The organism is Burkholderia sp. 9775_39 (genome assembly GCF_015712225.1).
In the GTDB taxonomy this organism is placed as follows: domain Bacteria; phylum Pseudomonadota; class Gammaproteobacteria; order Burkholderiales; family Burkholderiaceae; genus Burkholderia; species Burkholderia cenocepacia.
On record NZ_JACCQC010000027.1, the window covers coordinates 57,672 to 98,559 of the forward strand.

A 40,888-nucleotide genomic window follows, 5' to 3' on the forward strand; every position below is an offset into this window, starting at 1 on the left:
ACCTCGCGCTTCTTCTTCAGCGCCGCGAGGTGCGGCATGAATTCGGCCATGAAGCGGTACTTCGCCTGCTGGCGCTCCTCGCCGCTCGAGCCGGACGGCACGTACACCGACACGACCGACAGCTTGCCGTAGCGCGCCTCGACGTAACGCCCCTCGGGATCGAATTCGCTGCTGCCGAAACCGATGATCACGTCATCGGGCTCGCGGCGGCTGTACACGCCCGCGCCGCTGTAGCCCTTCTTCTCGGCGTGGTGGAAATAGCTCTTGAAGCCGTGCGGCTCGACGAATTCGGCCGGCAGGTCGTCGGCCGACACCTTGATTTCCTGCACGCACACGCAATCGGCGTTCTGTTCGCCGAGCCAGTCGAAGAAGCCCTTCTTCGCGGCGGAGCGGATGCCGTTCAGGTTGGCGGTGATCACTCGCATCATGTCGGGTTCCGTTCAGTTCGATATTTTTACAGGGGGCAGCTTAACGGATCTTTACGCCTTCGAGCTCGGGCTTCGGCGGCGGGAATTCCAGCTTCATGTCGGTCATCGTGCGCAGCAGCAGCTCGGCGATCATCACGTTGCGGTGCGTCTTCGAATTCGCCGGGATCACGTACCACGGCGCATGCTCGGCCGACGTCGCGGCGAGCGCGTCGCGGTACGCGGACTGGTAGGCGTCCCAGTGCTTGCGCGCGTCGAGATCGGCGATGTCGAATTTCCAGTGCTTGGTCGGATCGTCGATGCGCGCCTGCAGCCGCGCGCGCTGCTCATCCTTCGAGATGTGCAGGAAGCACTTGACGATGGTCGTGCCGTTCTCGAACAGCATCGTCTCGAAATCGCGGATCTGCCGGTAGCGGCGCTCGCACTCCTTGTCGCCGATCGCGCCGAGCACGCGCGGCACCAGTACGTCTTCGTAGTGGCTGCGGTTGAAGATCGCGAGCTCGCCTGCCGCCGGCACCTGCGCATGCACGCGCCACAGGAAGTCGTGCGCGGCCTCGATCGGCGTCGGCGCCTTGAACGGCACGATGCGCAGGCCGAGCGGATCGACCTCGCGAAACACCGCGCGCACGGTGCCGTCCTTGCCGCTCGTATCCATCCCCTGCAGCACGAGCAGCACGCGCTTCTTCTGCTGCGTGTGCAGGCGCTCCTGCTGCACGTCGAGCTCGGTCGACACGACCGACAGCCGTTCGCGGTCGGCCTCCTTCGAGCCGGACGAAAACGGCTTCGCGGCCGGGTCGAACGCGTCGAGCCTGAATGCGGCGGCTTCCTTCTCGCGCGTGCTGTACGGCACGCGGAAATCGTCGAGCGACGGTTGTTTCGCCATTCGTTCCTCCGTTGGACGGTGCGATGCATACGATAACGCATCCACCAAACGCGACGGGCCGCCCCGAACTGGTCGGGAGCGGCCCGTCGTCAAGCGCGGTTCAGGCGCGCGCGCATGCTCAGCCGAGCTTCTTCTTCAGCAGCTCGTTGACCTGCTGCGGATTGGCCTTGCCCTTGGTCGCCTTCATCGCCTGGCCGATCAGCGCGTTGAACGCCTTTTCCTTGCCCGCGCGGAATTCCTCGACCGACTTCGCGTTCGCCGCGAGCACTTCGTCGATGATCGCTTCCAGCGCGCCGGTGTCGGAGATCTGCTTCAGGCCCTTCGCGTCGATGATGCGGTCGGCCGCACCTTCGTCGGTCGCCTTCTCGTCCCAGATCGTCGCGAAGATTTCCTTCGCGATCTTGTTCGAGATCGTGCCGTCGGCGATGCGCTGCAGCAGCAGCGCGAGCTGCGCGGCCGAGACGGGAATCGCGTCGATCTCGATGCCGTCGCGGTTCAGTTGCGACGACACGTCGCCCATCAGCCAGTTCGCGGCGATCTTCGCATTCGCCGCGCCGGCCTTCGCGACCACCGCCTCGAAGTACGCGGCCATCGCCTTGCTCGACGTCAGCACGCCCGCGTCGTACGCGGACACGCCGTACTCGTCGACGAAGCGCTGCTGCATCGCGGCCGGCAGTTCCGGCATGCCGGACTGCACGCGCTCGATCCAGTCCTGGCCGATCACGAGCGGCATCAGGTCGGGATCGGGGAAGTAGCGGTAATCGTGCGCGTCTTCCTTGCTGCGCATCGAACGCGTCTCGCGCTTGTCCGGATCGTAGAGGCGCGTTTCCTGCACGACTTCGCCGCCGTCCTCGATCAGCTCGATCTGCCGACGCACTTCGTAGTTGATTGCTTCCTCGAGGAACCGGAACGAGTTCAGGTTCTTGATTTCCGCGCGCGTGCCGAACTTCTCCTGGCCGACCGGGCGCACCGACACGTTCGCGTCGCAGCGGAACGAGCCTTCCTGCATGTTGCCGTCGCAGATGCCGAGCCACACGACGAGCCCGTGCAGTGCCTTCGCGTACGCGACGGCCTCGGCCGCGCTGCGCATTTCCGGCTCGGTGACGATCTCGAGCAGCGGCGTGCCCGCGCGGTTCAGGTCGATCCCGGTCATCCCGGCGAAGTCTTCATGCAGCGACTTGCCCGCATCTTCCTCGAGGTGCGCGCGGGTCAGGTTGACCGTTTTCTCGTACGCAGCCTTGCCGGCCTTTTCGTTGGCCGGCACCTGGATCGTGATCTGGCCGCCCTGCACAACCGGAATCTCGTACTGGCTGATCTGATAGCCCTTCGGCAGATCGGGGTAGAAATAATTCTTGCGCGCGAAGATGCTGCGCGGCGCGATGGTCGAGCCGATCGCGAGGCCGAAGCGGATCGCCCGCTCGACCGCGCCGCGGTTCAGCACCGGCAGCACGCCCGGCAGCGCCAGGTCGACCGGGCACGCCTGCGTGTTCGGCTCGGCGCCGAACTGCGTCGATGCGCCCGAGAAAATCTTCGAGACGGTCGACAGTTGCGCGTGCGTCTCGAGACCGATAACGACTTCCCACTGAGTAGCCATGTGCTTACACCCCTGCCGGAACTTGCTTGTGCCAGTCGGTCGCGCGCTGGAACGCGTCGGCGACCTGCAGCATCCGGGCTTCGTTGAAATAGTTGCCGATGATCTGCAGGCCGACCGGGCGCTGCGCGTTCGCGCCCGCGCCGAAGCCGCACGGCACGCTCATGCCGGGCAGACCGGCGAGGCTCACCGACAGCGTGTAGATATCCGCGAGATACATCTGCACCGGATCGTCGCCCTTCGCGCCGAGATCCCATGCGACCGTCGGCGACGCCGGGCCCATGATCACGTCGCAGGACTTGAACGCTTCCTGGAAATCGTTCGCGATGATGCGGCGGATCTTCTGCGCCTGCAGGTAGTACGCGTCGTAGTAGCCGTGCGACAGCACATACGTGCCGACCAGGATCCGGCGCTTCACTTCAGGCCCGAAGCCTTCGGCGCGCGACTTCTTGTACATGTCGAGCAGGTCGCCGTACTGCGCGGCGCGGTGGCCGAAACGCACGCCGTCGAAGCGCGACAGGTTCGACGACGCTTCCGCCGGCGCGATCACGTAGTACACGGGGATCGACAGCTCCGTCTTCGGCAGCGACACCGGCACGAGCGTCGCGCCGAGCGCTTCGTATTGCTTGAGCGCCGCGTCGATCGTCGCGCGCACGTCGTCGGCGAGGCCGGCGCCGAAATACTCGTTCGGCAAGCCGATGCGCAGGCCGGCGAGCGGCTTGCCCGCGTCGTTGCCGGCCGCCCACGGCTGCCCGAGGTGGCGCGTGAAGTCTTCGTCGTCGCGCTCGAGGCTCGTCGAGTCACGCTCGTCGAAGCCGGCCATCGCGTTCAGCAGCAGCGCGCAGTCGGACGCGCTCTGCGCCATCGGGCCGCCCTGGTCGAGCGACGACGCGAACGCGATCATCCCGTAGCGCGACACGCGGCCGTAGGTCGGCTTGATGCCCGTCACGCCCGCGAACGACGCGGGCTGGCGGATCGAGCCGCCGGTGTCGGTGCCGGTCGCGGCCGGCGCGAGGCGCGCGGCGACGGCGGCCGAGCTGCCGCCCGAGCTGCCGCCCGGCACCGCGTTCGTGTCCCACGGGTTCTTCACCGCGCCGAACGCGGAATTCTCGTTCGACGAGCCCATCGCGAACTCGTCCATGTTGGTCTTGCCGAGCGTGACCATGCCGGCCGCCTGCAGGCGGGCGACGACGGTCGCGTCGAACGGGCTCTCGTAATTCGCGAGCATCTTCGAGCCGGCGGTCGAGCGCCAGCCGCGCGTGACGAACACGTCCTTGTGTGCGATCGGCAGGCCGGTCAGCGCGCCGCCCGCGCCGCGCGCGAGTTCGGCGTCGGCGGCTTTCGCCTGCGCGAGGGTGAGGTCGGCGTCGACTTGAACGAACGCGTTCAGGTCGCGCGCGGCGTCGATCCGTTTCAGGTAGTGCTGCGCGAGCTCGACGGCCGAGCATTCCTTGGCGGCGAGCGCGGCGCGCAGTTCGGTCAGGCTTTTTGCGTGCATTGAGTGGTTTTCCTGGGAATTCTGGGTCGCGCGCGGCGCTGGACGGCCCGCGCGCTTGTCATCGAATGCTTACTCGATCACCTTCGGCACGAGATAGAGGCCGTCCTGGACGGCCGGCGCCGGACGCTGGTTGTCGTCGCGATTGACGACTTCCGTCACGGCGTCGTCGCGCAGGCGCTGCGCGACTTCCTGGATCTGTTCGATCGGGTGGGCGAGCGGCGCGATGCCGGCGGTGTCGACCGCCTGCATCTGCTCGACGAGGCCGAAGAATTCATTGAGCTGGCCGAGCATGTGCTCGGCGTCGGCGTCGGCCATTTCGAGTCGCGCCAGGTGCGCGATGCGTTTCACATCGGTCAGGGTCAGGGCCATGCGATCACCGGAAAAACAAGGCTGCGCAGTGCATCGAAAGCAGCACTGCGGCGGGGGGTTGGAGGGTGCGATCCCACCCTCAAAAATCGGGGCCGAAGCGGCAAAAATACCGCCCGTTTCGATTCAAATACCGTGAAATTATAAGGTATCATTACGCGTTCGACCCAAACCCGGCAGCCTTTTCCCGCACCGTTTCGCCCCACTTCGGCAAGCCGTGCGTGCTTCGTGCGATCCCCGGTAGACATCACTCGCAGCTTCGTGCGCCGCGGCGGCCGCTTCCGCCACGCTTCCCGAGGCTGTTATTTTTTCCGCTGCCGCCCTCAGCGCTCGCTATGCAGGGCCGGCCCAGAGCGAAACAGGATTCTGAATGTTCGGTTTTTTGCGCAGCTACTTCTCCAACGATCTCGCGATCGACCTCGGCACCGCAAACACCCTGATCTACATGCGCGGCAAGGGCATCGTGCTCGATGAGCCGTCCGTCGTGTCGATCCGCCAGGAAGGCGGCCCCAACGGCAAGAAGACGATCCAGGCGGTCGGCAAGGAAGCCAAGCAGATGCTCGGCAAGGTGCCGGGCAACATCGAGGCGATCCGCCCGATGAAGGACGGCGTGATCGCCGACTTCACCGTCACCGAGCAGATGATCAAGCAGTTCATCAAGACGGCCCACGAGTCGCGCATGTTCTCGCCATCGCCGCGCATCATCATCTGCGTGCCGTGCGGCTCGACCCAGGTCGAGCGCCGCGCGATCAAGGAAGCCGCGCACGGCGCCGGCGCGTCGCAGGTCTACCTGATCGAGGAGCCGATGGCGGCCGCGATCGGCGCGGGCCTGCCGGTCTCGGAAGCCACCGGCTCGATGGTCGTCGACATCGGCGGCGGCACGACCGAAGTCGGCGTGATCTCGCTCGGCGGCATCGTCTACAAAGGCTCGGTGCGCGTCGGCGGCGACAAGTTCGACGAGGCGATCGTCAACTACATCCGCCGCAACTACGGGATGCTGATCGGCGAGCAGACCGCCGAGGCGATCAAGAAGGAAATCGGCTCCGCGTTCCCGGGCTCCGAAGTCAAGGAAATGGAAGTGAAGGGCCGCAACCTGTCGGAAGGCATCCCGCGCAGCTTCACGATCTCCAGCAACGAAATCCTCGAAGCGCTGACCGATCCGCTGAACCAGATCGTGTCGTCGGTGAAGATCGCGCTCGAACAGACGCCGCCGGAACTCGGCGCCGACATCGCCGAACGCGGGATGATGCTGACGGGCGGCGGCGCGCTGCTGCGCGACCTCGATCGCCTGCTCGCGGAAGAAACCGGCCTGCCGGTGCTCGTCGCGGAAGATCCGCTGACCTGCGTCGTGCGCGGTTCGGGCATGGCGCTCGAGCGCATGGACAAGCTGGGCAGCATCTTCTCGTACGAGTGATCGCCCAGTGATCGCCTAGGCAGTCCCGTTTGATATGACGCACCCGCGGCGTGGCCGGATCGCTCGTTCAGAACGAACCGCCGCGCCGTTTGCGCGTCTGAGCATTATTTAACCGATCACACGCGCCCGGCGCCGACCATGGAATACAGTCCGCCGCCCCTCTTCAAGCAAGGTCCGCCCGCGCTCGCGCGGCTCATCTTCTTCGTCGCCCTCGCCATCGCGCTCCTCGTGTCGGACGCGCGCTTCAGCACGCTCGAAATCGTGCGCGGCGTGCTCGGCACGGTGCTCTACCCGCTGCAACGCGCGGCGCTCGTGCCGCGCGACCTGTTCATGGGCGCGGCCGACCTCGCCGTCACCGGCGCGGCGCTGCGCCACGAGAACGACGATCTGCGCAAACGCAACCTGCAACTGTCCACGCAGGCCAACCAGGCCGCCGTGCTCACGCAGGAAAACGCGCACCTGCGCGCGGTGCTCGAACTGCGCCAGCACATCGCGACGCAATCGACGCCGGTCGAGATCCAGTACGACACGAGCGATCCGTTCACGCAGAAGATCGTGGTCGGGCAAGGCTCGCAGCAAGGCATCCAGGACGGCTCGCCCGTCGTCAGCGAGGACGGCGTGATCGGGCAGGTCACCCGCGTGTTCCCGCTGCAATCCGAAATCACGCTGGTCACCGACCGCGATCTCGCGATTCCCGTGCAGGTGCTGCGCACCGGCCTGCGCAGCGTGATCTACGGCACGCCGAAGGGCGATTCGCTCGACCTGCGCTTCGTGCCGACGAGCGCGGATCTCGTCGCCGGCGACGAACTCGTCACGAGCGGCCTCGACGGCGTCTATCCGCCCGGCCTGCCGGTCGCGAAGGTCGTGCGCGTCGACAAGCTCGCCGATACCGCGTTCGCCCGCGTGACTTGCGCGCCGGTCGCGGCCGTGCGCGGCGCGCGCCAGATGCTCGTGCTGCATTACCGGAACGACATCCCGCCGCGCCCGGCCGAGCCCGATCCCGCGGCCGAGAAGAACGCGAAGGGCAAGAAGGGCAAGGCCGCCGCGAAGGCCGAGAAAGCCGACAAGGCCGACGCGAACGCGAAGCCGGCCGCCGCGGCCCCGCCCGCCGGTGCGAACCCGGCGCCGGCCCCTGCCGCGCCGGCCAAGCCCGCCGCCGCGCCCGCGAAGCCCGCTGCCGGGCAATCAGGAGCCCAGCGATGAACCGCCCGCAATACATCCTGCAGCCGGTCAATCCGTACTTCATCGTCTTCAGCCTCGCCGCCGCGTTCCTGCTGAACCTGATGCCGTGGGGCCGCCTGCCCGGCGTGCCCGACTTCGTCGCGCTCGTGCTGCTGTTCTGGAACATCCACCAGCCGCGCAAGGTCGGGATGGGCGTCGCGTTCGCGCTCGGCATCCTGATGGACGTGCACGACGCGGGGCTGCTCGGCGAGCATGCGCTCGCCTATACGCTGCTGTCGTACGGCGCGATCACGATCCACCGCCGCGTGCTGTGGATGCCGATCGGCGTGCAGGTGCTGTACGTCACGCCGCTGCTCGTCGTCGCGCAGCTCGTGCCGTTCGTGATCCGCCTGCTGATGGGCGCCGCGTTCCCCGGCTGGCGCTACCTCGTCGACGGTTTCGTCGAAGCCGCGCTGTGGCCGATCGCGAGCCACCTGCTGCTGATGCCGCAACGCCGCCCGGTCGACCCGGACGATACGCGCCCGATCTGAGCCGGACCGACCTTGAATACCCGCCGCCCCCACGCCCGCCGCGCGCCGCGCTCCGGGGCGGCACCTCGCCCGCGTCCGCGCGCGGGCCAGATTGCCCTTAAATGACCGAATTCAACGACACCCAACAGCAGCTCTCGAAGTTCCGCCTGCGCGTCGCGGCGGCGGGCGTGTTCGTGTTCGTCTGCTTCGGGCTGCTCGCGAGCCGCTTCTTCTATCTGCAGCTGATGCAGCACGGCAAATACGCGCTGCAGGCCGAGGAAAACCGCATCTCGGTCGCGCCGATCGTGCCGAACCGCGGGATCATCACCGACCGCAACGGCGTGATCCTCGCGAAGAACTACTCGGCGTACACGCTCGAGATCACGCCGTCGAAGCTCGACGACACGCTCGACAACACGATCGACAAGCTGTCCGAGATCATCCCGATCGACGCGCGCGACCGCCGCCGCTTCAAGAAGCTGCAGGAAGACTCGAAGAACTTCGAGAGCCTGCCGATCCGCACGCGGCTCACCGATGCCGAAGTCGCGCGCTTCACCGCGCAGCGTTTCCGCTTCCCCGGCGTCGACGTGCGCGCGCGGCTGTTCCGCCAGTACCCGCTCGGCATGACGGCCGCGCACGTGATCGGCTATATCGGCCGGATCTCGAAGCGCGACCAGGATCGCATCGACGCGATGAGCGACGACAACGACAGCGACCAGGAGCACTACGACCCGCGCCGCGACGCGAACAACTACAAGGGCACCGACTACATCGGCAAGATCGGCGTCGAGCAGAGCTACGAAACCGAGCTGCACGGGCTGACCGGCTTCGAGGAAGTCGAGGTGACGGCCGGCGGCCGGCCGGTGCGCACGCTGTCGCGCACGCAGGCGACGCCCGGCAACAACCTCGTGCTGTCGCTCGACATCGGGCTGCAGCAGGTCGCCGAGCAGGCGTTCGCCGGCAAGCGCGGTGCGCTCGTCGCGATCGAGCCGAAGACGGGCGACGTGCTCGCGTTCGTGTCGTCGCCGAGCTTCGACCCGAACTCGTTCGTCGACGGCATCGACCAGCAGACCTGGGACGAGCTGAACAACTCGCCCGACAAGCCGCTCCTGAATCGCCCGCTGCACGGCACCTACCCGCCGGGCTCCACCTACAAGCCGTTCATGGCGCTCGCGGGCCTGACGCTCGGCAAGCGCACGCCGGGCTGGGGCTTCCAGGACCCGGGCTACTTCACGTTCGGCGGCCACACGTTCCGCAACGACGTGCGCTCGGGCCAGGGCTGGGTCGACATGAACAAGGCGATCATGGTGTCGAACGACACCTACTTCTACATGCTCGCGCGCGACCTCGGCGTGAACGCGATCGCGAACTTCATGAAGCCGTTCGGCTTCGGCCAGATCACCGGGATCGACATCCAGGGCGAGGCGCGCGGGATCCTGCCGTCGACCGACTGGAAGAAGAAGGCGTTCAAGAAGGCCGCGCAGCAGAAGTGGTTCGACGGCGAGACGATCAGCCTCGGAATCGGCCAGGGCTACAACTCGTTCACGATCCTGCAGCTCGCGCACGCAACCGCGACGCTCGCGAACAACGGCGTCGTGATGAAGCCTCACCTCGTGAAGGAAGTCGAGGATCCGATCTCTCGCGCGCGCCACCTGACCGTGCCGAAGGAAAGCGAGGTGATCCCGCTCAAGCAGGCCGACATCGACGTCGTGAAGCGCGGGATGGAGAACGTGATCGAGAACCCGTCCGGCACCGCGTACAAGGTGTTCCGCGGCGCGCCGTACCTCGCCGCCGGCAAGACCGGTACCGCCCAGGTGTTCTCGCTGCAGGGCTCGAACTACAAGGGCCACCTGCTCGCCGAACACCTGCGCGACCACGCGCTGTTCATCGCGTATGCGCCGGTCGACCATCCGCAGATCGCCGTCGCGCTGGTCGTCGAAAACGGCGGCTGGGGCGCCCAGGCCGCCGGCCCGATCGCGCGTCGCGTGCTCGACTACTACCTGGTCGAGCGCCAGAACCCGAAGAACGAAGCCGCGGCCGTGGCCGCCGCGGCGTCGGCCACTGAGCCGGTGAGCGCGCCGGTGGTCGGCGACACATCCAAACCGGCCACGATCGCGGCCGGCTTCACCGCACTGCCGCAGCCGGTCGTGCCGTCGGCGGCCAGCGCGGCCGAAGCGGCATCCGCCGCATCGGGGGCCTCGGGCGCCAGCGCCACGGCGCCGGCCGACACGAGCGCCGCGGCGCCGATGGCCGCGAGCCTGCCGCCGATCCGGCGCCCGCACCGGCCGCGCCGGCCCGCCAGCGACGCGCAGCCGGTCGTCGCCACGCCGCGGGACGACAACCATCGTGCGACGGCCCCCGCGAAAGCGGCGGACGCCGGCACCGCTCATTAACGGAGAAAGGCATGCAATTCGACAAGCGCGCCTGGCTCGACAAGATCAAGCAGATGTTCGCGGGCTTCGACCGTCCGCTCGCCCTCATCGTGTTCCTGCTGCTGTGCGTCGGCATCGTCACACTGTACAGCGCGTCGATCGACGTGCCGGGCCGCGTCGAGGACCAGTTGCGCAACATCCTGCTGACGTTCGTGCTGATGTGGGTGATCGCCAACATCCCGCCGACCACGCTGATGCGCTTCGCGGTCCCGCTCTACACGTTCGGGGTCACGCTGCTGATTGCCGTCGCGCTGTTCGGGATGACCAAGAAGGGCGCGAAGCGCTGGCTGAACGTCGGCGTCGTGATCCAGCCGTCCGAAATCCTCAAGATCGCGACGCCGCTGATGCTCGCGTGGTACTACCAGCGCCGCGAAGGCGGGCTGCGCTGGTACGACTTCATCGCCGCGTTCGGGATCCTGCTGGTGCCGGTCGGGCTGATCGCGAAGCAGCCGGACCTCGGCACGGGCCTGCTCGTGTTCGCGGCCGGCTTCTTCGTGATCTACCTCGCCGGCCTGTCGTTCAAGCTGATCGTGCCGGTGCTCGTCGCGGGCGTGATCGCGGTCGGCTCGATCGCGGTGTTCGAAGAACGCATCTGCCAGCCTGAAGTGCAGTGGCCGCTGATGCACGACTACCAGAAACACCGGGTCTGTACGCTGCTCGACCCGACGTCCGACCCGCTCGGCAAGGGCTTCCACACGATCCAGGCCGTGATCGCGATCGGCTCGGGCGGCGTGCTCGGCAAGGGCTACCTGAAAGGCACGCAGGCGCACCTCGAATTCATTCCGGAAAAGCACACCGACTTCATCTTCGCGGTGTTCTCGGAGGAATGGGGGCTCGCCGGCGGGCTCGTGCTGCTGACGCTGTACATGGCGCTGATCGCGCGCGGGCTCTACATCGCCGCGCAGGGCGCGACGCTGTTCGGCCGGCTGCTCGCGGGCTCGCTCACGCTCGCGTTCTTCGTCTACGCGTTCGTCAATATCGGGATGGTGAGCGGCGTGTTGCCGGTCGTCGGCGTGCCGCTGCCGTTCATGAGTTACGGCGGCACCGCGCTCACGACGCTCGGCATCGCGATCGGGATGATCATGAGCGTCGGGCGGCAGCGGCGGTTGATGAAGAGTTGACCGCGCGGCCTGCGCTGCGGCACACGACAACGGCGCCTGCGGGCGCCGTTTTGCATCGGGCGGACCGAATGCAGCCGCTTACTGCGGCGGCGCGTGCGGTTTGCCCGGCTCCGCGCCGGTGCCCGATGCCGGCCCCGGCGCCTTCAGCCGCGCGCTCAGCTCCTTGAATTTCATCCCGGCCGTCTCGTCGCCCTGCGCGGCCGCCGCCGCGTAGTACGCGCGTGCGATGTTCAGGTTCTGCGCGACGCCGTCGCCGCCGCGCTCGTAGAACGACGCGGTCACGTACTGCGCGGTCGGCTCGCCCGCGTCGGCGGCCTGCTTGTACCACGCGAACGCCTGCCGGTTGTCGCGCGGCGTGCCGCGCCCGTCGAGGAACTGGTTCGCGAGCGACAGCTCGGCTTGCACGTGCCCCTGCTTCGCGGCCCGCAGGAACCAGCGATGCGCTTCCGCCGGATTGCGCGCGACGAACTCGCCATCGTCGAACATCCGGCCGTACACGTACTGCGCATGCGACATGTTCGCTTCCGCCGCGCGCTTGAGCCAGCGCAGCCCTTCGTCGACGTTCGCGGTCACACCTTCGCCCGTCAGCAGCATCATCGCGTAGTTGAACTGCGCGAGGCGATCGCCGCGCTCGGCCGCATCGTGGAATTGCACCAGCGCCGCGCGATAGTCGCCGGCGTTGTAGTCGGCGACCGCCGATTGCGTCTCGCGCGACGGGTCAGGCTTCGCTTGCGGCGCGCCCTGCGCGACGGCCGCCGCCCACACGGCCCACAGGCCGACCATCGCCCCGATCCGCGCGCGCCCGCAGCACGCACCGTCTGCGCCGTTCATGACCGTACCTCCTGCAACGCCTGCCGCGTCGCGCGCAACAGCCAGCTCACGTCGGCCGACACCGTGATCATCCGGTAGCCGGCCTCGCGATACTGGCGCGCGGCCGCCGTGTCGCCCGCGAAGATGCCGACCGCGACGCCCGCCTGCTTGCCCGCCGCGAGCACGCGCGCCATCGCGGTTTCGACGTCCGGGTGGCGGATATCGCCGAGATGCCCGAGGCTCGCCGCGAGATCGGCCGGGCCGACGAACAGGCAATCGACACCGGGCGTCGCCGCGATCCGCTCGACTTCGTCGACGCCGCGCGCCGATTCGACCTGCACGATCACCGCGACTTGCGCATTCGCCGTCTGCAGGTAGTCGCGGCGCATGCCGAACGCCGCCGCGCGCACCATGCCCGCGACGCCGCGCAGCCCGTCCGGCGATTCGGGCGACGGGAAGCGCGTGAGCCGCACCGCGTGCGCGGCGTCGTCGGGCGTCTCGATACACGGAAACATCAGCGTGCGGGCGCCGGCGTCGAGCGCACGCTTCACGAGCCACGGCTCGCGCGCCGGCACGCCCACGACCGGCTCGCTCGGCAGGTGCGCCGCGGCGATCGCGCGCAGTTGCGACGCCACGTCGCGACTGTCGTTCGGCGCATGCTCCATGTCGATGCAGAGCCAGTCGTAACCGGCATGCGCGAGCGCTTCCGCGGCCGAGTCGCTGCCGAGCGACAGCCACAGGCCGTACAGCGGCTCGTCGCCGTCGCGCAGGCGTTGTTTGAGGGAATTGGTGAGCGTGCTCATCGATACGGCCTCCGGAACGGAACGGCAATCGAACGGGACAAGCAACTGGCGAAGCGGAAGCGGAATGCATACCGCCGGGCAACCGAAGCACGGTGGCGGCGGCAGATCGCACGCCAGAGAACGTGAGTCGGCCCGGGACGACCGATCTGACAAAGCGGGCCGCGCAATGGCTCACGCGCGCGTTTTTCCGTGCCGCACGACGATCATAGCGCGGCCGGATGCTCGATGCGGGAACCGACGGGGGAAGCCGTACCGGCGCGGGACGCGGCGGCTGGCGGCGACGGCCAGCCCGCGCCGAACGGCGGGGCTGCCGGGAAAGGCAGGATCAGCGGCCGGGCTGGCGCTCGACGTCGGCCCAGCAGTTCGGCGTTTCGTACAGACGCACGCGCTCGAGGCGCAGATTCACGCCGTAGTGCGCGTCGTACACGTTCGCGAGCAGGTCGAACGCGATCGCCGCGAGGTTCTCGACGGTCGGGATCCGGTCGATCACGACCGTCTTGTGGTCGGCCATCTGCTCGAGGAACGAACGCACGACCTCGTCGCGCGCATAGACCAGGAACGCGTGATCCCACTTGCTGACGAGGTGCTCCATCGCGAGCGCCTTCACGTCGGCGAAATCCATCACCATGCCGCGGTCGGGCGCCCCCTCGGTATCGACGAGATCGCCGCGCAGCGTGATTTCGAGCACGTAGCGATGGCCGTGCAGGTTCCTGCACTGGCTGCGGTGATCGGGGATGCGGTGGCCCGCGTCGAATTCGAGTTTTCGGGTAATCAGCACGATGTCAAAAGCCGTGGCTCAGGGAATGTTCAGATATTTGTGGGTCTGCATCGACAGCCGCCACTGCGGATGACGCTTGCACCAGTCGATCGCGAGCTTCGTATTGAGGTCGCGCGACGGGCCGTCCATCGGCTGGACCAGGAAATACTCGAAGTCGAGCTTCGCGTAGTCGGCCAGCCGCTGGTTGTCCTGCGGCACGACGACCTTCAGTTCGTTGCCCTTCGTGACGACGAGCGGCGCATCGGCCTTCGGGCTCACGCAGATCCAGTCGATCGATTCGAGCACCGGCAGCGAACCGTTGGTTTCGATCGCGATCTCGAAGCCGGCCGCATGCAGCGCGTCGACGAGCGGCTGGTCGAGCTGCAGCATCGGCTCGCCACCCGTGCAGACGACGAAGCGGTGCGCTTCGCCCGCCGGCCACAGGCCGGCGATCGTCGCGACGAGCGCGGCGGCGTCCTTGAACTTGCCGCCGTTCTCGCCGTCGGTGCCGACGAAGTCCGTATCGCAGAAGCGGCACACGGCCTCCGCACGATCCTCTTCGCGGCCCGACCACAGATTGCAGCCGGCGAACCGGCAGAACACGGCCGGCCGGCCCGCATTCGCGCCCTCGCCCTGCAACGTGTAGAAAATTTCCTTGACCGCGTAAGTCATCGTCCTTCGTCCGGCTCGCGCCGCTCGTTGTCGATCAGAATCCGTTGTCCATCAAGCGCCGCCGGCGCAGCCGCGTCACAGCGGCGCTTCGGTCACCCGCTCGCCCTTCAGGTAGGCCTCGTAGCCGCGCTTGCGCAGCTTGCAGGCCGGGCATTCGCCACAGCCGAAGCCCCAGTCGTGCAGTTCCGCGCGCTCGCCCACGTAGCAGGTGTGCGTCTCGACGCGGATCAGTTCGACGAGCGCGTCGCCGCCGAGCTGTTCGGCGAGCTGCCAGGTCTGCGCCTTGTCGAGCCACATAAGCGGCGTCTCGAGCACCATGCGCGTATCCATCCCGAGATTCAGCGCGACCTGCAGCGCCTTCATCGTGTCGTCGCGGCAGTCCGGATAGCCCGAAAAATCGGTCTCGCACATCCCGCCGACCAGCACGCGCAGCCCGCGCCGATAGGCGATCGCCGCGGCGATCGTCATGAACATCAGGTTGCGGCCCGGCACGAACGTGTTCGGCAGGCCGTTGGCCGTCGTCTCGATCTCGATCGTGCGCGTCATCGCGGTATCGCTGATCGCGCCGAGCACCGACAGGTCGATCATGTGATCGTCGCCGAGCCGGTCCGACCACGCGGGAAACTTGCGCTTCAGCGCTTCGCGCACGCCTTCGCGGCACTCGAGTTCGACGCGATGACGCTGGCCGTAGTCGAAGCCGAGCGTCTCGACCGTCTGGTAGCGTTCGAGGGCCCATGCCACGCACGTGGCGGAATCCTGCCCGCCGGAAAACAACACGAGCGCGCCGTCTTTAGCGTCTGTCCGAATCACCGTGATACTCCGTGAATGTGTAGGCTCGCGTCGCACTGCGCCCCGAGGCCGGCTGCCGCCGGGCGGCCCGACGCGGCCGGCCTGTGCCGGCTCGACCAGTATAGGCAGCGCGCTCGGCCGCAAATGCGGCGGCGCGCTTATACCGCTCATCGCACGGCATCGTTGCCGCGCGCCACGACAGGCGCACCGCGAGCAGCCTGCCATGCGCATGAAGCGATGCGCTAAGTCATTGAGCGGGCACGGATTTTATCATGCCCCGGCGAATGCTGCCGGGCCCGCGGCCCACGACACGCGATACCCACCACAAACGAAAAACCCCAAGAACCTTCCGATTCTTGGGGTTTTAAATGCTGGTGGCCTGGGACGGAATCGAACCATCGACACGCGGATTTTCAATCCGCTGCTCTACCAACTGAGCTACCGGGCCAACGAAGAATGAAAGTATATCGAGCTATTCGCCCCCGAGCAAGTGCTTTCGCAAAATATTTTACAGCGCGCCTTCGGACGGCTTCTTGCCGAGCTCGACGCCGAGTTGCTTGAGCTTGCGATACAGGTGCGTGCGCTCGAGGCCCGTCTTCTCCGCGACGCGCGTCATGCTGCCGTTCTCGCGCGCGAGGTGATATTCGAAGTACGCGCGCTCGAACGCATCGCGCGCTTCGCGCAACGGGATGTCGAACGGAATCGCGGCCGTCTGGCCCGCGAGGCCGAGCGCCGACGCCATGTCGTCGCCGAGCGTCGGCAGCGCCGCCGCGGACGCGACCGCCGCCGGCCCCGCGGCCTGCCCGCCGCCCGCCTTCGCCGCCGCGTTCGCGGACACCGGCGCCGCGCCGCGGGCGAGACCGTGCTCGACCGACTTCAGCAGCTTCTGCAGCGCGATCGGTTTCTCGAGGAAATCGAGCGCGCCGATCTTGGTCGCCTCGACGGCCGTATCGATCGTCGCGTGCCCGGACATCATGATCACGGGCATCGTCAGCAGCCCCTGCGCCGCCCATTCCTTGAGCAGCGTGACGCCGTCGGTATCGGGCATCCAGATATCGAGCAGCACGAGATCGGGCGCCTGATTCAGCCGGTATTCCCGCGCGGCCTGCGCGTTCTCCGCCGCCTCGACGACATGTCCTTCATCGCTGAGGATCTCCGAGAGCAATTCCCGGATGCCCATTTCATCATCTACCACCAGGATGGTTGCCATTTACGCTGCCTTTGTCTGCTCACTTGCTTTTGTCTTGGCGGGTGTCGTCCCGTCCTGTGCGCCCGGTTCGGCGCCTGGCGTATCGCTCGCCATCTGCAGGAAGAGGATCGACACCTGCGCACCCTCGACGGTCTCGCCGTGCATGCGATTGCGCAGATCGATCCGCGCGCCGTGCTCGTCAACGATTTTCTTGACCGTGGCCAGCCCGAGCCCCGTGCCCTTCGCCTTGGTCGTCACGTAAGGCTCGAACGCACGGGTCAGGATGCGTGCCGGAAAACCGGGCCCGTTGTCGGACACGGTAAGACGTACCGCGACGCGCGTTTTGCCCTCGGCGTCGGGGTCGCCATATTCTACTGTCTTGGTTTCGATCAACACACGCGGATGCGCGGACTCCGCGACCGAATCCTGCGCATTCTGCAGCAGGTTGTGAATCACCTGGCGCAATTGCGTCGCGTCGCCGCGAATCACCGGCAGCGACGGCGCGAGCTCGGCGACGATCGGGCTCTTGCCTTCGCCGACGCCGTACAGCCCGAGCACCTCGCTCGCCAGTTCGTTCAACTGCAGGTTCGCGAGCACCGCCGGCGGCGTGCGCGCGTATTCGCGAAAATCGTCGACCATCCGCTTCATCGCGGCCACCTGGTTCACGATCATCGTCGCGCCGCGCTTGAGCACGTCTGCGTCGGGCGGCGCAAGCTTGTCGGACAGCTTCATCTGCAGCCGCTCGGCCGACAGCTGGATCGGCGTCAGCGGATTCTTGATCTCGTGCGCGAGCCGCCGCGCGACCTCGCCCCACGCGACCGAACGCTGCGCGGAAATCACGTCGGAAATGTCGTCGAACACGACCACGTAGCCGGACGTCTGCGGATCGTCGGCCTGCCCTTCGACCGTCGACACGAGGCGCGTGCCGCGTACGAGCAGCGTCAGCGGATCGGTTTCGCCCGGCACCTCGATCGCGAACTGCTGCTGCCAGTGGCCGCGATCGCCGCTGCCGCCGTCGGACGCCGCCTCGCGATCGGCGAACGCCTTGCGCACCATCGCGCCGAACCCGGCGGCCACGCCGATCCGGTCGAGCGTCGTGCCGATCAGCGTGTTGAACGGCTGCCGGAAGATCCGCTCGGCGCCGCGATTGGCCGTCGTCAGCCGGAACTGGCGATCGAGCACGAACACGCCGGCCGTCAGGTTCGCGAGGATGCTCTCGAGATACGTCTTCGAATGCTCGAGCGCGATGCGGTTCTTCTCGACCGCGAGCCGCGCCTCGGACAACTGGCGCGTCATCGCGTTGAACGACTGCGTGAGGAAGCCGAGCTCGTCGCGCGTCTTGATCTCGCGCTTCGGCGTGTAGTCGCCTTCCGTGATCTCCTTCGTGCCCTGCGCGAGCAGGAACAGCGGCCGTGCGAGCTGCTGGCCGAGCGCGAGCGCGAGCATCATCGCGATGAAGGTCGCGAGGAACAGCGCGAGCGTCAGCGTGCCGATGTACATCTTGCGCAGCCCCGTGCGGCCGAGCGACTTTGCCTGGTACTCGCTGTACGCGCGCTGCACGGCGTCCGCGTTGTGCGCGAGCGTCGGCGGCACCGGCTGCGTGAGCTGCAGGAACCGCTCCGCCGGCTGCAACAGCGACGTCGTCGCGTCGGGAATCGGTCGCACGACGCGCAGCCGCAGCGCGCCCTTCGCGCCGTGTGCGCGCGGGTCGCCGTCGACTTCGCCTTCGATCGCCGCATACGCGCCGTGTTCGCGCGCCTGGCTCAACATCAGCGGCGTCGGCAGGTCGTCCGGAATCAGCGCCGCGAAATTGCCCGACGCCTGCGCGACGATGTGCAGGTCGGGCGCGGCGCCCGAGCCGCCGCGGCTCGGCTCGACGATCGTCGCGTCCTGCACGCCGAACTGGTCGCGCAGCCGCAGCAGCGTGAGCGTCGTGCCGTTCGTGTTCGCATCGACGCTCGCGAGCTGGTCGGACATCAGCCGCGCCTTCGTCTGCAGATCGGACAGCGACGCATCGAGCATCCCGCGGCCGAGGTTCAGGCCGGCCGTCAGCGCCGTCTCGACGTTCACGTCGAACCACGACTCGATACTGCGCGACACGAACTGGTACGACACGATGTAGATGATCCCGCCCGGCACCACGCCGACGAGCGCGAAGAACACCGCGAGCTTCGCGAGCAGCCGTGTGCCGAACTTGCCCTTCCTCAGGCGCACGACGATCATCCCGATCAGCCCGAGCACCACGAGCAGGAACACGAGCGCGACGACGATGTTCGTCGCGTACAGCCACGAGTAGTAGCGATCGAAGAATTCGGTGTTCGCGCTCGCGGCCGCCAGCAGCACGAGCAGCAGCAGCGCGGTCAGCGCGACGGTCGAGACGATCACGCGGACGAGGAGGCTCTTCCCGCTGGCCGCGCGGCGTACTTTATTTAGCACGTTCGGTCACCGTGAAGTTGAAGCGCTTCCAGTCCGACCCGAGCGTCCAGTCGCGATTGTTTACCGCGTCGACCTGGAACGGCTTCGGCATCAGCGCCGTATCGAGCTGCATCCGCACCGACGCCGTGTAGGTTTCGCCGGCACGCACCTGGTTACGGTCGATCACGTGCCACGACGTGATGTGGCGGACCACCGCGAGCGCATCCTTCAGCGACGGGAAGCCGAGCTGCAGGCCGCCCGTCGACACGCGGTACTCGCGCGTGAGCGGCTGGAACGACAGGCGGATCGTCTGCGTGACCGCTACCGGCTGCTCGTCGAACCAGTACCAGCGCGCGCGGCTCAGCTCGAAGTCGGTCGTGAAGTAAAGCGGGATGCCCTTGTTGACGGCATCCTCGAGGTTCGGATTCAGCTCGAAGTCGAACCGTGCGTCGAGGCTCCAGCCGCTTCCGTCGGACTGGAGCGACGCGCGTTGCACGGCGATCGATTCGGCATGCGCCGGCCGCACGACGGCCAGGCACAGCGTCAACGCGACCAGCAAGACGGCCGCGAGCCGAAAGGGAAAAAGGTGTTTGATCGTCACCGTTTCTGAAACCGCGCGTAGAAAAATCCGTCGTGATCGGTGTTCTGGTCGAGTGCGCCGGCGGCCGCCCGTCCCTGCACGCCGCCCGGCAGCAGTTGGCCGGGGGCGTCCAATCGTACCGCATCTTCACAGGCCGCTTCAAACCAGCGGGCCTGCCCTTCGCCTTCTTCGGGGAAGATCGAACAGGTCACGTAAAGCAGTTCGCCGCCCGGCTTCACGAGCGGCCACAGCGCCGACAGGATGCGACGCTGCTCCGCGACCAGCGCCGGGATGTCGGCCTCGCGGCGCAGCCAGCGGATGTCGGGGTGCCGCCGCACGATGCCGGACGCCGAGCACGGCACGTCGGCCAGGATGCGATCGAACGGACGCCCGTCGTACCACGCGTCCGGCGCGCCCGCGTCGCCGACGCACACGTTCGCCGCGAGCGACAGGCGCACGAGATTCTCGCCGATGCGCGCCGCGCGCGTCGCGTCGCTTTCGAGCGCCACGACTTCCGCGTCGGCGAGTTCGAGAATATGGCCGGTCTTGCCGCCGGGCGCCGCGCACGCGTCGAGCACGCGCATGCCGTCGCCCGCGCCGAGCCATTCGGCCGCGAGCTGCGCGCCGGCGTCCTGCACCGACACTACGCCGTCGGCGAAGCCCGGAATGCGGTCGACCGGCAGCGCCGACGCGAGCCGCACCGCATGCCGGCCGATCGCGACCGCTTCGATTCCGCTCGCACGCAGCGTGTCGAGATACGCATCGACGTTCGCGCGACGCGCGTTCACGCGCAGCGTCAGCGGCCCCTGGCGCTCGCCGGCCGCGAGGATCGCCTGCCACGCGTCGGGCCATGCGCGCTTCACCGCATCGACCCACCACGCACGGTAGTTCCAGCACGCAACCGGATCGTCCTGCATCGCCGCGACGAGTGCGTCGCGCTCGCGCAGGAAACGGCGCAGCACCGCGTTGACCATCCCCTTCGCGAACGCGAATTCGCGCCGCGCACCGATGACGGTGACGGCCTGGTCGACCACCGTGAACGCCGGGTACGCAGCTTCGTCAGGCGGGTCGAGCAGCAGCGCGAACGCGCCGGCGAGCACCGCGTGCACGTGCGCGGGCGGCGCCTTGCTGACGAACTTGCCGATCAGCCAGTCCGCGCTGCCCAGGCGACGCATCGTCCGGTAGGCGACGTCCTGCGTCGCGCCGCGTGCGAGCGCCTGCGCGCCGGACGGCATCTGCGCGAATACCGTCGACAGTGCCGCCGGCAACGCGGTGCCGCGTCGCACCGCATCGACCGCCTGCGCGGCCGCGTCGAGCGCGAAGCCGAGCGAATCGGGCGCCAGGTGCAGCGCAGCCAGGCGCGCCGGGCGGCCAGAAGAAGTCGGAGCGGAAGAACGGGGTCGTGTCATCGGTACGGAATCGGCAAGCAGGCGCGGCAAACAAATGCGGCAAACGGCGGGATCGCAGTCGCCGGATGGCCCGGCGATCCCAAACCGCGCATTGTAGCGTGCGACCATGCTGCCCCTTTGGCCCCTTTACGGCGAGCGCAAATGAAACACCCCGCAGCACGGCGCATGCGGGGTGGCAAGGGGGGCCTCCGCGCGACATCAGCCGCGCGGTACACCGGAGGTCAATCGAAGCGGCCGGTGCGCGCCATCTCCATCAGGCGCGCGATGCGTTCCTCGGTGGCCGGGTGCGTCGAGAACAGGTTCTGCAGGCCGCCGCCGTGCAGCGGGTTCATGATCATCATCTGCGCGGTGGCCGGATGGGCCTCGGCCGCCTGGAACGGAATGCCCGCCGCATAGCGATGAATCTTGTCGAGCGCGGTGGCGAGCGACTGCGGATCGCCGGAAATCTGCGCGCCGCCGCGGTCGGCCTCGAACTCGCGGGCCCGCGAAATCGCCATCTGGATCAGGGCGCCCGCGATCGGCGCGAGCAGCGCGACCGCGATACCCGCGATCGGATTGGCCGGCCGGCCGTTCTCGTCGCGCCCGCCGAAGAACATCGCGAAATTCGCGAGTGCCGAGATCGCACCCGCCATCGTCGCGGTGATCGTCGAGATCAGGATGTCGCGGTGCTTCACGTGCGCGAGCTCGTGCGCCATCACCCCGCGCATCTCGCGCTCCGACAGCACGCGCAGGATACCCGTCGTCGCGGCGACCGCCGCGTGCTCGGGGTTGCGCCCCGTCGCGAACGCGTTCGGCGCATCCTCGTTGATCAGGTAGACGCGCGGCATCGGCAGGTTCGCGCGCGTGGCCAGCTCGCGCACCATCCGGTAGAACTGCGGCGCCGTGTTCTCGTCGACTTCCTGCGCGTTGTACATGCGCAGCACCATCTTGTCCGAGAACCAGTACGAGAAGAAATTCATGCCGAGCGCGAACAGCAGCGCGATCGTCATGCCGCGCGAGCCGCCGATCATCCCGCCGATCACGATGAACAGGGCCGTGATCGCGGCCATCAGCATCGCCGTTTTGACCCAATTGAACATACCCACTCCTTATCCGTCAGGGGACCGCCGCGCATCACAGGGCGCGGCGGAAAATTGTAAGCGATTTGTTAGATAAGGTCTTGCCGGAAAAATTCAATCTCAGCGTTGCGACGTTGCAAGACGAAGTCCGAGGCCGACGAACGCGCTGCCGACCGTGCGGTCGAGCCACTTCTTGACGCCCGGCTTGCCGGAAAAGCGCTGTGTGACGCTGCCCGCCACCCACGCGACCAGGCTCGTCCAGACCGTGCTCATCGCGACGAACACCGCGCCGAGGGTCAGGAACGCCCATGCCTTGTGCGGACTGTCGGCCGAGACGAATTGCGGGAAGAACGACACGAAGAACAGCACGACCTTCGGATTCAGCACGTTGGTCCAGAAGCCCTGCATGAACAGCTGGCGCAGCGGCTTGGCGGCCGCGGCCTGCGCGGCTGCGGCGCCCGACGGCGCGGCGGCCTGCTTCGCGATGATCATCCGCACGCCGAGATAGATCAGGTAGGCGGCGCCGACCAGCTTGATCACCGTGAACGCGGTGGCCGACGCGGCCAGCAGCGCGGTCAGGCCGAACGCGCAGGCGAGCGCGTGAACGCAGCAGCCGGCCGAAATGCCGAACGCCGACATCAGCCCCGCGCCGCGCCCCTGCGCGACGCTGCGGCCGACGATGTAGGCCGTATCAGGGCCGGGCGTAATGTTCAGCAGGAAAACCGCGAACACGAAGAAGCCGAAATGGGTGATGCCGAACATGAAAACCTCGAAACCGGAGAGCGCAGGGAAATTCTACGCGCGCCTGCCGCACCGCGCGACTCGGCCGTCCGGCCAGTTGCGCCGGGCCGGCAGACCGGGTCGAATGGCGCTCAGGCCGTGTCAATCGACGTCGGGCAGCGCGAACCGCTGGCCCGCGGCGAGCGGCGAACCGGCGAGGAATTCGCGCGCGGGCAGCCGCTTGCCGCCCGGCTTCTGCAGCTGAGTGACGCGCAGCGCGCCGCTGCCGCATGCGACCACCACGCCTTCCGGCGCGGCTTCGACGATCGTGCCGGGCGCCGCGTTAGTCATCGTGCCGCGCGCCGCCACGGGCTCGGCCGCCCACAGCTTGATGGCCGCGCCGTCGAGCGTCGCGACGCCGCCCGGGAACGGATCGAATGCACGCACCTGGCGCGCGAGTACGTCGGCCGGCTTGCGCCAGTCGAGCGCCGCTTCGTGCTTGCCGATCTTTTCCGCGTAGGTCACGCCGTCGGCGGGCTGCGGCGTCGCCGGCAGCGTGCCGTCGCGCTCGAGCCGCACGAGCGCGTCGACGATCAGCCGCGCGCCGTCGGCGGCGAGGCGGTCGTGCAGCGTCGCGGTCGTATCGTCGGGCGCGATCGCGATGCGCGCCTCCTCGATCATCGCGCCGGTGTCGAGGCCGACGTCCATCTGCATCAGCGTGACGCCCGTCTCGGCGTCGCCGGCCTCGATCGCCCGATGGATCGGCGCGGCGCCGCGCCAGCGCGGCAGCAGCGACGCGTGGATGTTGATGCAGCCCGCGCGCGGGATGTCGAGCACCTCCTGCGGCAGCAGCAGGCCGTACGCGGCCACCACCATCACGTCGTGCGGCGTCGTGCGCAGCAGTTCGATCGCGTCGGCCGCCTCCGCCGGGTACTTGCCGGCGCGACGCAGCGACGGCGGTTGCGCGACGGTCATCCCGTGCTCGACGGCGTAGCGCTTCACGGCACTGGCCTGGAGTTTCATCCCGCGGCCGGCCGGGCGATCGGGCTGGGTAAGCACGAGCGGCACCGGGAAACCGGCCTCGTGGATCGCGGCAAGGGCAGCCGCGGCGAATTCCGGCGTGCCGGCAAAAATCACGCGCAACGTATGGGTCATGACAGCGTTCGGGGTCGGGCTGGGTGCATGCGCATCACATCGCGCGTTCGAGTTTCTTCATCTTCGTCTTGATGCGCGTCTGCTTGAGCGGCGACAGGTATTCGACGAACACGCGGCCCATCAGGTGATCCATCTCGTGCTGGACGCACACGGCGAGCAGGCCCTCGCAGTCGAGCTCGAACGTCTCGCCCTGCTCGTTGAGCGCACGCACGCGCACGTGGTCGGGACGCTCGACTTCGTCGTAGATGCCGGGCACCGAAAGGCAGCCTTCTTCATAAGTCTGCTTCGCGTCGCTCGACCACACGATTTCCGGGTTGATGAACGCGCGCAGCTCGTTCTTCTCCTCGGAGACGTCGATCACGATCACGCGCTCGTGCACGTCGACCTGCGTAGCCGCCAGGCCGATGCCGGGCGCCGCGTACATGGTCTCGGCCATGTCGGCGACGAGCTTGCGGATCCGGTCGTCGACCTTGTCGACGGGCTTCGCGACCTTGTGCAGCCGCTTGTCGGGGTAATGAAGAATATTGAGCAAAGCCATGGTGTTCGGTATTCGGTGGAGCGGCGTGCCGCATCGGCCATCCGGCCGGCTGGCGCCGCCGCCGGGATGCAATGAAGATGAGGCGGATGCGTGGCATATCAATGCCGCGGATCGCGCCTCCTGCAATCGGCCGGGCGTCTGCGCGCACGGCCCTGTCGAGTATTTCGGATGATGAAAATTTTATCATGGCGCCACGCGCTTCGCTGGCCGCCGCATTCGAGGGCCGCCTCATGTCGCCGCAAGCGCTGACGCCCGCCGCGCTGCGCGCATGGCTGCAGTTCGCGCATGCGCCCGGCCTCTCGCCTGCCGTGCTGCAACTGCTGCTCGCGGCATTCGGCTCGCCGGAGGCGTTGCTGCGCGCGTCCGACGAGGCGATCGCCACCGTGAGCAGCCCCGCCGCCGCGCAGGCCGTGCGCATGAGCGAGCGCGACGATCTCGATACGCGCACCGCCGCCGCGCTTGCGTGGCTCGACGGGCCGGGCAACGTGCTCGTCACGCTGAGCGATCCGGCCTACCCGCCGCGGCTGCGCGACCTGCACGATCCGCCGCCGCTGCTATATGTAAAGGGAGGGCTCGAGCTGCTGCACGCACGCGGCCTCGCCGTGGTCGGCAGTCGCCATGCGACGCCGCAAGGGCTCGCCGACGCCACGCAGTTCGCCCGCACGTTGTCCGACGCGGGCCTCACGATCGTCTCCGGCCTGGCGCTCGGGATCGACGGCGCCGCGCACCGTGGCGGGCTCGACGGCCGGTCGGGCACCGTCGCGGTGATCGCGACGGGCGCCGATCTCGTCTATCCGGCGCGGCACCGCGCGCTCGCCCACGAGATCGCCGCACGCGGCGCGATCGTGTCGGAATGGCCGCTCGGCACGCCGGCCCGCGCCGCGCATTTCCCGCAGCGCAACCGGCTGATCGCCGCGCTCGCGATCGGCGCGCTCGTCGTCGAGGCCGCCCCGCGCTCGGGCTCGCTGATCACCGCGCGGCTCGCGAACGAATTGGGGCGCGACGTGTTCGCGATACCCGGTTCGATCCACGCCCCGCTCGCGCAGGGCTGCCACGCGCTGATCCGCGACGGCGCGAAGCTCACCGCGGCGCCGCTCGACGTGCTCGAGGAATACGGGCTGGGCGAACCGGCGGCGCGCGCAACGAGCGGCGCAATGCGAGCCGGCAATCAGGGCTCGAACACCGACGCGCTCCGCGAACCTGAAACTGCCGGCATCGCGCAGGCGAATCGCACGGCGGCGACCACCGCACCGGCCTCAATCAAAGCCGCTCCACCAGGCAATCCGTCGGAACGAGCGGTGCTCGCCGCCCTGGGATACGGCCCCGTGACATACGAATGGCTGGCCGAACACAGCGGCCTGTCCGACGACGTGCTGCATGGCGCGCTGCTCGCGCTGGAACTGGCCGGCCGCGTCGCGAGCGTCGCCGGCGGCCGCTTCGCGCGGCTTGACGCAGCGCCCACCCCCTCCACGCGGGGCGTGCTACATTCCCCGGCATAGGGGCGGCCCGGCCGCCGACGCTACCCAAGGAATGCCATGCCCGCGCTGAATCTCGACACCGATGCCGATCGGATCGCCGAGCGCCTCGCCGATCCCGGCACGTTGCTGGTCGCCTGCCTGTGCGCCGAGTGGTGCGGCACGTGCCGCGACTACCGGACCGCCTTCGACCAGCTCGCCGACGCGCATCCGGACGCCTGCTTCGCCTGGATCGACATCGAAACCCACGCCGACCGGCTCGACGATCTCGACGTCGAGAACTTCCCGACCATCCTGATCGAGGATGCCCACACCGCGCGCTTCTTCGGCACGGTGCTGCCGCACGCGGCGATCGTCGAGCGCATGCTGTCCGACCTGAGCGCGGTGCCAGGTGCGCCGCACGCACCGAAATTGCGCGACGTCCTGAACGTCGAAGCCTGAATTCGCGGCCGGCCCGGCGGTTTTGCGCCCGTTTGCGCCCGCCGCCGCGTCGGACGCTTGCCGCCGTTGCGGCCCCCCTCTATGATGAGCCGCTTTTTACACGCCGAGCCGCCGTCGCTGCGGCGTGTGCTATAAAGCGGTCGTAAAAGGGACCCACAACCGGCGAACCCGGTCTACCAACACACACCTGTCATGTCCAAAGCACTGATCATTGCGGAAAAGCCTTCTGTCGCGAACGACATCGCACGCGCTTTGGGCGGCTTTACCAAGCATGACGAGTATTACGAGAGCGACGATTTCGTCCTTTCGTCCGCTGTCGGCCACCTGCTGGAAATCGCCGCCCCGGAAGAGTACGAGGTCAAGCGCGGGAAATGGAGCTTCGCGCATCTGCCCGTCATTCCCCCGCATTTCGACCTGAACCCGATCGCAAAAAGCGAGTCGCGCCTCAAGGTGCTCACGAAGCTGATGAAGCGCAAGGACGTCGACCGCCTGATCAACGCATGTGACGCGGGGCGCGAAGGCGAGCTGATTTTCCGCCTGATCGCGCAGCACGCGAAGGCCAAGCAGCCGGTCCAGCGCCTGTGGCTGCAATCGATGACGCCGCAGGCGATCCGCGACGGTTTCGCGAACCTGCGCAGCGACTCCGACATGCAGCCGCTCGCCGACGCCGCACGCTGCCGCTCGGAAGCCGACTGGCTCGTCGGGATCAACGGCACCCGCGCGATGACCGCGTTCAACAGCAAGGGCGGCGGCTTCTTCCTGACCACCGTCGGTCGCGTTCAGACGCCAACGTTGTCGATCGTCGTCGAACGCGAAGAGAAAATCCGCCGCTTCATCCCGCGCGACTACTGGGAAGTGAAAGCCGAATTCGCGTGCGCGGGCGGCTTCTACGAAGGCAAGTGGTTCGACCCGAAATTCAAGCGCGACGAATTCGATCCGGAAAAGCGCGACTCCCGCCTGTGGAGCCTGCCGGCCGCCGAAACGATCGTCGCCGCCTGCCGCGACCAGGTCGGCACGGTGTCCGAGGAATCGAAGCCGTCGACGCAGCTGTCGCCGCTGCTGTTCGACCTGACGAGCCTGCAGCGCGAGGCGAACAGCCGCTTCGGCTTCTCCGCGAAGAACACGCTCGGCCTCGCCCAGGCGCTGTATGAAAAGCACAAGGTGCTGACCTACCCGCGTACCGACGCGCGCGCGCTGCCGGAAGACTACCTGTCGACGGTCCAGTCCACGCTCGAGATGCTCAAGGAGAGCCACAACTACCTGCCGCATGCCAAGCAGGTGCTCGACAAGGGCTGGGTGAAGCCGAACAAACGGATCTTCGACAACTCGAAGATCAGCGATCACTTTGCCATCATCCCGACGCTGCAGGCGCCGAAGTCGCTGTCCGAGCCGGAGCAGAAGCTGTACGACATGGTCGTGAAGCGCTTCCTCGCGGTGTTCTTCCCGGCCGCCGAATTCCGCGTGACGACGCGCATCACCGAAGTCGCCGGCCATCACTTCAAGACCGAAGGCAAGGTGCTCGTCGAACCGGGCTGGCTGCAGGTGTACGGCCGCGACGCCGAAGGCGCGGACGCGAACCTCGTGCCGGTGCAGAAGGACGAGAAGGTGAAAACGGACGAAATCGCCGCCGTCGCGCTCGTGACCAAGCCGCCCGCACGCTACTCGGAAGCGACGCTGCTGTCCGCGATGGAAGGCGCCGGCAAGCTGGTCGAGGACGACGAGTTGCGCGAGGCGATGGCCGCGAAAGGTCTCGGCACGCCGGCGACGCGCGCGGCGATCATCGAAGGCCTGCTCGGCGAGAAGTACCTGCTGCGCGAGGGCCGCGAACTGATCCCGACCGCGAAGGCATTCCAGCTGATGACGCTGCTGCGCGGCCTCGGCGTGAAGGAACTCACCGCGCCCGAGCTCACCGGCGAATGGGAATACAAGCTGTCGCAGATGGAGCGCGGCAATCTCGGCCGCGACGCGTTCATGCAGGAAATCGCCCGCATGACGCAGCAGATCGTCAAGCGCGCGAAGGAATACGATTCCGACACGATCCCCGGCGACTACGCAACGCTCGAGACGCCGTGCCCGAACTGCGGCGGCCAGGTGAAGGAAAACTACCGCCGCTTCGCGTGCACGAAGTGCGACTTCTCGATCTCGAAGATCCCGGGCAGCCGGCAGTTCGAGATTCCGGAAGTCGAGGAGCTGCTGCAGAAGAAGGAAATCGGGCCGCTGTCCGGGTTCCGCAGCAAGATGGGGCGCCCGTTCTCGGCGATCCTCAAGCTGTCCTTCGACGACGAGACGAAGAACTACAAGCTCGAGTTCGATTTCGGCCAGGACCAGGGCGGCGAGGAAGGCGAAGCGCCCGACTTCTCCGCGCAGGAACCGGTCGGCGCGTGCCCGAAGTGCAAGGGCCGCGTGTTCGAGCACGGGATGAGCTATGTGTGCGAGCACTCGGTCGCGAACCCGAAGACCTGCGACTTCCGCTCGGGCAAGGTGATCCTGCAACAGGAAATCACGCGCGAGCAGATGGGCAAGCTGCTGGCCGACGGCCGCACGGATCTGCTGCCGAACTTCAAGTCGTCGCGCACCGGCCGCAACTTCAAGGCGTTCCTCGTGAAGCAGCCGGACGGCAAGATCGGTTTCGAGTTCGAGAAGAAGGAGCCGAAAGCCGCCGCCGCGAAGAAGACGGCCAAATCGGCGACGAAGGACGCCGAAACCGTGACGGAAGGCGCCGAGGAGAAACCGGCACCGGCTCGCAAGACCGCCGCCCGCAAAACCACGGCGCGCAAGACGGGTTCGTGACGGCCCGGCCGCCGGGCGGCGCGTCCGGCGCGTCCGGCGCCAGCACGCAGCCATAAAAAAACGCGGATCGAACGATCCGCGTTTTTTCTTTGTGCCGGCAGGGGCGCTGCCGGGCCTGGGCCGCCGAGCCGTTACAGCGGCGACGGCACCGCCACGCGCGTGCGCGGCGAACGCGCCAGACGCGGCTGCAGGTTCGGATCGGTCGATTCGGGCTGCTCGGCACGCATCTCGACGCCGATCGGCGGCAGCGTCGCGCCCTGCGCGGCCCACTGTTCGCCCATCATCGCGTCGGTCGAATGGCTGAAATGCTCGACGAGATGGTCGATGAACGTGCGCACCTTCGCCGGCAGATGGCGCCGGCTCGGGTAGGCAATGTTGATCTCGACCTGCGGCAGCCGGAAATCCGGCAGCAGCCGCACGAGCGCGCCGCGCGCGATGTCGCTGCCGATCAGGTAGCTCGGCAGGATCGCGACCCCCATCCCGAGCAACGCGAACTGGCGCAGCATCGCGGTGTTGTTCGCGACGATCACGTTGGTCGGGCGCACGCGCACTTCGCCGTCCGGCCCCGTGAACACGCGCTCGTCGCCCCAGTATTCGGTCGGCAGGCTCAGCGCCGGATGCTCGGCGAGCTGTTCCGGATGCGTCGGCACGCCGTGCTTCTCCAGATAGCTCGGCGTCGCGCACACGGTCATGCAGCCGGTGGTCAGGCGCCGCGTGACGATGCTCGCGCTGCGCATCTGGCGCGTGACGACGATGCCGACGTCGAAGCCTTCCTCGACGAGATCGACCTGCCGGTCGACCAGCGTGAGATCCGGCACCACCTTCGGGAAATTCTCCGTGTACGACTGCAGCACGGGCGCGAGGTTGTGCAGGCCGAACACGACCGGCGCAACGATGCGCAGCGTGCCGACCGGCTCGTGATTGCGTGCGACGACCATCTGCTCGACATCCTCGAGCTCGTCGAGGATCTGGCGGGCACGCTCCAGATAGACCTGACCCGACTCCGTCAGGGAGAGGCTGCGCGTGGTGCGGTTAAGCAAACGCGTGCCGAGCCGGCCTTCCAGATCGGCGACGTGGCGCGTCGCGACCGCGTTGGAGATATCCATTGCGCTCGCGGCCCGCGCGAAACTGCCGAGATCTGCAACCTTGACGAACACGCGCATCGACTGCAAATGATCCATAAACGACTCCTGCCGCTGTTACAACTTCAAAAAGATGAAGCAAATGCGTAATTCTCCTACGACAGCGGAAATGATGCAGAGTTGCTCAACAAGGGGCCGGTTGACGATAAAAATAGTCAAAAATCCTCGCCTTCCGCGGATAGTTGATCCAATTATTCTGCTTGGAGCAACAATTGGGTGAACCTCGTCGAGGAAGTGGCCGAATCAGGAAGGACCTATTTGATGCGACACAACAGCGCACCCCGTCGCACGGCGCAGGAGCGGCGCCGGGTGTGGCCGGCGCCGATTGCGGCGGAGCGTAACAACCTGTTAAAAAGACACCACGAAGGCGGCCGACGTTGCATCATGTCGGCCCCGGCCGGGCGGGACGGGCGCGCAACGTGCGCCACCGCCACGGCCGCTTTCAACGCGCGACACCCCGTTCACCATGAAAATTGCCATCCTCGACGACTACCAGGACGCCGTCCGCAAGCTGAACTGCTTCGAGATGCTCGCCGGCCACGACGTAAAGGTCTTCAACAATACGGTGCGCGGCCTGGGACAGCTCGCCAGCCGCCTGGCGGAAGTCGAGGCGCTCGTGCTGATTCGTGAACGGACCCCGATTACCTCGCAGCTGCTGTCGAAGCTGCCGAACCTGCGCATGATCAGCCAGACCGGCCGCGTGTCGAGCCACATCGATCTCGACGCGTGTACCGACCGCGGCATCGCGGTGCTCGAAGGCACCGGTTCGCCCGTCGCGCCGGCCGAGCTGACCTGGGCGCTCGTGATGGCCGCCCAGCGCCGCATTCCGCAATACGTCGCGAACCTGAAGCAAGGCGCGTGGCAGCAGTCGGGCCTGAAGACGTCGGCGCTGCCGCCGAACTTCGGCCTCGGCCAGGTGCTGCGCGGCCAGACGCTCGGCATCTGGGGCTACGGGAAGATCGGCCGGCTCGTCGCCGGTTACGGCAAGGCGTTCGGGATGAACGTGCTGGTGTGGGGCCGCGAGCATTCGCTCGAAGCCGCACGCGCCGACGGCTACACGGCCGCCGACAGCCGCGAAGCGCTGTTCGAGCAGAGCGACGTGCTGTCGCTGCACCTGCGCCTGCATGACGACACGCGCGGCATCGTGAAGCAGGAAGACCTGATGCGGATGAAGCCGACGTCGCTGCTCGTCAACACGAGCCGCGCCGAGCTGCTCGAGGAAAACGCGCTCGTCAACGCGCTGTCGCACAACCGTCCGGGGATGGTCGCGATCGACGTGTTCGAAAGCGAGCCGATCCTGCAGGGCTACAGCCTGCTGCGGATGGAAAACGTGATCTGCACGCCGCACATCGGCTACGTCGAACGCGAAAGCTACGAACTGTATTTCAGCGCCGCATTCCGCAACATTCTCGCGTTCGACGACGGCGACATGTCGAGCGTCGCCAACCCGGAAGCGCTGACGCCGATCCGCAAGCGCTGATCGCACGGGCCGCGCGCGCCGCGCGGCCCCACCGTTTCATTCCCCGCTCGTCAGGCGGCCACGCGGCCGCCCGTCATCGCGCCGACGCGCGCAAGGAAGTGCTCGCCGTCGCGCCGTCCGAGATCGTACGCATGCCGCATCTGCGACGGGCTCGTGTAGTCCCAGCTAGAAATCGGTACCTTGCTCGACGGCTGCACGTACAGCCGCCGCTGGTCGCCATGCGCGACCGTGAACATCTGCGGACGCGGGTACAGCCGGGTGACGAGCACCAGCACGTCGCCCGGCGACGGATCGAGCGCATCGACCGGCACGTTGTCGACCATCCCGCCGTCGAGCACCGGCCGGCCGCCACGCCGCAGCACCGGCGTGAACGGCGGCGTGCAGGACGACTGCAGGATCAGGTCGGCGAGCTCGTCGACTTGCGTGCAGGCCTGCGCCCGCACGAATTCGGGCCGGAAACCGAGCGTGCGCCCGAGCGTCGGGTGCAGCGTCTTGCGCACGTACTTCTCGATGTTGTATGCGACGAGGCCGGCCGCGACGGCGCTGCGCGCGCCGAGCCAGCGCGGCACGTGGGACACGCCGATGCGGATCTCCGGCGCCGTGGCGAGCTTCGCGAACGGCTCGCCGTAAATGTCGAGCAGCGCCTGACGATAGATCCGGTAATGCGGAAACACGGGCTCGCGCCCGAACAGGTTGCCCCAGTACGCATTCTTCCGGTTGTGGCGCAGCGCTTCTTCGTAATAGCGCATCACCCACGCGGCGTCGCGTGTATACAGCATGCAGGCGGTGGCCGCGCCGGCCGAGATGCCGGTGATCACGCGCGGGCGCAGGTCGAGGGCCGGCCGCGCGACGTCCCAGAAGCCGGCCTGCCACCAGCAGCGATTGCCGCCGCCCGCGAATACGATCTGGTCGAACATCGCGCCGCTCAGCTGACGAGCGCGTAGGTCGACGTCGCGTGAACGGCCATCTTGCCGTCCTCGTCGAACAGCTCGACTTCGCCGAACACGAGGTTGCGGCCCATCCGCAGCACGCGCGCGGTGACGAGCACGTCGCCCTTGCGCACGGGACGCATGAAGTTCGTGTTCAGCGACACCGTCGTCATCGGCCGGAATTCGCCGAGCGCGGACGAGATCGCGACCACCATCGCGGTGTCGGCGGCCGCCGTGAACACCTGGCCGCAGATGATGCCGCCCGAATGGCGGAACTCGCCGGAAAACGGCAGGCGCAGCGTGACGCTGTCATCGCCGATCGACACGGGGACCAGACCCAGCGAGCGGACCCACGGGGCCAGCAGGCGATCCAGCAATTCGCGGACTGCGTTTTCGTCCATCTTCGGATGTCCAGAAAACGTTGCGCGACCGCCGCGCAACGCGTGTGGCGTCATCATACCGGGAGCGCGCAAACTGCGATCGCTCGTTACCGCGCTGACAGCCGCGGTTGTCTTGACGAAATATTTTCAGGAAATTTGCACAAAGGGCTTGCCATGTCCTGAAAACCCCGGCATAATCTTTCTTCTGTTGGGGGCGTTAGCTCAGTTGGTAGAGCAGCGGACTCTTAATCCGTAGGTCGAGTGTTCGAGTCACTCACGCCCCACCAAGCATTTTGAAGCCCGGTTAGCGCAAGCTGGCCGGGCTTTTTGCTTTGTTCCGGTGAGGGTCGATTGCCTTGGCTTGAACCGCAGACATCTGGCCGACGCGCTCCTTCCAACCAGCCGAATCCCCCCGGCAACAGCCTTGTCTTTCATCGATTGGACTCGCGACGGATCGGAATCGCACTGATTTCCGTGCTTATGCCGATGAAATGCGCCAATTGCTCAAACTGATGTGGTGTTCCACCTCATCTCCGCGCTTTGAGACTCGGCATCTCCCCAGATAATTGGCCAGATGCCGCTATCTGCCCGAACCAGGCGCACCTTCATCGCCGATGCGTACACAGCGGGGGCAAAGCGGTGAAACACGCTCCATCGCAATGAAATCACCCATGAACCAGTTTGCCAGCCGCCATCAGGTTGAACTCGAAACCCAAGGGTGGACGCTCGTGCCGGACATCGTCACCCCCGCCCTGGTCGACGAGCTCAACGCCGCGCTCGTCCCGTCGCTGGCGCGGCGCGACGCGATCCGGATACGCAACGGCCTGATGGACAACTGCAATGGGACCGCGCACCATGTGCTGGCGGATGCCCCTTGCTACGTCGATCTGCTCGCGAATTTCGAAAAACTCGACTCGCTGCTGATCGAATTTTTCGGCGGCAAGTACATCCTGAATTCGTACGGCGGGTTCATCAACGATACGGATCTGTCGACTTACGCGCATCACACGCACCGCGACATTCGCTTTCATTCGACGGCGAAGCGCTTCATGCTCAATACCCTCGTCATGCTGGACGACTTCACTGTCGAAAACGGCGCAACCCTCATTCTGTCCGGTTCGCAAAATCAACCGGAGAAACCCGCCGACGACACTTTCCGCGCGCATGCCGACCCGATCACCGGGCGCTGCGGCGCGGTTCTGCTATTCGACTCGCGCATCTGGCACGCGGCGGGAACGAACCGGACAGCGTTTCCCAGGCGCGCACTGACATTGACCTTCACCTGCCCGTTCTTCAAACAGCAACTCGACTATCCGCGGCTGTTCGGCTATGCCAACGCCGCCGACTGCAGCGACTATCTGCGGCAGGTAATCGGATTCAACGCACGGACTCCAGCCTCCCTTGACGAGTATTACCGCCCGGTAGAGCAGCGCTTTTACCAACGTGGACAGGACTGACATCGTGACCAGAGACTACAACGCGGAAGCGAAAGACCATCCAGAGCATCGTTACGCATACGATTTCGACTATCTGATGCATGAATACATGCTCAAGACTTTTGCGCCGTACTACTTGACTGGCAACGCGCTGGAACTCGGCTGCTTCGAAGGAAACTTCACGCAACGACTCCTGCGCCGTTTCGCGTCTGTCGAAGTAGTCGAGGCGTCATCGGACTGCATTGCGGTCGCTTCGGAAAAGGTGCGGGGCGAGGCCAAGTTCCATCACTCGACGTTCGAGACGTTCGAACCGACATACGGCTACGACAACATCTTCCTGATCCATACGCTCGAGCATCTCGACGACGCCGTCGACGTGCTGGGCCGCATCCGCGGTTGGCTGACCGAACGTGGCCGCCTATTCCTCGCCACGCCGAACGCGCACGCCGCGTCGCGACAGATCGCGGTCAACATGGGTTTGATCGAGCATGCGGCAGCAGTAACGCCGGCCGAAGCCGCGCACGGTCATCGCAAGACCTATTCGCTCGACACACTGCGTGCCGAAGCGCGTGCGGCCAAGCTGCAGATCGTCGACCACGGCGGAATCATCTTCAAGGGCCTCGCCAACTTCCAGATCGATGCAGCGCTCAAGGCTGGCATCATCTCGCGGGCGTATATCGACGGCTGCTATGAACTCGGCCGCGTGTATCCCGACCTGTGTTCGAGCATCTACGTGGTCGCCGAACGCGGCTCGACCGACTGAGGCCGCGGCTCCCGGCTGACGACGGCCGGGTCCCGCCCCACTCGCGCGAGTCCGCGCTCGATCGCCACGCATCGACCGCATCGCGCGCCTGCCCGTTGGCGCCTACCGGCTCGGGCGCTGAATCCGCATCCCCGCGGCGAAATAACGTGCAATTGAACATCCGGGTTTGGCTCAATGCGCGAGCCGGCGGCAACGCAAACCGGAATCCCTGGCACATTACCCCCCTGATGGCAGAGAATCGCCAGGGCGCGTTGCCGCAGCACGCCGTTTCGTTTTGTGCGATGTGTCCCTTGAGCCGCCCGATTCCGACGCGCACACCATCTGCCCGAATCTCAGTACGCAACCCCACGCCCGTCATCCATCGTTTCCGCTAGAATCGTCCGACAAATATCACACGACCGGCGCAGGGTTCGTCGTTTGCCCGCCGGCACTGAGAGAACATGGGACGTCAGACATGGAAGCATGTGAACGAGACGCGACCATTCAGAGGGCATGGTTGCGCCGATATCGGCCCGTCCGTCGCGATGGGCTGTGCATCCGGACACACCCGACTCCGCACGGCGCACGAACCGGATCGCGTCATGCCCGGTAAGGACGCGCTGCTCGCACTGATGATCGGCGTCGTCCTGTTCGTGCTGGCCGGCGTGTTCGCCATCACGGCCGGCCGGGAACCGGGCAATCTGGTCCGCGCGCCGGGGACGGTCGTGCGCATCGTCCAGGACAGCGACGCGATGCACGCGTACCGGCCGATCGTCGCGTACCTCGCGAACGACGGCCAGCGCCGCGAAGTCGCCGGCAATACCGCGTCGACGGTCCCCGCCTACGACATCGGCGAAAACGTCGACGTCCTGCTCGACCCCGATCACCCCGAACGCCCCGCGCTGATCGACGATTTCACGCAACGCTGGTTTCCGGCGGCCGTGCCGGCGCTGCTCGCCGTCGCGTCGTTCGCGATCGGCGGCCTGCTGATTGCCCGCGAGCGTCGCCACCGGCAATCGGACCCGGCGCCGCGCCGCGTCGTGCACACGCCGGCACGGCGTCGCTGGGATGTCGCGATCGTGCTGATTCCGATCGCGATCGGCACGGGCTTCCTCGCCGGCGCCGGCGCGGCCGGCCTGCGTCAGTGGCAGATCGTCCATCACTATGCGCGCTCGACCGGCCATGTGGTCGAGATCGCGAAAAACGGGCGGTCGTCACGGTCGCGCACGTCACTGTATTCGGCCGTCGTCGCGTTCACGACCGACAGCGGGCGGCTGATCACGTTCGCTCAGGGCTCGGCGTCGTCGCACCCGGGCCTGCACGAAGGCGACGCGGTCAACGTGCTGTACGACCCCGTCACGCCCGAGCGTGCGCTCGTCGACCGCTTCTGGGATCGCTGGGGCCTGACGGCCATCCTGTTCGCGATCGGTGCGCCGTTCCTGGCGGCCGGGCTGTTCGTCGCCGCGACGCTATGGCCCGACCATCGGCCCCACGGCACTGCTCAATGACGCACGCGCGGCGCGGCCACCGCCGCAGCGCGCGTGTCACCGCTCCCTGAACGCCTCCACCTTCGCGCGGTTCCCGCACGTGCGCATGTCGCACCACCGTCGCCCGACGCCGCGGCCGCGATCGACGAAGAACCACGTACACCGGCCGCACTGCCGCACCCGCGCGAAATCGTCGCTGCGCATCAGATCTTCGAAACCGAGCGCGATCGCATCGACCCAGCGCGACGCGGCCCGCGCATCGGGCCGCCACGCGAAGCGGCCGCCGACCGCATCGAATGCGCTGCGCCCGATCGCGTCGCGGATCGCCACCGCGAGCCGCTCCGCCGCGCGCGCGCCCGCGCTGCCGCCACCTTCGGCCGTCAGATGTGCGATCGCGACGTACGCGTCTTCGCGAAAGCGGCGCAGCGCCGCGAGTTCGTCGGGGCCGTCCTGCCGCGGATGACGTAGCAGCCGCGCCAGATCGTCCGGCGCCGGCACCCCCGCTTTCCCGGCCCACGCGCGCACGGCCGGCCAGTCGACGAGCTTGTCCTCGGCGCGCGTCTTGCCCGTGTCGGCCACCGTGTTGAGGAAGTCGAGCGCCGGATGGCCGCCGACGAAATCGGCCGCGCGCCATTCGTGCCGGGGTTGCACCGGGTCGGATCGAGTAACCATTTATTTTCACCTATTCGGTTTCACATCCGGACAATCCGGCGTAACCTGTTAACAACCAAAACAGGTTAGCACGGAGAAGCCGATGCTCGAACTCCCGAACCGCTTCAATTTCGAAGGCCACCGGATTGCATGGGGCACGCTCGGCGAAGGGCCGCCGCTCGTGCTGGTGCACGGCACGCCGTTTTCGTCGCAGGTATGGCGCCGGATCGCGCCGTGGCTCGCGCGGCGCCATCGCGTGTATTTCTACGACCTGCTCGGCTACGGGCAGTCCGACATGCCGGACGCGGACGTGTCGCTGGGTCGCCAGAACGGGCTGTTCGGCGCGCTGCTGAATGAATGGAAACTCGCGCGGCCGCGCGTGCTCGCGCATGACTACGGCGGCGCAACCGCACTGCGCGCGCACTTTCTCGACGGCGTCGCATATGCGGATCTCACGCTGGTGAACCCGGTCGCGATCGCGCCGCAAGGCTCGCCGTTCGTCCGTCACGTCGCGCAGCACGAAGCCGCGTTCGCCGGCCTGCCCGCGTACGCGCATCACGCGCTTCTGTCGGCCTATCTCGGCAATGCGGTCGCGCGCCCGCTGAGCGACGACGCGCTGTCGATCTACCGTGCACCGTGGCTCACGCCGGCCGGCCAGGCCGCGTTCTATCGGCAGATCGCGCAGATGCGCCAGCGCTACATCGAGGAAGCGGAGGCCCGCTACGCGCCGCCGGACTTTCCGGTGCGCATCGTGTGGGGCGAGGACGACGCGTGGATTCCGCTCGAGCAAGGGCAGGCGCTCGCCGATCGCATCGCGAACGGCCAGCTGATCCGGGTGCCGCACGCGGGCCATCTGGTTCAGGAAGATGCGCCCGAAGCGATCGTCGCCGCGGTGCTCGACGGATACGCGCCGGGCTGAGCATCACCCAAGCGCGTGTTACGTGTCGCGTCAGAACGCCGGCACGCCTTGCGCGAGCGTCGCGACGAACTTCGCGGTGCGCGGGTCGCGCGGCCGGCCGAACAGGTCGCGCGATGCGCCGGCTTCGACGATGCGGCCATCGGCGAGAAACACCGCATCGTGCGCGATCGACGCGGCCAGGCGCAGGTCGTGCGTGGCCATCAGCATCGTCGTGCCTTCACGCGCGAGCTGGCGCAGCACCTCGACCACTTCGACGGACAGCTCCGGATCGAGCGCCGACGTCGGCTCGTCGCACAGCAGCACCTGCGGCGACGGCGCGAGCGCCCGCGCGATCGCCACGCGCTGCTGCTGGCCGCCCGACAGCGTGGCCGGCCATGCGTCGGCCTTGTCCGCGATGCCGACCTTGTCGAGCAGCGCGAGCGCGCGCTCCCGGGCCCGCTCGCGCGGCCAGCGCTGCACGGTCACGAGCCCCTCCATCACGTTCTGCACGACGCTCAGGTGCGGAAACAACTGGAAGTTCTGGAACACCATGCCGGTCTGCTTGCGCACCGCGAACACCGCGTCGCGCGACGGCCGGCGCGCCGGCACGAAGTCGATGCGCGCGTCACCGACGACCAGCGCACCCGCCTCCGGCACTTCGAGCAGGTTCACGCAGCGCAGCAGCGTGCTCTTGCCGCTGCCGGACGGCCCGATCAGCGCGGTCACGCTGCCCGGCTGCAACGCGAGGTCGATTCCGCTCAGCACGCGATGCGCGCCGAACGACTTGTCGATGCGTTCGAGGCGGATCATCGCAACTCCGCGTGGAACAGCGCGTGCCGGCCGAAGCGGGTTTCGAGGCGACGTTGCAGCGTGGACAGCACCGAGCTGAACAGCAGATAGATCAGCGCGGCTTCGGTATAGAGAATCAGCGGCTCGTAGGTCACGGCCGCGATGCGTTGCGCGGCCTGGAAGATCTCGGGCACCGTCAGCACGGCCGCGAGCGACGTGTCCTTCACGAGCGAGATGAACGAGTTCGACAGCGCGGGCAGCGCGACGCGCGCGGCCTGCGGCAGGATCGCGCGGCGCAGCGCCTGCGCGCGCGTCATCGACATCGAGTACGCGGCCTCCCACTGCCCTTTCGGCATCGATTCGATCACGCCGCGAATCACTTCCGCGTTGTACGCGCCGACGTTCAGCGAGAAACCGATCACGGCGGCCGTCAGCGGATCGAGCACGATGCCGACGTTCGGCAATCCATAGAAGATCACGAACAGTTGCACGAGCAGCGGCGAGCCGCGAAACAGCCAGATATAGAACCGCACGACGGCCTGCGCCCAGCGCGGCCCGAACAGCCGCGTGAGCGCCACGCCGAACGCAAGCAATAAACCGATCGCGAACGACGCGAGCGTGAGCGGAACCGTGAACACGAGCCCTGCAACGAGCAGGGGCCGCAGCGATTCCGCCATCAGGTGCAGCCAGGCCGGCATCGTTCAGCCTCGCGTCACGGCTGCGACACGTCGCGGCCGAAGTACTTCTGCGAGATCTTCGCGTAGGTGCCGTCCGCCTTGATGTCCGCGAGCGCCTTGTCGATCGCGGCCACCAGCGCCGGGCTGCCCTTGCGCAGCAGCACGCCGGACGCGTCGCCCGCGCCGGTCTGGTCGGTCGCCGCGATCTTCAGTTTCGCGTCGGGCTTGTGCTTGCGGAAATCGAGGTACGACAGCGAATCGTTGATCGTCGCATCGACGCGCCCCGACGTCAGCAGGTCGATCGATTCGTTGAAGCCCTGCACGGGCACCACGTCGGCGCCATGCGCGGCCGCGAGCTTGCCGAAATTGCTGGTCAGCGTGTTCGCGGATTTCTTGCCCTTCAGATCGTCGAACGAGCGGATCGTCGTGTTGTCCGCGCGCACGATCAGCACCGCGTGCGACGTGATGTACGGCGTCGAGAAATCGTATTTCGCCTTGCGCGCATCGGTGATCGACACTTCGTTGACGACCGCGTCGTAGCGGTTCACGTCGAGGCCCGCGATCAGCCCGTCCCATTTGCCTTCGACGAACTGCGGCTTCACGCCGAGGCGCTGCGCGATCGCGGTCGCGATGTCGACGTCGAAGCCGGTCAGCTTGCCCGTCTCGTCGTGGTACGTGAACGGCGCGTAGGTGCCTTCGGTGCCGACGCGGAACACGCCGGCCGACTTGATCTGCGACAGGTCGTCGGCAGCCAGCGCACTGGTGGCCGCGGTGGCCTGCAGCAGCGCGACGACCAGGAGAGAGCGGAGGAATTTCATGGTGCGGACCCCGAATGATTGGAGAGAATCATCCCGCCGGCATGCGTACGCCGTTCGAGAGGTCCGCGAATTCTACCGACGCGTCGAGGCGCGGCAAAAACGCAAATCGGCTAACGATATGAGCCGATCGAATAACGCCCGCACCGGCCGCCAGGCCGGCGCGGGCGTCTTACACACCGCTTACCAGGGCAGCGAATACGTCTTCGTATTCGTGAAGCTCTTCATCGCCTCCTGCACGCCCTCCTTGTAGCCGAGCCCCGAATCCTTCACGCCGCCGAACGGCGTCAGTTCGAGCCGATAGCCGGGCACCTCGCGCACGTTCACGCTGCCGACTTCCAGCTCGGTGATGAAGCGCGTGATGTGGTCGAAGCGGTTCGTGCACACCGACGACGACAGCGCGTAGTCGGTGCTGTTCGACATCCGGATCGCCTCGTCGA

General features: G+C 67.2%; 39 protein-coding genes and 2 tRNA genes (1 of these 41 running past the window's edge). 14 read left to right on the plus strand and 27 right to left on the minus strand.

The genetic code is table 11. The annotated features are described in order from the left end of the window. The 5 genes from H0X90_RS28525 to gatC form a co-directional block, all read right to left on the minus strand. On the minus strand, window positions 1–428 hold the 5' portion of the coding sequence (locus H0X90_RS28525) for an exodeoxyribonuclease III (RefSeq protein ID WP_006494378.1). Its footprint begins 346 nt before the window's first position; only the first 428 of its 774 coding nucleotides appear in the window; the start codon lies at window positions 426–428; the stop codon falls past the left edge of the window. A gap of 40 nt (window positions 429–468) precedes the next feature. Further along, window positions 469–1,308 (minus strand): polyphosphate kinase 2 family protein, encoded by an 840-nt coding sequence (locus tag H0X90_RS28530; protein WP_048987480.1) that lies wholly within the window; start codon window positions 1,306–1,308, stop codon window positions 469–471. Between the two features lie 118 nt (window positions 1,309–1,426). Continuing rightward, a complete protein-coding gene (gene gatB / locus H0X90_RS28535; protein ID WP_006482505.1) occupies window positions 1,427–2,902 on the minus strand; it encodes an Asp-tRNA(Asn)/Glu-tRNA(Gln) amidotransferase subunit GatB in 1,476 nt (491 codons plus the stop codon). Between the two features lie 4 nt (window positions 2,903–2,906). Then, window positions 2,907–4,397, minus strand: a complete 1,491-nt coding sequence (gene gatA / locus H0X90_RS28540) for an Asp-tRNA(Asn)/Glu-tRNA(Gln) amidotransferase subunit GatA (RefSeq protein WP_058901905.1) — start codon at window positions 4,395–4,397, stop codon at window positions 2,907–2,909. Window positions 4,398–4,466: 69 nt separating this feature from the next. Further along, a complete protein-coding gene (gatC, locus tag H0X90_RS28545) occupies window positions 4,467–4,766 on the minus strand; it encodes an Asp-tRNA(Asn)/Glu-tRNA(Gln) amidotransferase subunit GatC (protein ID WP_006477478.1) in 300 nt (99 codons plus the stop codon). Window positions 4,767–5,133: 367 nt separating this feature from the next. Between gatC and H0X90_RS28550 the strand changes: the two genes are divergently transcribed. The 5 genes from H0X90_RS28550 to rodA all read left to right on the plus strand — a co-directional run bounded on the left by H0X90_RS28550 (window position 5,134) and on the right by rodA (window position 11,421). Then, window positions 5,134–6,177, plus strand: coding sequence for a rod shape-determining protein (locus H0X90_RS28550; RefSeq protein WP_004189550.1), 1,044 nt, complete (start codon window positions 5,134–5,136; stop codon window positions 6,175–6,177). A gap of 138 nt (window positions 6,178–6,315) precedes the next feature. Continuing rightward, window positions 6,316–7,380, plus strand: a complete 1,065-nt coding sequence (gene mreC / locus H0X90_RS28555; protein ID WP_006494380.1) for a rod shape-determining protein MreC — start codon at window positions 6,316–6,318, stop codon at window positions 7,378–7,380. Then, the gene (gene mreD / locus H0X90_RS28560) at window positions 7,377–7,889 is read left to right on the plus strand and encodes a rod shape-determining protein MreD (protein ID WP_006482567.1); all 513 of its coding nucleotides are present in this window, start codon (window positions 7,377–7,379) and stop codon (window positions 7,887–7,889) included. The genes mreC and mreD overlap by 4 nt, the downstream gene beginning before the upstream one ends. Before the next feature lie 101 nt (window positions 7,890–7,990). Continuing rightward, window positions 7,991–10,261: a penicillin-binding protein 2 gene (mrdA, locus tag H0X90_RS28565; protein ID WP_059720854.1), complete on the plus strand. Its 2,271-nt coding sequence runs from the start codon at window positions 7,991–7,993 to the stop codon at window positions 10,259–10,261. An 11-nt stretch (window positions 10,262–10,272) separates the two neighbouring features. Further along, entirely contained in the window at window positions 10,273–11,421 is a 1,149-nt protein-coding gene (rodA, locus tag H0X90_RS28570; RefSeq protein WP_006482564.1) for a rod shape-determining protein RodA, read from the plus strand. Window positions 11,422–11,499: 78 nt separating this feature from the next. On the opposite strand, the gene H0X90_RS28575 is transcribed toward rodA, so the two are convergent. From H0X90_RS28575 to def, 14 genes are all read right to left on the minus strand, one after another. Further along, a complete protein-coding gene (locus H0X90_RS28575; RefSeq protein WP_048987582.1) occupies window positions 11,500–12,252 on the minus strand; it encodes a tetratricopeptide repeat protein in 753 nt (250 codons plus the stop codon). After that, the gene (locus H0X90_RS28580; protein ID WP_077190233.1) at window positions 12,249–13,034 is read right to left on the minus strand and encodes an HpcH/HpaI aldolase/citrate lyase family protein; all 786 of its coding nucleotides are present in this window, start codon (window positions 13,032–13,034) and stop codon (window positions 12,249–12,251) included. Before H0X90_RS28580 ends, H0X90_RS28575 begins: the two co-directional genes overlap by 4 nt. 325 nt (window positions 13,035–13,359) lie before the next feature. Next, window positions 13,360–13,812, minus strand: coding sequence for a 6-carboxytetrahydropterin synthase QueD (gene queD / locus H0X90_RS28585; RefSeq protein ID WP_006482561.1), 453 nt, complete (start codon window positions 13,810–13,812; stop codon window positions 13,360–13,362). Window positions 13,813–13,830: 18 nt separating this feature from the next. After that, the gene (gene queE / locus H0X90_RS28590) at window positions 13,831–14,463 is read right to left on the minus strand and encodes a 7-carboxy-7-deazaguanine synthase (RefSeq protein ID WP_006495383.1); all 633 of its coding nucleotides are present in this window, start codon (window positions 14,461–14,463) and stop codon (window positions 13,831–13,833) included. Between the two features lie 75 nt (window positions 14,464–14,538). Further along, on the minus strand, window positions 14,539–15,273 hold the full coding sequence (gene queC / locus H0X90_RS28595; protein WP_006495384.1) for a 7-cyano-7-deazaguanine synthase QueC: 735 nt from the start codon (window positions 15,271–15,273) through the stop codon (window positions 14,539–14,541). A gap of 351 nt (window positions 15,274–15,624) precedes the next feature. Then, window positions 15,625–15,700: transfer RNA gene (locus H0X90_RS28600), tRNA-Phe, on the minus strand. Window positions 15,701–15,760: 60 nt separating this feature from the next. Next, on the minus strand, window positions 15,761–16,462 hold the full coding sequence (gene esaR / locus H0X90_RS28605; protein ID WP_006495385.1) for a response regulator transcription factor EsaR: 702 nt from the start codon (window positions 16,460–16,462) through the stop codon (window positions 15,761–15,763). After that, window positions 16,463–18,877, minus strand: a complete 2,415-nt coding sequence (gene esaS, locus H0X90_RS28610; protein ID WP_034178451.1) for a sensor histidine kinase EsaS — start codon at window positions 18,875–18,877, stop codon at window positions 16,463–16,465. Further along, window positions 18,867–19,457, minus strand: coding sequence for a DUF4390 domain-containing protein (locus tag H0X90_RS28615; protein WP_006477467.1), 591 nt, complete (start codon window positions 19,455–19,457; stop codon window positions 18,867–18,869). Before H0X90_RS28615 ends, esaS begins: the two co-directional genes overlap by 11 nt. Continuing rightward, a complete protein-coding gene (rsmB, locus tag H0X90_RS28620) occupies window positions 19,454–20,845 on the minus strand; it encodes a 16S rRNA (cytosine(967)-C(5))-methyltransferase RsmB (protein ID WP_077190232.1) in 1,392 nt (463 codons plus the stop codon). Before rsmB ends, H0X90_RS28615 begins: the two co-directional genes overlap by 4 nt. A 221-nt stretch (window positions 20,846–21,066) precedes the next feature. After that, the gene (htpX, locus tag H0X90_RS28625) at window positions 21,067–21,924 is read right to left on the minus strand and encodes a zinc metalloprotease HtpX (protein WP_006485774.1); all 858 of its coding nucleotides are present in this window, start codon (window positions 21,922–21,924) and stop codon (window positions 21,067–21,069) included. Window positions 21,925–22,023: 99 nt separating this feature from the next. Continuing rightward, on the minus strand, window positions 22,024–22,665 hold the full coding sequence (locus H0X90_RS28630) for a LysE family translocator (protein WP_034201221.1): 642 nt from the start codon (window positions 22,663–22,665) through the stop codon (window positions 22,024–22,026). 120 nt (window positions 22,666–22,785) lie between these two features. Further along, the gene (gene fmt, locus H0X90_RS28635) at window positions 22,786–23,778 is read right to left on the minus strand and encodes a methionyl-tRNA formyltransferase (protein ID WP_077190230.1); all 993 of its coding nucleotides are present in this window, start codon (window positions 23,776–23,778) and stop codon (window positions 22,786–22,788) included. A gap of 34 nt (window positions 23,779–23,812) precedes the next feature. Further along, complete coding sequence (gene def, locus H0X90_RS28640; protein ID WP_006485794.1) at window positions 23,813–24,316, minus strand: peptide deformylase; 504 nt, start codon at window positions 24,314–24,316, stop codon at window positions 23,813–23,815. Window positions 24,317–24,501: 185 nt separating this feature from the next. Here def and dprA point away from each other — a divergent pair, with 185 nt between their 5' ends. From dprA to H0X90_RS28655, 3 genes are all read left to right on the plus strand, one after another. Then, window positions 24,502–25,815, plus strand: coding sequence for a DNA-processing protein DprA (gene dprA, locus H0X90_RS28645; protein WP_171984166.1), 1,314 nt, complete (start codon window positions 24,502–24,504; stop codon window positions 25,813–25,815). A 36-nt stretch (window positions 25,816–25,851) separates the two neighbouring features. Further along, window positions 25,852–26,232 (plus strand): thioredoxin family protein, encoded by a 381-nt coding sequence (locus H0X90_RS28650; RefSeq protein ID WP_006485786.1) that lies wholly within the window; start codon window positions 25,852–25,854, stop codon window positions 26,230–26,232. A gap of 192 nt (window positions 26,233–26,424) precedes the next feature. Next, on the plus strand, window positions 26,425–29,022 hold the full coding sequence (locus H0X90_RS28655) for a DNA topoisomerase III (protein WP_012492332.1): 2,598 nt from the start codon (window positions 26,425–26,427) through the stop codon (window positions 29,020–29,022). Between the two features lie 131 nt (window positions 29,023–29,153). Here H0X90_RS28655 and H0X90_RS28660 read toward each other — a convergent pair whose 3' ends face one another. Further along, window positions 29,154–30,203 (minus strand): LysR family transcriptional regulator, encoded by a 1,050-nt coding sequence (locus H0X90_RS28660; RefSeq protein WP_006485796.1) that lies wholly within the window; start codon window positions 30,201–30,203, stop codon window positions 29,154–29,156. Between the two features lie 427 nt (window positions 30,204–30,630). Between H0X90_RS28660 and H0X90_RS28665 the strand changes: the two genes are divergently transcribed. Beyond that, window positions 30,631–31,644 (plus strand): D-2-hydroxyacid dehydrogenase family protein, encoded by a 1,014-nt coding sequence (locus tag H0X90_RS28665; RefSeq protein WP_006485779.1) that lies wholly within the window; start codon window positions 30,631–30,633, stop codon window positions 31,642–31,644. A 50-nt stretch (window positions 31,645–31,694) separates the two neighbouring features. On the opposite strand, the gene H0X90_RS28670 is transcribed toward H0X90_RS28665, so the two are convergent. Beyond that, entirely contained in the window at window positions 31,695–32,561 is an 867-nt protein-coding gene (locus H0X90_RS28670; RefSeq protein WP_006491411.1) for a patatin-like phospholipase family protein, read from the minus strand. A gap of 8 nt (window positions 32,562–32,569) precedes the next feature. After that, complete coding sequence (locus tag H0X90_RS28675) at window positions 32,570–32,974, minus strand: PaaI family thioesterase (RefSeq protein WP_034201217.1); 405 nt, start codon at window positions 32,972–32,974, stop codon at window positions 32,570–32,572. Window positions 32,975–33,164: 190 nt separating this feature from the next. Here H0X90_RS28675 and H0X90_RS28680 point away from each other — a divergent pair. From H0X90_RS28680 to H0X90_RS28695, 4 genes are all read left to right on the plus strand, one after another. After that, window positions 33,165–33,240: transfer RNA gene (locus H0X90_RS28680), tRNA-Lys, on the plus strand. Between the two features lie 384 nt (window positions 33,241–33,624). After that, window positions 33,625–34,410, plus strand: a complete 786-nt coding sequence (locus H0X90_RS28685; RefSeq protein WP_034201216.1) for a phytanoyl-CoA dioxygenase family protein — start codon at window positions 33,625–33,627, stop codon at window positions 34,408–34,410. A 4-nt stretch (window positions 34,411–34,414) separates the two neighbouring features. Beyond that, a complete protein-coding gene (locus tag H0X90_RS28690; RefSeq protein ID WP_034201215.1) occupies window positions 34,415–35,152 on the plus strand; it encodes a bifunctional 2-polyprenyl-6-hydroxyphenol methylase/3-demethylubiquinol 3-O-methyltransferase UbiG in 738 nt (245 codons plus the stop codon). A 440-nt stretch (window positions 35,153–35,592) separates the two neighbouring features. Continuing rightward, window positions 35,593–36,639: a DUF3592 domain-containing protein gene (locus H0X90_RS28695; protein ID WP_077190226.1), complete on the plus strand. Its 1,047-nt coding sequence runs from the start codon at window positions 35,593–35,595 to the stop codon at window positions 36,637–36,639. 36 nt (window positions 36,640–36,675) lie between these two features. Here the strand turns inward: H0X90_RS28695 and H0X90_RS28700 are convergent, their stop codons facing one another. Then, window positions 36,676–37,290: a CGNR zinc finger domain-containing protein gene (locus H0X90_RS28700; RefSeq protein ID WP_077190225.1), complete on the minus strand. Its 615-nt coding sequence runs from the start codon at window positions 37,288–37,290 to the stop codon at window positions 36,676–36,678. A gap of 82 nt (window positions 37,291–37,372) precedes the next feature. Between H0X90_RS28700 and H0X90_RS28705 the strand changes: the two genes are divergently transcribed. Continuing rightward, complete coding sequence (locus tag H0X90_RS28705; protein ID WP_077190224.1) at window positions 37,373–38,188, plus strand: alpha/beta fold hydrolase; 816 nt, start codon at window positions 37,373–37,375, stop codon at window positions 38,186–38,188. Window positions 38,189–38,218: 30 nt separating this feature from the next. Here the strand turns inward: H0X90_RS28705 and H0X90_RS28710 are convergent, their stop codons facing one another. The 4 genes from H0X90_RS28710 to H0X90_RS28725 form a co-directional block, all read right to left on the minus strand. Further along, window positions 38,219–38,977: an amino acid ABC transporter ATP-binding protein gene (locus H0X90_RS28710; RefSeq protein WP_006485792.1), complete on the minus strand. Its 759-nt coding sequence runs from the start codon at window positions 38,975–38,977 to the stop codon at window positions 38,219–38,221. Continuing rightward, entirely contained in the window at window positions 38,974–39,654 is a 681-nt protein-coding gene (locus H0X90_RS28715) for an amino acid ABC transporter permease (protein WP_077190223.1), read from the minus strand. The genes H0X90_RS28710 and H0X90_RS28715 overlap by 4 nt, the downstream gene beginning before the upstream one ends. A gap of 14 nt (window positions 39,655–39,668) precedes the next feature. Continuing rightward, the gene (locus H0X90_RS28720) at window positions 39,669–40,451 is read right to left on the minus strand and encodes an amino acid ABC transporter substrate-binding protein (RefSeq protein ID WP_006485790.1); all 783 of its coding nucleotides are present in this window, start codon (window positions 40,449–40,451) and stop codon (window positions 39,669–39,671) included. 180 nt (window positions 40,452–40,631) lie between these two features. Continuing rightward, on the minus strand, window positions 40,632–40,888 hold a 257-nt coding region (locus H0X90_RS28725; RefSeq protein WP_141717139.1), incomplete at its 5' end, for an aldehyde dehydrogenase family protein.

Coding starts and splice junctions, on each gene's coding strand:
- H0X90_RS28705 (WP_077190224.1), top strand. CDS start 37,373: ATGCTCGAACTCCCGAACCGCTTCAATTTCGAAGGCCACCGGATTGCA.
- queE (WP_006495383.1), bottom strand. CDS start 14,463: ATGACTTACGCGGTCAAGGAAATTTTCTACACGTTGCAGGGCGAGGGC.
- H0X90_RS28685 (WP_034201216.1), top strand. CDS start 33,625: ATGAACCAGTTTGCCAGCCGCCATCAGGTTGAACTCGAAACCCAAGGG.
- H0X90_RS28665 (WP_006485779.1), top strand. CDS start 30,631: ATGAAAATTGCCATCCTCGACGACTACCAGGACGCCGTCCGCAAGCTG.
- H0X90_RS28660 (WP_006485796.1), bottom strand. CDS start 30,203: ATGGATCATTTGCAGTCGATGCGCGTGTTCGTCAAGGTTGCAGATCTC.
- esaR (WP_006495385.1), bottom strand. CDS start 16,462: ATGGCAACCATCCTGGTGGTAGATGATGAAATGGGCATCCGGGAATTG.
- mrdA (WP_059720854.1), top strand. CDS start 7,991: ATGACCGAATTCAACGACACCCAACAGCAGCTCTCGAAGTTCCGCCTG.
- H0X90_RS28530 (WP_048987480.1), bottom strand. CDS start 1,308: ATGGCGAAACAACCGTCGCTCGACGATTTCCGCGTGCCGTACAGCACG.
- htpX (WP_006485774.1), bottom strand. CDS start 21,924: ATGTTCAATTGGGTCAAAACGGCGATGCTGATGGCCGCGATCACGGCC.
- H0X90_RS28720 (WP_006485790.1), bottom strand. CDS start 40,451: ATGAAATTCCTCCGCTCTCTCCTGGTCGTCGCGCTGCTGCAGGCCACC.
- gatB (WP_006482505.1), bottom strand. CDS start 2,902: ATGGCTACTCAGTGGGAAGTCGTTATCGGTCTCGAGACGCACGCGCAA.
- mreD (WP_006482567.1), top strand. CDS start 7,377: ATGAACCGCCCGCAATACATCCTGCAGCCGGTCAATCCGTACTTCATC.
- gatA (WP_058901905.1), bottom strand. CDS start 4,397: ATGCACGCAAAAAGCCTGACCGAACTGCGCGCCGCGCTCGCCGCCAAG.
- H0X90_RS28675 (WP_034201217.1), bottom strand. CDS start 32,974: ATGGACGAAAACGCAGTCCGCGAATTGCTGGATCGCCTGCTGGCCCCG.
- rsmB (WP_077190232.1), bottom strand. CDS start 20,845: ATGACACGACCCCGTTCTTCCGCTCCGACTTCTTCTGGCCGCCCGGCG.
- H0X90_RS28630 (WP_034201221.1), bottom strand. CDS start 22,665: ATGTTCGGCATCACCCATTTCGGCTTCTTCGTGTTCGCGGTTTTCCTG.
- dprA (WP_171984166.1), top strand. CDS start 24,502: ATGGCGCCACGCGCTTCGCTGGCCGCCGCATTCGAGGGCCGCCTCATG.
- H0X90_RS28655 (WP_012492332.1), top strand. CDS start 26,425: ATGTCCAAAGCACTGATCATTGCGGAAAAGCCTTCTGTCGCGAACGAC.
- H0X90_RS28575 (WP_048987582.1), bottom strand. CDS start 12,252: ATGAACGGCGCAGACGGTGCGTGCTGCGGGCGCGCGCGGATCGGGGCG.
- H0X90_RS28715 (WP_077190223.1), bottom strand. CDS start 39,654: ATGCCGGCCTGGCTGCACCTGATGGCGGAATCGCTGCGGCCCCTGCTC.
- gatC (WP_006477478.1), bottom strand. CDS start 4,766: ATGGCCCTGACCCTGACCGATGTGAAACGCATCGCGCACCTGGCGCGA.
- H0X90_RS28650 (WP_006485786.1), top strand. CDS start 25,852: ATGCCCGCGCTGAATCTCGACACCGATGCCGATCGGATCGCCGAGCGC.
- H0X90_RS28550 (WP_004189550.1), top strand. CDS start 5,134: ATGTTCGGTTTTTTGCGCAGCTACTTCTCCAACGATCTCGCGATCGAC.
- H0X90_RS28695 (WP_077190226.1), top strand. CDS start 35,593: ATGGGACGTCAGACATGGAAGCATGTGAACGAGACGCGACCATTCAGA.
- H0X90_RS28710 (WP_006485792.1), bottom strand. CDS start 38,977: ATGATCCGCCTCGAACGCATCGACAAGTCGTTCGGCGCGCATCGCGTG.
- rodA (WP_006482564.1), top strand. CDS start 10,273: ATGCAATTCGACAAGCGCGCCTGGCTCGACAAGATCAAGCAGATGTTC.
- H0X90_RS28670 (WP_006491411.1), bottom strand. CDS start 32,561: ATGTTCGACCAGATCGTATTCGCGGGCGGCGGCAATCGCTGCTGGTGG.
- mreC (WP_006494380.1), top strand. CDS start 6,316: ATGGAATACAGTCCGCCGCCCCTCTTCAAGCAAGGTCCGCCCGCGCTC.
- fmt (WP_077190230.1), bottom strand. CDS start 23,778: ATGACCCATACGTTGCGCGTGATTTTTGCCGGCACGCCGGAATTCGCC.
- def (WP_006485794.1), bottom strand. CDS start 24,316: ATGGCTTTGCTCAATATTCTTCATTACCCCGACAAGCGGCTGCACAAG.
- H0X90_RS28580 (WP_077190233.1), bottom strand. CDS start 13,034: ATGAGCACGCTCACCAATTCCCTCAAACAACGCCTGCGCGACGGCGAC.
- H0X90_RS28700 (WP_077190225.1), bottom strand. CDS start 37,290: ATGGTTACTCGATCCGACCCGGTGCAACCCCGGCACGAATGGCGCGCG.